Annotated in this window: 50 protein-coding genes and 3 tRNA genes (1 of these 53 running past the window's edge); 22 read left to right on the plus strand and 31 right to left on the minus strand. The window is 71.2% G+C overall.

The window, feature by feature from the left end; all coding sequences use genetic code 11:
* From UK12_RS13710 to UK12_RS13720, 3 genes are all read left to right on the plus strand, one after another.
* Positions 1-1,754, plus strand: a 1,754-nt coding sequence (locus tag UK12_RS13710) for a S53 family peptidase (protein ID WP_045303205.1), incomplete at its 5' end; no start/stop codon positions are given.
* Positions 1,755-1,943: 189 nt separating this feature from the next.
* Positions 1,944-2,957, plus strand: coding sequence for a hypothetical protein (locus tag UK12_RS13715; RefSeq protein ID WP_052681861.1), 1,014 nt, complete (start codon positions 1,944-1,946; stop codon positions 2,955-2,957).
* A gap of 175 nt (positions 2,958-3,132) precedes the next feature.
* The gene (locus tag UK12_RS13720; protein WP_052681862.1) at positions 3,133-3,411 is read left to right on the plus strand and encodes a peptidoglycan-binding protein; all 279 of its coding nucleotides are present in this window, start codon (positions 3,133-3,135) and stop codon (positions 3,409-3,411) included.
* Between the two features lie 22 nt (positions 3,412-3,433).
* On the opposite strand, the gene UK12_RS37885 is transcribed toward UK12_RS13720, so the two are convergent.
* Together UK12_RS37885 and UK12_RS13730 are read right to left on the minus strand one after the other, a co-directional pair.
* Positions 3,434-3,901 carry a helix-turn-helix domain-containing protein gene (locus UK12_RS37885; protein WP_082119586.1) on the minus strand — a complete coding sequence of 156 codons (468 nt, stop codon included), beginning with the start codon at positions 3,899-3,901 and terminating at the stop codon, positions 3,434-3,436.
* A 93-nt stretch (positions 3,902-3,994) separates the two neighbouring features.
* Positions 3,995-4,213, minus strand: a complete 219-nt coding sequence (locus tag UK12_RS13730) for a hypothetical protein (protein WP_045303206.1) — start codon at positions 4,211-4,213, stop codon at positions 3,995-3,997.
* A 366-nt stretch (positions 4,214-4,579) separates the two neighbouring features.
* Between UK12_RS13730 and UK12_RS13735 the strand changes: the two genes are divergently transcribed.
* Positions 4,580-5,068 (plus strand): hypothetical protein, encoded by a 489-nt coding sequence (locus UK12_RS13735; RefSeq protein ID WP_045303207.1) that lies wholly within the window; start codon positions 4,580-4,582, stop codon positions 5,066-5,068.
* A 59-nt stretch (positions 5,069-5,127) separates the two neighbouring features.
* Here the strand turns inward: UK12_RS13735 and UK12_RS13740 are convergent, their stop codons facing one another.
* From UK12_RS13740 to UK12_RS44755, 5 genes are all read right to left on the minus strand, one after another.
* Positions 5,128-5,778: a TrmH family RNA methyltransferase gene (locus UK12_RS13740; protein ID WP_045303241.1), complete on the minus strand. Its 651-nt coding sequence runs from the start codon at positions 5,776-5,778 to the stop codon at positions 5,128-5,130.
* Positions 5,779-5,801: 23 nt separating this feature from the next.
* On the minus strand, positions 5,802-7,916 hold the full coding sequence (locus UK12_RS44395) for an FUSC family protein (protein ID WP_045303208.1): 2,115 nt from the start codon (positions 7,914-7,916) through the stop codon (positions 5,802-5,804).
* Between the two features lie 9 nt (positions 7,917-7,925).
* Positions 7,926-9,116, minus strand: coding sequence for an HTTM domain-containing protein (locus UK12_RS13750; protein ID WP_052681863.1), 1,191 nt, complete (start codon positions 9,114-9,116; stop codon positions 7,926-7,928).
* Entirely contained in the window at positions 9,113-9,745 is a 633-nt protein-coding gene (locus UK12_RS13755) for a DUF5819 family protein (protein WP_045303209.1), read from the minus strand. Before UK12_RS13755 ends, UK12_RS13750 begins: the two co-directional genes overlap by 4 nt.
* A 171-nt stretch (positions 9,746-9,916) precedes the next feature.
* A complete protein-coding gene (locus UK12_RS44755) occupies positions 9,917-11,071 on the minus strand; it encodes a rhodanese-like domain-containing protein (protein ID WP_063838255.1) in 1,155 nt (384 codons plus the stop codon).
* 317 nt (positions 11,072-11,388) lie between these two features.
* Between UK12_RS44755 and UK12_RS13765 the strand changes: the two genes are divergently transcribed.
* A complete protein-coding gene (locus UK12_RS13765) occupies positions 11,389-14,199 on the plus strand; it encodes an ATP-binding SpoIIE family protein phosphatase (RefSeq protein WP_045303210.1) in 2,811 nt (936 codons plus the stop codon).
* A gap of 109 nt (positions 14,200-14,308) precedes the next feature.
* Here UK12_RS13765 and UK12_RS39680 read toward each other — a convergent pair whose 3' ends face one another.
* Together UK12_RS39680 and UK12_RS13775 are read right to left on the minus strand one after the other, a co-directional pair.
* Positions 14,309-15,088, minus strand: a complete 780-nt coding sequence (locus UK12_RS39680; RefSeq protein ID WP_197084833.1) for a hypothetical protein — start codon at positions 15,086-15,088, stop codon at positions 14,309-14,311.
* 321 nt (positions 15,089-15,409) lie between these two features.
* On the minus strand, positions 15,410-17,224 hold the full coding sequence (locus UK12_RS13775; RefSeq protein WP_197084834.1) for a phosphatidylglycerol lysyltransferase domain-containing protein: 1,815 nt from the start codon (positions 17,222-17,224) through the stop codon (positions 15,410-15,412).
* A 298-nt stretch (positions 17,225-17,522) separates the two neighbouring features.
* On the opposite strand from UK12_RS13775, the gene UK12_RS13780 reads away from it, so the two are divergent.
* Both UK12_RS13780 and UK12_RS13785 read left to right on the plus strand, forming a co-directional pair.
* Positions 17,523-18,194, plus strand: a complete 672-nt coding sequence (locus tag UK12_RS13780) for a response regulator (protein ID WP_045303211.1) — start codon at positions 17,523-17,525, stop codon at positions 18,192-18,194.
* A complete protein-coding gene (locus UK12_RS13785) occupies positions 18,191-19,381 on the plus strand; it encodes a sensor histidine kinase (protein ID WP_045303212.1) in 1,191 nt (396 codons plus the stop codon). The genes UK12_RS13780 and UK12_RS13785 overlap by 4 nt, the downstream gene beginning before the upstream one ends.
* Before the next feature lie 94 nt (positions 19,382-19,475).
* Here UK12_RS13785 and UK12_RS13790 read toward each other — a convergent pair.
* Positions 19,476-19,559: transfer RNA gene (locus UK12_RS13790), tRNA-Leu, on the minus strand.
* 435 nt (positions 19,560-19,994) lie between these two features.
* Here UK12_RS13790 and UK12_RS13795 point away from each other — a divergent pair.
* From UK12_RS13795 to pknB, 6 genes are all read left to right on the plus strand, one after another.
* A complete protein-coding gene (locus tag UK12_RS13795) occupies positions 19,995-20,882 on the plus strand; it encodes an FhaA domain-containing protein (protein WP_045303213.1) in 888 nt (295 codons plus the stop codon).
* A 12-nt stretch (positions 20,883-20,894) separates the two neighbouring features.
* The gene (locus tag UK12_RS13800; protein ID WP_045303214.1) at positions 20,895-21,413 is read left to right on the plus strand and encodes an FHA domain-containing protein FhaB/FipA; all 519 of its coding nucleotides are present in this window, start codon (positions 20,895-20,897) and stop codon (positions 21,411-21,413) included.
* A 166-nt stretch (positions 21,414-21,579) separates the two neighbouring features.
* Entirely contained in the window at positions 21,580-23,160 is a 1,581-nt protein-coding gene (locus tag UK12_RS44400) for a PP2C family protein-serine/threonine phosphatase (protein ID WP_045303215.1), read from the plus strand.
* 45 nt (positions 23,161-23,205) lie between these two features.
* Positions 23,206-24,669, plus strand: a complete 1,464-nt coding sequence (locus UK12_RS13810) for an FtsW/RodA/SpoVE family cell cycle protein (RefSeq protein WP_231591191.1) — start codon at positions 23,206-23,208, stop codon at positions 24,667-24,669.
* Positions 24,670-24,724: 55 nt separating this feature from the next.
* Complete coding sequence (locus tag UK12_RS13815) at positions 24,725-26,188, plus strand: peptidoglycan D,D-transpeptidase FtsI family protein (RefSeq protein WP_045303216.1); 1,464 nt, start codon at positions 24,725-24,727, stop codon at positions 26,186-26,188.
* A 273-nt stretch (positions 26,189-26,461) separates the two neighbouring features.
* Positions 26,462-28,540 (plus strand): Stk1 family PASTA domain-containing Ser/Thr kinase, encoded by a 2,079-nt coding sequence (pknB, locus tag UK12_RS13820; RefSeq protein WP_045303217.1) that lies wholly within the window; start codon positions 26,462-26,464, stop codon positions 28,538-28,540.
* A 74-nt stretch (positions 28,541-28,614) separates the two neighbouring features.
* On the opposite strand, the gene UK12_RS39685 is transcribed toward pknB, so the two are convergent.
* The 6 genes from UK12_RS39685 to UK12_RS13855 form a co-directional block, all read right to left on the minus strand.
* Positions 28,615-29,277 (minus strand): hypothetical protein, encoded by a 663-nt coding sequence (locus tag UK12_RS39685; protein ID WP_052681864.1) that lies wholly within the window; start codon positions 29,275-29,277, stop codon positions 28,615-28,617.
* A gap of 129 nt (positions 29,278-29,406) precedes the next feature.
* Complete coding sequence (locus UK12_RS13830) at positions 29,407-30,201, minus strand: class E sortase (RefSeq protein ID WP_045303218.1); 795 nt, start codon at positions 30,199-30,201, stop codon at positions 29,407-29,409.
* A 30-nt stretch (positions 30,202-30,231) separates the two neighbouring features.
* Positions 30,232-31,212 carry a class E sortase gene (locus UK12_RS13835; RefSeq protein WP_082119591.1) on the minus strand — a complete coding sequence of 327 codons (981 nt, stop codon included), beginning with the start codon at positions 31,210-31,212 and terminating at the stop codon, positions 30,232-30,234.
* Between the two features lie 4 nt (positions 31,213-31,216).
* Positions 31,217-31,879 carry an aminodeoxychorismate/anthranilate synthase component II gene (locus tag UK12_RS13845; protein ID WP_045303221.1) on the minus strand — a complete coding sequence of 221 codons (663 nt, stop codon included), beginning with the start codon at positions 31,877-31,879 and terminating at the stop codon, positions 31,217-31,219.
* 66 nt (positions 31,880-31,945) lie between these two features.
* Positions 31,946-32,116 carry a hypothetical protein gene (locus UK12_RS41230; RefSeq protein ID WP_045303222.1) on the minus strand — a complete coding sequence of 57 codons (171 nt, stop codon included), beginning with the start codon at positions 32,114-32,116 and terminating at the stop codon, positions 31,946-31,948.
* A 123-nt stretch (positions 32,117-32,239) separates the two neighbouring features.
* On the minus strand, positions 32,240-33,004 hold the full coding sequence (locus UK12_RS13855) for a DUF881 domain-containing protein (RefSeq protein ID WP_197084835.1): 765 nt from the start codon (positions 33,002-33,004) through the stop codon (positions 32,240-32,242).
* A gap of 199 nt (positions 33,005-33,203) precedes the next feature.
* Between UK12_RS13855 and crgA the strand changes: the two genes are divergently transcribed.
* Positions 33,204-33,452, plus strand: a complete 249-nt coding sequence (gene crgA, locus UK12_RS13860) for a cell division protein CrgA (RefSeq protein WP_045303223.1) — start codon at positions 33,204-33,206, stop codon at positions 33,450-33,452.
* Positions 33,453-33,762: 310 nt separating this feature from the next.
* On the opposite strand, the gene UK12_RS13865 is transcribed toward crgA, so the two are convergent.
* Both UK12_RS13865 and UK12_RS13870 read right to left on the minus strand, forming a co-directional pair.
* Positions 33,763-34,656 (minus strand): rhomboid family intramembrane serine protease, encoded by an 894-nt coding sequence (locus UK12_RS13865; protein WP_045303224.1) that lies wholly within the window; start codon positions 34,654-34,656, stop codon positions 33,763-33,765.
* A 114-nt stretch (positions 34,657-34,770) separates the two neighbouring features.
* The gene (locus tag UK12_RS13870; RefSeq protein WP_045303225.1) at positions 34,771-35,295 is read right to left on the minus strand and encodes a peptidylprolyl isomerase; all 525 of its coding nucleotides are present in this window, start codon (positions 35,293-35,295) and stop codon (positions 34,771-34,773) included.
* A 164-nt stretch (positions 35,296-35,459) separates the two neighbouring features.
* Here UK12_RS13870 and UK12_RS13875 point away from each other — a divergent pair, with 164 nt between their 5' ends.
* Positions 35,460-36,383, plus strand: coding sequence for a DUF5324 family protein (locus UK12_RS13875; RefSeq protein ID WP_197084836.1), 924 nt, complete (start codon positions 35,460-35,462; stop codon positions 36,381-36,383).
* Between the two features lie 59 nt (positions 36,384-36,442).
* Here UK12_RS13875 and UK12_RS13880 read toward each other — a convergent pair.
* The 13 genes from UK12_RS13880 to dnaA all read right to left on the minus strand — a co-directional run bounded on the left by UK12_RS13880 (position 36,443) and on the right by dnaA (position 52,991).
* A tRNA-Ala gene (locus tag UK12_RS13880) sits at positions 36,443-36,515 on the minus strand.
* A 152-nt stretch (positions 36,516-36,667) separates the two neighbouring features.
* Complete coding sequence (locus UK12_RS43270; RefSeq protein ID WP_211785814.1) at positions 36,668-36,799, minus strand: DLW-39 family protein; 132 nt, start codon at positions 36,797-36,799, stop codon at positions 36,668-36,670.
* Between the two features lie 548 nt (positions 36,800-37,347).
* The gene (locus tag UK12_RS39690; RefSeq protein WP_052681866.1) at positions 37,348-38,097 is read right to left on the minus strand and encodes a hypothetical protein; all 750 of its coding nucleotides are present in this window, start codon (positions 38,095-38,097) and stop codon (positions 37,348-37,350) included.
* Positions 38,098-38,388: 291 nt separating this feature from the next.
* Positions 38,389-38,462, minus strand: a tRNA-Ile gene (locus UK12_RS13890).
* A 16-nt stretch (positions 38,463-38,478) separates the two neighbouring features.
* Positions 38,479-39,825: an SAM-dependent methyltransferase gene (locus UK12_RS13895; protein ID WP_045303227.1), complete on the minus strand. Its 1,347-nt coding sequence runs from the start codon at positions 39,823-39,825 to the stop codon at positions 38,479-38,481.
* A gap of 222 nt (positions 39,826-40,047) precedes the next feature.
* Complete coding sequence (locus UK12_RS13900) at positions 40,048-40,716, minus strand: DUF3566 domain-containing protein (protein WP_082119593.1); 669 nt, start codon at positions 40,714-40,716, stop codon at positions 40,048-40,050.
* Positions 40,717-40,852: 136 nt separating this feature from the next.
* Complete coding sequence (gene gyrA, locus UK12_RS13905; RefSeq protein ID WP_197084839.1) at positions 40,853-43,354, minus strand: DNA gyrase subunit A; 2,502 nt, start codon at positions 43,352-43,354, stop codon at positions 40,853-40,855.
* Positions 43,355-43,499: 145 nt separating this feature from the next.
* Complete coding sequence (gene gyrB / locus UK12_RS13910; RefSeq protein ID WP_231591194.1) at positions 43,500-45,461, minus strand: DNA topoisomerase (ATP-hydrolyzing) subunit B; 1,962 nt, start codon at positions 45,459-45,461, stop codon at positions 43,500-43,502.
* A gap of 402 nt (positions 45,462-45,863) precedes the next feature.
* Positions 45,864-46,388, minus strand: coding sequence for a DUF721 domain-containing protein (locus UK12_RS13915; protein ID WP_045303230.1), 525 nt, complete (start codon positions 46,386-46,388; stop codon positions 45,864-45,866).
* Between the two features lie 166 nt (positions 46,389-46,554).
* A complete protein-coding gene (gene recF, locus UK12_RS13920) occupies positions 46,555-47,685 on the minus strand; it encodes a DNA replication/repair protein RecF (protein ID WP_045303231.1) in 1,131 nt (376 codons plus the stop codon).
* A 43-nt stretch (positions 47,686-47,728) separates the two neighbouring features.
* Positions 47,729-48,604 carry a phosphogluconate dehydrogenase (NAD(+)-dependent, decarboxylating) gene (gnd, locus tag UK12_RS13925; protein ID WP_045303232.1) on the minus strand — a complete coding sequence of 292 codons (876 nt, stop codon included), beginning with the start codon at positions 48,602-48,604 and terminating at the stop codon, positions 47,729-47,731.
* Between the two features lie 240 nt (positions 48,605-48,844).
* The gene (dnaN, locus tag UK12_RS13930; RefSeq protein ID WP_045303233.1) at positions 48,845-49,975 is read right to left on the minus strand and encodes a DNA polymerase III subunit beta; all 1,131 of its coding nucleotides are present in this window, start codon (positions 49,973-49,975) and stop codon (positions 48,845-48,847) included.
* Between the two features lie 1,057 nt (positions 49,976-51,032).
* The gene (gene dnaA, locus UK12_RS13935; protein WP_045303234.1) at positions 51,033-52,991 is read right to left on the minus strand and encodes a chromosomal replication initiator protein DnaA; all 1,959 of its coding nucleotides are present in this window, start codon (positions 52,989-52,991) and stop codon (positions 51,033-51,035) included.
* Positions 52,992-53,564: 573 nt separating this feature from the next.
* Here dnaA and rpmH point away from each other — a divergent pair.
* The 7 genes from rpmH to UK12_RS13965 form a co-directional block, all read left to right on the plus strand.
* Entirely contained in the window at positions 53,565-53,702 is a 138-nt protein-coding gene (gene rpmH, locus UK12_RS13940) for a 50S ribosomal protein L34 (protein WP_030059672.1), read from the plus strand.
* 19 nt (positions 53,703-53,721) lie between these two features.
* On the plus strand, positions 53,722-54,150 hold the full coding sequence (gene rnpA, locus UK12_RS37915; protein WP_082119594.1) for a ribonuclease P protein component: 429 nt from the start codon (positions 53,722-53,724) through the stop codon (positions 54,148-54,150).
* A complete protein-coding gene (gene yidD, locus UK12_RS13945) occupies positions 54,147-54,461 on the plus strand; it encodes a membrane protein insertion efficiency factor YidD (protein WP_045303235.1) in 315 nt (104 codons plus the stop codon). Before rnpA ends, yidD begins: the two co-directional genes overlap by 4 nt.
* A gap of 3 nt (positions 54,462-54,464) precedes the next feature.
* Complete coding sequence (yidC, locus tag UK12_RS13950; RefSeq protein WP_045303236.1) at positions 54,465-55,652, plus strand: membrane protein insertase YidC; 1,188 nt, start codon at positions 54,465-54,467, stop codon at positions 55,650-55,652.
* Positions 55,653-55,733: 81 nt separating this feature from the next.
* Complete coding sequence (locus UK12_RS13955; protein WP_045303237.1) at positions 55,734-56,270, plus strand: Jag family protein; 537 nt, start codon at positions 55,734-55,736, stop codon at positions 56,268-56,270.
* Between the two features lie 202 nt (positions 56,271-56,472).
* Positions 56,473-57,267: a 16S rRNA (guanine(527)-N(7))-methyltransferase RsmG gene (gene rsmG, locus UK12_RS13960; protein WP_082119595.1), complete on the plus strand. Its 795-nt coding sequence runs from the start codon at positions 56,473-56,475 to the stop codon at positions 57,265-57,267.
* Between the two features lie 250 nt (positions 57,268-57,517).
* Positions 57,518-57,671: the 5' portion of a ParA family protein gene (locus UK12_RS13965; RefSeq protein ID WP_197084837.1), read on the plus strand. The gene runs 851 nt beyond the window's last position; only the first 154 of its 1,005 coding nucleotides appear in the window; the start codon lies at positions 57,518-57,520; the stop codon falls past the right edge of the window.

Here is a 57,671-nt window from a genome sequence, read left to right on the forward strand (position 1 = left end):
ACGCCACCGGCAGCAACGCGCAGATCGCCAAGGCCTTCGGCACCCACGAGAGCCGCTACGTCGACCAGCAGGAGAACAAGACGTTCTTCGCCAACGACGACGCCGCCTCGGTGCCGGCCTCGCTGGCCCAGGTGGTCCAGGGCGTCACCGGTCTGAACAACAAGACCGTGCGCACCACCCGCCTGGCCAAGCCGAACGGGGCGACCTCGCACGCGACCCCCAGCGGCTTCGGTCCGGCCCAGTACGACGGCGCGTACAACCTGAACAAGATCAGCGCCGACGGCACCGGCTCCACGGTCGCCCTCTGGGAGTTCGACGGCTACGCCGCCGGCAACCTGAAGACGTACGACAGCCAGTTCGGCCTCTCCGGCCCGGCCGTCAGCACCGTCTCGGTGGACGGCGCCAACTACGACAGCTCCCCTGGCCAGGGCCAGGGCGAGGTCGAGCTGGACTCCGAGATCGTGCGCGGTGTCGCCCCCAAGGCCCAGCAGCTGGTCTACGAGGCCCCCAACACCGACCAGGGCGAGCTGGACATGGCCGCCCAGATCGTGTCGGAGAACAAGGTCTCGGTCATCTCCATCTCGTGGGGATCCTGCGAGCCGGACACCACCGCCGCCTCCATGACCGCGGTGGACAACTCCTTCAAGCAGGCCGCCGCCCAGGGCATCAGCATCTTCTCCGCCTCCGGTGACGACGGCTCGCGCGACTGCACCCGCTCCACCAGCGGTTCCTCGGTCAAGGCGGTCGACTTCCCGGCCTCCAGCCCGCACAACACCGGTGTCGGCGGCACCAATCTGAAGGTGACCAGCGGCAACGGCTACTCCTCGGAGAGCGCCTGGAGCACCGCCGGCGGCGGCGTCTCCACCCAGTTCGCGCAGCCGAGCTGGCAGACCGGCACCGGCATCAGCGGCAGCATGCGCACCGTGCCGGACGTCTCCTCCAACGCCGACCCGGCCAGCGGCTTCGCCATCTACACCCAGGGCACCAGCTCGCCCGGCTGGCAGGTCTACGGCGGCACCTCCGCCGCGGCCCCGCTCTGGTCCGGCTACGCCGCGCTGTTCAACCAGAAGGCCAAGGCCGCCGGCCAGTCCGCGCTCGGCGAGGCCAACCCCAAGCTGTACTCGATCGCCAACGGCAGCGGTTACGGCTCGGCCTTCCACGACGTCACCTCCGGCAAGAACCAGGACTTCTCCACCAAGTCCGGCTACGACCAGGTCACCGGCTGGGGCACCCCGGCCGCCGACGGCCTGTCCACCGCCCTGCTCGGTGGCGGTGGCGGCACCACCCCGCCGCCGTCCGGTGGCTGCACCTCGGCGCAGCTGCTCGGCAACGCGGGCTTCGAGAGCGGTTCCTCGACGTGGACCTCGTCCAGCGGCGTGATCACCACCGACTCCGGTGAGGCCGCCCACTCCGGCTCGTACAAGGCGTGGCTGGACGGCTACGGCTCGGCCCACACCGACACCCTCTCGCAGACCGTGAGCATCCCGGCGGGCTGCAAGGCCAGCTTCAGCTTCTGGCTGCACATCGACACCGCCGAGACCGGCAGCACCGCCTACGACAAGCTCACCGTCCAGGCGAACTCCACCACGGTGGCGACCTACTCCAACGCCGACGCGGCCTCGGGCTACGTCCAGAAGACCATCGACCTGTCGGCCTTCGCCGGCAAGACGGTGACCCTCAAGTTCACCGGCGTCGAGGACTCCTCGCAGCAGACCAGCTTCGTCATCGACGACACCGCGCTCAGCATTTCCTGACCCCAATTCAGGAGAGCTGCCGGTACGGGGTACGCCCCCGTACCGGCAGCTTTGTTTCCGCAGTGTTTCGATATCCGAAAACCCCGGGATTCTTTTGCGTGACCACTGTCATACGCATAAGTGGATGACGTAGTCTCTCGACCGTGCGTAGGGTTCCCACCGAACTCGCCGGGTGGGGAAGGTGTCCGCATGGCCTCACAGCAACCGCAGTATGCCGGACGGCTCAGGCTGGTCGGCGAGCACCGGGCCGACCCGGACGGCGGGTTCGTGCCCGCGCCCGTCCAACCGCCGGGCAGAGCAAGGCCGGTGGCGTCCGCCAACTTCGCCGAGGCACTGCACACCGCCATCGAGGGCAGCGGCCTCAGCCTGGACCGGATCCGCACCGCACTCGGCCAACAGGGCGTCAGAATCAGTGTCACGACGCTCAGTTACTGGCGTCGCGGACGCAGCCAGCCCGAGCGCGCCACCTCACTGCGCGCCGTGCACCTCCTGGAGGAGCTGCTCGACCTGCCGCACGCCGCCCTCTCCAGCCTGCTCGGCCCGCCCCGCCCGCGCGGGCGCTGGGTCACCCCGGCCGCCACCGACAGCCTCCGGGTCGAGGACGTCTGGCCCGGCCAGCAGGAGATCTCCGGCGTCTTCGCCGAGCTGGACGCCCCGCCGGTCGGCGAGCTGGAGCGGCTCAGCATCCACGACGCCTACTACGTCGACGAACACCGGCGCGGCTCAATGCTGCGGCTGCGCCAGGTGGTCCGGGCCACGGTCAGCGGGGTGTCCCGCTGCCTGGTGGTACACATGGCGGACGAGGGGGCCACCGGCTGCCCGGAGATCACCTCGGTCCGGCACGCCAGACTCGGCCGGGTCCGCCGCCGTCCCCAGATCGGCCTGCTGGTGGCCGAGTTGATGCTGGACCGGCCGCTCGGCATCGGCGACAGCACGGTCATCGAGTACGAGGTCGAGATCCCGCCCGGCAACCCGACCACCACCTACGCGCGGCGCTTCGCGGTCCCGGTGCGCGAGTACGTCCTCCAGGTGCACTTCGACCCGGCAGCGATACCGGCGCACTGCGAACGCTTCGACCGCGACCCCGGCGAGGAGTCCGACCGGGAGCGCAGACAGCTGTGGATCGGCGCCTCGGCCAGCGTCCACGTCCTCGCACCGGACCAGCCCCCGGGACAGCTCGGCATCCGCTGGGAGTGGGAGTAGTCCACCAACCGCTTCGCCCTCCCGTACCGGTCGAAGCGCCCCCACCGCGCCCACCTACTCCTCCCGCACCAAGTACCTCGCCCTGGAGCAGACCAGGCCGAGCACCCGCAAGCGGTCCACCCCCTACGCGTACTGGAGCCACGCCGACGGCTATCTGCCCTACCGCTACCGGGGGTTGTCGAGCAGCGCCGACTCCTTCCCCGGCGCCGACAAGTTCGGGCCCGGCGCGCGCAACGAGTACGTCAGACGGCTCGGCGAGCTGCTGGTCGGACGCGGCGGCGGCCGCTTCTACGCCGAAGGCCCGGACGACAGCTGGGGCGATTCCGACCACCGGGCCACCAAGGCCTTCCAACTCGCCCAGGGCTGGGCCGGAACCGAGGCCGACGGCTACCCGGGCAAGGACACCTGGGAGTACCTCACCCGCCACAGGGGCAACGACATCCCGCCCGCCTGACCCGCGCGCTCGGAACGGGCGCTCAGGACGGACGCGGTGCGGGCCGCCCGGTGCCGTACCCGCCCGTCCCCGGCAGCCGGTTCAGCTCGGCGCCCTGGGCCCGCGGCCCTCCGTCGAGGGCCCTGCCCTGGTGCACGGCACCGCGGTGTCCGCTGTCAGCCCCGAGGTGTGACTTCCCTGCGGTGAGCCGAAGTTGGGCGCCCAGCGCGACGCCGAGCTGGAACCGGTTGTCCACCCCGAGCCGGTCCATCAGCGACCGCAGGATGTTGGTCACCGTCCGCGGGCTGATGCCCAGCCGGTAGGCCGCGCTGGAGTCGGTGTGACCCGCCATGAGCAGCGAGATGAGCTTGCGCTGCCGCTCGTTCAGGGCCACCGGACCGCCGGGCGTGGCCGAAGGGTCGTGCTCACCGGTCGGTGCCGTCTGCTGCATCCCGTTCACTGTTCTGACGCCGTGCCGCAGGGACGGCCGGATGTTGGTCGAGGCGTCCATCGTGCTCTTTCTCTGGTCGTTGTGGTGAATGGGCGCCCCCTTGGGGCGAACGGGCGCCGCAGGCTGCGGTACGAGGCGGTCGGATGCTCGCGCTCAGCCGCCCCACGAGGTGTCGCGGCAGTGGCCGATGGGCGGACAGATGTGCTTGCCGTGCCGGCTGTCGGCCGCCGCCGAGGAGGTCTTCGGCGCGGAGGTCTTCGGTGAGCCGGGAGCGGCTGCGACGGCGTTGGCGGCCGGAGCGGCCCCGACCAGCAGTACTGCGGTCACCGCCGTGGCGTTGACGAGCCGCTTGAGCGGGGTGAGTCGCTTCATGAGATCTCCCGGATCGGTTCGCGAACCCCCGGGTCCACGGGGGTTCTTCGGTCACGGGAGAAGCGTTGCCCGCGGCCTGTCCCGGCGGCCATGGGCAAGACGTCTCACCAAAGTGCCAATCACCAAAGTGACAGGTGGGCAGAAGGGGACAAAGCAGATGCCATGGGCGCTTTCTCCCCCGCCACGCACCGCAGGAGACCGCTTCGGGCGGGCGATCCCCGCCCCGGTAACGTGAACCCGTGACTACCGACCGTGCGCACGCCGTGGCATGGTTCCCGTGCCGCCCGAACCCGTTCGCCGGTTCCGGGCGGGTCGGCCGTCCTGGATGAGGCCGGGAACGGGGACGACACGGGGGGAAGTCCAGCATTGCCGGAGAGACAGGGTGCGGCCGCCGAAGCGGCGGAACTCCACCACCGGGAGCTGGCCCTCTTCCTGGACGTGCACCACAACCGCTCGCCGGGCGTCTTCTGGCCCGACCACGAGCACCCCGCCTACCGCCCCGCCGCCAGGGCCGCCGAGTTGGACCTGCTGGCCAACCGCCTCGGGCACCTCACCGGCTACACCGTCCACACCGTGCACGGTGCCGGCGAAGGCAGGGAGGTGCGGTACGAGGCCGTCGACTCCCATGTGATGGTCCACCAGACCGCCGGCGCCGGTGAGTGGTACGTCGCCGGATCCGCGAACGCCGTACCGGTCATCACCCTCCGCTGCCGGCTGCGGGCCGGTGAGATCCTCTACGTCCCGCCGCGGTGCACCTGGCGCGCCGAGCTCTCCCCGACCTCGCAGTACCTTCTCTCCTACCTGGGTCCCGCCGCTTCGCCCGGCACCGTTGCCGAAACCCCGGAGATCTCCTGATCCCGGAAGGCCCCGGCGGCCCGGCCCACCGCCGCCGGAAGTCGGCACCGGGCCGTGGCCTAGCCGATCTCGCCGTGCGCGCGCACCCAGGCGTGCATGGCGACCGCCGCGGCCGCCCCGGCGTTGATCGACCGCGTCGAGCCGAACTGCGCGATCGAGCAGACCGCCGTCGAGTGCGCCCACGCCTCCTCGGTGAGCCCGGGGCCCTCCTGCCCGAACAGCAGCACGCAGCGCTCGGGCAGTTCGTACGTCTCCAGCGGCACCGCGCCCGGCAGGTTGTCGATCCCGATGATCGGCAGGTCCCGCTCGGCGGCGAAGGCGGCCAGCGTGGCGACGCTGTCGTGGTGCCGCACGTGCTGGTACCGGTCGGTGACCATGGCACCGCGCCGGTTCCACCGCCGCCGCCCGACGATGTGCACCTCACCGGCCAGGAAGGCGTTGGCGGTGCGCACCACCGAGCCGATGTTGAAGTCGTGCTGCCAGTTCTCCACCGCGACGTGGAAGCCGTGCCGCCGGGTGTCCAGGTCCGCGACGATCGCCTCCCGGGTCCAGTAGCGGTACCGGTCCACGACGTTGCGCCGGTCGCCGCCGGCGAGCAGCTCGGGGTCGTACTGCGGGCCGAGGGGCCAGGGTTCGGGGTGCGGCCCGAGGCCGACCTCCCGGTCCTCGGGGACGAAGGCGTCGTCGTACTGCTCGCCCTCGTGGGGCACACCGGTGCTGCTGTTGCCGCTGCTCACGTCCCCGAGGGTACGGGGCGCCGGGTCCTGACCGCCCGGTCGAGGTCCGCGACGGCCGCCATCACCAGCCGGGCGCCCGCCCTGGCCACCTCGGTGCGGTCCGTCCTGGGCAGCTCGGCCAGCCTGCCGTCCCAGCGCTCGTGGGCCGACCGCAGCCCGCCGAAGTCCACCTGCTCCCCGACCAGCAGGGCCGCCGCCGCGATGGAGGTGGCGTAGCGCAGCTCCTCGGCGAACTCGGCCGCGCCGGGCACCGGCGGGGCGTCCCGGCCGGGCAGGTGCGCCTCCATCAGCACGGTCGAGCGGCCGAGCAGCCCGACCGCGGCCCGCGCCCGGTCGAGCTGTCGGCGTGAGAGGTCCGGCAGCTTGGCGGCGTGCGAGACCGGCTCGGCGTCCGCCCGTTCCATCGCCAGCAGCAGCTCGGAGCGCGCCTCCCGGAAGTCCAGCAGCGCGGCCCGGACCCGGCCGCCGCCCTGGGCCGGGTCCCCGTACACGGTCAGGACGGCCGCCGAGTAGCGCCCGGCGGCGGCCAGCCACTCGGCGAGGCGCTCGGCCAGCCTGGCGGTCTGCCAGGTGGGGAAGAGTGCGTACGCGACCAGCGCGGTCGCCCCGCCGAGCAGGGTCAGGGCGACCCGGACCAGCGCGGTGTGCACGGGGTCGCCCGGTTGCAGCCCGAGCAGGAAGACGACGTAGGAGGAGATGCAGGCGGTCATCACCGCGTACCCGGTGCGCAGGGTGAGGTAGGCGCCGCCGATGCACCCGACGGCGAGCGCGGCGGACAGCCACGGCCCGGGGTGCAGCAGCTGGACGACGGCGGTGGAGACGGCCACCCCGGCGACCGTGCCGGCCAGCCGGGCGACACCCCGGCTGTAGGTCTGGGCGAAGTCCGGCCGCATCACCATCGCGGCGGTGAGCGGCGCCCAGTAGCCGTGCTCCAGGCCGAGCAGCCGCGCCGCCAGGTAGGCGACGGTGACCACCCCGGAGAGCCGGACGGCGTGCTGGAAGACCGCCGATCGCGGCTGGAGCTGGCGGCGGACGGCCTGCAGGGCGACCGGCAGCAGTCGGACCATCGACGGCCGGTGCAGGCCGATGCCGATCGCGGGGCTGCTGATGGTGTCCTGGTCGTGCTTGTCGAGGGTGTCGGCGGCGGTGCGCAGCAGCGCGGCGAGCCGGCGAGCCGAGCGGCGGGCGGCGCCGGTGAGCCGGGGCCCCTCCGGGTCGGACCCGGCCAGCGTGAGGGTGGGGGTGGTCCGGGGCGAGCGCAGGGGTTCGCCGGTGCGGATCGCGCGGGCCACGGCGTCCATGGACTCGGCGGCGGCGGCCAGCACCTCGCGGGCCCGGTCGCGTTCGGGGCCTTCGGCGGGTGCGCCGACCCCGGGGTCGGCGAGGGCGGCCAGGGTGGGGCGGATCCGTTCGGCGATGCCGCGCAGGCCGCGCAGTTCGGGCGGGCGGTGCCTGGCCTGCCAGGGGGTCAGCGTGGCGGCCTCCCGGGCGAGGATGAAGGGGGCCGGGTCGACCCGGGCGACCGGGTCCTGGCGCAGCCGGCGGGCGTAGTCGGCGAGCGAGGCGTAGGTGTCGGCGAGGGCGTCGCGCTGGGCCCGCCAGCTCTCGATCGGCCACAGGGTGACGGCCAGCGCCTGGGCGGCGCCGCCCAGGGCGCAGATCAGTCCGTGCCCCAGCGCGGCGGGCACACTGACGGGCAGTTGGACGACGACCAGCATCACCGAGACGGTGGTGGAGGCGACCACACCCCCGCTCGGCCCGACCGACCAGGCCATCCCGGCGGCGAAGGCCCAGAGCGCGAGCAGCACCGGGAAGGCGCCGGGTACACCGGCGGCCAGGTAGCCGAGGAAGGTGCTGACCCCCAGTCCGACACCCGCGGCGACGGCCAGCGAGACCCGCGGACGGAAGCTGCGCTGGAAGGTGGCGGTGCCAGCGATGAAGGCGCCCATCGCCCCGGAGGTGGCGAGCCCGGGCCCGCCGAGCGCCAGCGTCGGGAAAACGACCAGGGCGGCGCCGAGGGCCCCGCGCACCGCCCGCCGCGGATTGCTGAGCGCACGGTCCACGGTCAGCCCGGTGCGTACGGTGTCGCGCAACGCCGCAGACCAGGACATGGCCGAAGTCTAGGACAGGGCCGTCCGCCGCCACCGGCGGCGAAGGCCGCGGCCGGCCCGCCCCACCCACAGCAGCGCGGAGGTCGGCAGGAAGACCGCGTCCGCCGCGATCATCGTCAGCGAGAAGAACGGCAGTCCGAGAGTGACCGCGATCCCCGCGTGCTCGACCATCATCAGCGCCAGCAGCACGTTCTTCACCCGCCGGTTGGCCAGCGTGAAGGGGAAGGCGACCTGCACGATCACCGTCCCGTACGAGAGCAGGAAGACCGCCGGCAGGCTGGCGCCGAGCACCCCGGACAGCCAGGGCCAGGGCGTGAAGTAGTCCAGGTGCAGCGGGTAGTGCGGCGCGGTGCCGTCCTGCCAGCGCGAGCCCTGCACCTTGTACCAGCCGGCGGTGGAGTAGATCAGCACCACCTGACCGGCTATCACCAGCATCGCGCAGTTGTGCAGCATGTTCGCCAGTGCGTCCAGCACGTCGCGCCACTCGCCGTTCGGGTACCGGCGGTTGACGATCCACCAGAGGGCGGCGACCGCCCACGGCACCCACAGCAGGCCCGGCGGCCCGGTCAGCAGCGCGAGCCCCAGCAGCACCCAGAGCCAGACCCCGCCGCCGGATCCCCTCCGGCGGGCGTCCAGCGACCAGACCTGGGCGCAGCGGGTGAACACCAGGTACACGGCCATCAGATGGATCACGTTGTCGCCGCCGTCGCCGACGAAGACGTTGCGGTTCTGCAGCGACAGCACGGTGACCAGGAAGAGCACCCCGCTCGCCCTGGTCCGCCAGCCCAGCGTGAACAGCACGGCGGCGACGATCGCCAGGTGGTAGACCAGCTCGAACCAGAGCCGGCCGTGGTGCCAGGAGAGCACCGTGAAGGCGTGGTTCTCGGCCAGCAGCCGGGCCGCCAGCTCGTCCGACCAGGGCGAGCGGTCGCCGTACAGCACCCGCCGGTTGGGCCACTCCCGCAGCAGGAACCCCGTCCAGGCCAGGCCGAAGCCGATCCGCACCACCGCCGCCTGGTACGGACCGACGGCCCGGCCGGTGAAGAGCTCGAAGGCCCGCGCGAAACGGCCCGGCGGGAGAGCGGCGGGCGGTGTCCCGGGCTGCCGGGGGATACCGGACAGCAGCGGCGGTCCGCTCCGCGGACCGGCCGTCCGGCGGAGCTCCGTCTCGTCGTCCTGTGCCCGGTGGACCTCGGTCACAGCAGGCCCCGGTAGTCGTCCTCGTCCACCGGCCACCAGGCCAGCTCCCGGTAGCCGATCCCGGTGGGTACCTTCTCCTGGCTCCAGGACGGCGGCGCGATGGTCGCCGTCCCCTCCCGGAACTGGATCTGCAGAATCCGCTCGCCCCCGGCGGTCCGCCCGAACCGCTGCAGCGCGATCCGCTTGAGGTACTCCTCCGCCGACTTGCCGCGCTCACCGACGGCGACGCCGTCCTGGGCGGGGTGGGTGGAGTCGTAGAAGTCCCAGGCCCGGCGCAGCAGGTTCTGGTCCACATGGCTGGGGGCCGGGTTGTGCCGGATCGCCGCGATGTCCTGCGCGGTCAGGCCGACCCAGTCGCGGGTGTGCACCCGGCCGCCGTCGGAGATGGTCTGCACCCGGGCGTCCACGCTGATGTTCTGCTGCAGCGGGTTCGGCGCGAACAGCTTCCAGTTCTGCTCGAACTCCGGGTACACGATGCCGTTCAGCTGCGCCTGGTACCGCTGGGAGAGCACGTTGGGCGGCGCGGACTGCAGAAAGAGCGCCGCCAGGAAGACCACGCTGCCACCGAGCAGCAGCGCAGCCGCCGCGCAGAGCACGGCCAGCGCCGGAAGCGACCAGGTGCGCACCACGCTGCGCTCTCCTCCAACTGCCTCAGGGCAACGGGTGACCGATCAGGGGTGCGGGGAACCACAGGCGCGGCGCCCGTCCCGAGTCCCCCGCACCCCGAAGGTGCCCGGCCACCCGCGCAGCCCCGAGGACGTTCACGGGTGCCCACTGTGGCAGGACGGGCCGACAGGCCGCTAGAGCACGAACGGATCCCGGCCGCCGCCGCCCACCATCGGACGGCCCGCCGCGTCCCAGGCGAACATCCCGCCGTCCACGTTGACCGCGTCCCGGCCCTGGGCCACCAGGTACTGCACGACCTGCGCGGACCGCCCGCCGACCCGGCAGAGCACGTACAGCCTGCGGTCCGGCTCGGGCAGCTCGTCGATCCGGGCGATCACCTCGCCGATCGGGATGTGCAGCGCGCCGTCCACGTGGCCGGCGTCCCACTCGTCCTGCTCACGGACGTCGAGCAGCAGTGCGTCGGCGGGCACCGAGGCGGCGTCCGTGGTGGGGAGCTGGGTGAACATCGTCGGATTCTCCTGGGGTTCGCGGTGGTCTCCACCATTGTCCGGCACGGGGGCGAGCAACCGGTCCAGCTCGGCCTGCCGCTCGGCGGCCTTGGCCAGCAGCTGCTCGGCGAGTTCGGTGAGCAGCCCGTCCGGGTCCTGCGGGGCCAGCATCAGCAACTCGCCCATCGCGCTGCGCTCCAGCCTGACCTGCTCCGTGGCGAGCTGCCCGATCTTGGCCTTCAGCCAGTCGAGGCGCTGGCGCAGCCAGTCCAGACGGTCCGGGGCGTCGGGCGCGGGCGCGGCCTCCGGCGCGGTGGACCACTCCTCGGCCAGCTCCTCCAGCGCCCCGGCGTCGCCGTGCGCGTACGCCTCGTTGACCCGGGCGATGAAGGCCGACCGGCGCTGCTGCTCGGCCGGGTCGGTGCTCAGGTCGGGGTGCGCGCGGCGGGCCAGGTCGCGGTAGATCCGCTGCGCCTCCCTGCCGGGGCGGACCCGGCGCGGCGGCTCCGGCTCGGCCAGCTCGGGCGGCAGGTCGGCGAGCAGCGCGTCCAGGTCGGGCAGTTCGTCGACCCGGCTGCGCGCGTCGGCGGCCCGGCGGATGTCCTCGGGGTGCCCGGTGCGGGCCGCCACGGTCTCCGCGACCAGGGCGTCCAGCTCGTCCAGCCGGGCGTACAGCGGGCCGAGCAGCTGATGGTGGATCAGCGCGAAGTTGTCGATCTCGACCCGCAGGGTCTCGACGTCGACCTCCAGCGTCAGCCAGGCCAGCTCGGTGGCGGCCACCAGCTCCTCCAGCCGCTGCCGCTCGGGGTCGGTCCACTGGACGGGGCTCTCTGCGCTCACCTGCTCGCCTTCATCCGCTCCGGAGGTACGGCCTGCCACCCTACCCGGGTGCCGACACCCGAAACGGTTGGTCCGATCGGATGAACCGGAGGTACGGGCCCGGCGCACGCCACGAGACACGCAACTGATACTGACGAATCTCCCCGATTCGCTATCAGCGGCAGCCCTCGCCGTGCTTCGCTGGAAGGCGCACAACCGGCAGCACCGGCACACACACCTCGGGTGCGCAGCGCGACGCCGGCCACGACAGCACAGGCACACAGGAGCTCACAACGGCCGCCCTCCGCACGACGGCCAGGCGGGAGCAGACCGAATCCATGGTGGACGAGCCCAACTCCACACCGAGCCCGGCCGACACCCCCGGCGACCAGCACCCCGGGGTGGTCGCCTTACTGCGCCTCGCCTCGGTGCTGATCGATCCGGACGGCCGGATCGCCCAGTGGAACCGGGCGGCGGAGGAGCTCTTCGGGCACCGGGCGGAAGTGGCCTGCGGCCGGACGGCCTCCGGCCTGCTCCCCGCCGTCGAGCCGCGCGCCGAGACGGCCGCTCCCCGCCCGACCGGGGCGGCCCGGCGCTGCGACGCCTTCGACACCCTGGACGACCTGACCCAGCTCGACCGCACCGCCTGGGCCGGGTCGATGACGGTGACCGACCGCGAGGACCGCCTCCGCGACATCCTCTGGTGGGCCTACCCGCTGACCGAACCGGCCGGCCGCAGCCTGCTCGCGCTGGCCGCCGACGCCCGTCCGCTGCGGGCCACCGGCCCCAGGATCGCCCTCGGCACCCGGCTGCTGTCGTACGCGGCCGCCCAGGGCACCCCGGGCGGCTTCCACCGGGTCTCCGCCGCCCTGGCCCCGGCCCCGGTCTCCCCCGCCGGGGCGGGTGGGGCCGACGCCCTGGCCGCCCTGCTCCCGGGCGGCTCGCCCGAGCGGCGGCACCGGCTGCTCGCCCAGCTCGCCGCCGCCGGACTGCCCGCGCTCTGGGTGGACGCGACCACCCGGCTGCCGGTCCTCCCGTACGAACCGGCCGGCTCCGGGGTGGCACACATCGCCGCCGGGCTCGGCCGCCGCTACCCGACCGCACAGCAGCGGGCGGTCCAGCCCAGAGCCACCCGGCGCCCGCCGGAGGCCGGCCGCCCCGGCACCGGGCCGGTGGCGATCGGCCTGCAACTGCTGCCGGCCGACGGCGCCGAGGGCGCCCGTACGCTCGGCGGCGCCCTGCCCGGCCCGCGCGAGGCCGCCGCCGCGCTCGGATCCGGCGCGAACGGCAACCAGACCACCGCTGCACCCACCGATACGGACGGTCCCCGGGTCGACCGGCCGAACGGCACATCCCCCGGCCCGTCCGGCCCGATCCCGGGAGGCCCCGCCATCGAGTCCGCCGCCAACGGCCACACCCCCCTGCGCGACGCCGAGTTCCCCGCCCAACCGGCCTCCCCCTCCTCCGTGGAGGTGCTGACCAGCAGCCAGGCCGGCGAGCAGCTGGCCCTGCTGAGTGACGTCGGCAGCAGCGTCGGCACCACGCTCGACCTGGACACCACCGCCCGCGAGCTCTGCCAGGTCCTGGTGCCGAGGGTCGCCGACTTCGCCTGCGTGGACCTGCTGGACGGGCTGATCTCCGACTCCGAACTGCCCGCGAACCGGCCCGACGACCGGACCATGCTGCGCCGGGTGGCCCGCGCCTTCAATGCCTCCTCTGGCCACTGGGAGCACGTGCTGGACGAGGGCTCACTGCTGGCCATGCCCCGCTCCACGCCGCCGGGGCTGGCCCTGCAGGAGAACCAGCCGGTCCTGGTCCCGGTGATCAACCCGGATGTCGCGGTGGACTACGCCGCCTCGCTCGGCGGCCCCGACCTGGTCCCGGTGGTGGTCGGCCGCTCCATGCTGGTGCTGCCGCTCTCCGCCCGGGGCACCGTGCTGGGCATCCTCAAACTGCTGCGGCTGCCCGACCGGGCCGCCTTCGACAAGAGCGACGCGGCGACCCTGCGCGAACTGGCCGCCCGGGCCGCCCTCTCGCTGGACAACGCCCGGCTGCACCGGGCCGAGGCGAAGGTCGCCACCACGCTCCAGCGCTCGATGATCCCGACCCGGCCGCCGAAGATCCCCGGGGTGCAGATCGCCCACCGCTACATGCCGGGCGACCGGCGGGCCGAGGTCGGCGGCGACTGGTTCGACGCGATCCAGCTGCCCGGCAGCCGGGTCGCCCTGGTGGTCGGCGACGTGATGGGCCACGGCCTGCACTCGGCCGCCGCGATGGGCCGGTTCCGCACCGCCATGCAGACCCTGGCCGCCCTCGACCTGCCGCCGGGGCAGCTGCTGCGCCACCTGGACAACCTGGCCCAGAAGCTCGGCGACGACCACCTGGCGACCTGTCTGTACGCGGTCTACGACCCGATCAACCGCACCTGCGAGCTGGCCAGCGCCGGCCATGTCCCGCCGGTGCTGGTGCACCCGGACGGCCGGGGCGAGCTGCTGGAGATCCCCGCGGGCGCGCCGATCGGCGTGGGCGGGGTGCCGTTCGTGGCGAAGCGGATCGACGTGAGCGACGGCTCGATGCTCGTGCTCTGCACCGACGGGCTGGTCGAGGTCCGGGGCGGGGACATAGGAGCAGGTCTCGCCGCCCTCTGCGGCAATCTGATCGACCCGAAGCAGACCCCCGAGGAGGCCTGCGACGTCGTCCTGGACCGGCTGCACTCGGAGGACCGGCAGGACGACATCGCCCTGCTGGTGGCCCGTTTCGACGGGGTGGCCCCGACCGAGGTGGCCACCTGGGAGCTGTCGGTGGGCGACGCGGAGGTCCACCGGGCCCGCACCCTGGTCCGCGAGCAGCTGGCCGCCTGGCGGCTGACGGCCCTCGCCGACACCGCCGAACTGCTGGTCAGCGAACTGGTCACGAACGCGGTCCGGGTGGCCAGGGACCACGTCCAGCTCCAGCTGATCCGGGTCGACAAACTGCTGGTCGAGGTGAGCGACGACAACCACAACCTGCCCTCGCTGGAGCCGGCCGAGTCGATGGACGAGTGCGGCCGGGGGCTGCACCTGGTGAGCAAGCTGGCCGAGCGCTGGGGCACCGCCCGCAAGGCCGTCGGCAAGGTCGTCTGGTTCGAGCTCGCCCTGCCCCGCCGCTGAGCCGGGACAGCCGATGGGCCGTGCACCGCCTCGGGGGCGGTGCACGGCCCGTCGGGCGCCCGGATCCTCGCCCGGCCCGGGGCAGCCCCCCACACCCCGGAGCAGCGCCTCAGGGCGTGAGCGCTCCCGCCGCCGTCCGGCGGGTGGCCTCGGTGGCGATCGAGGCCGCCGCGCCGACACCGCCGAGGACGCGCGGCCAGAAGTCCCCGAAGACCTCCACCGAGCCGGCGATCAGCATCGCCGTCACCAGCGCCACCAGGTGTTCGAGCCCCGCCAGGTTGGGCAGCAGGACCGCCTCCACGATCATCACCAGCGCCACCGTGCCGCCCGTCCACCAGGCCCGGCAGCGGAACGCGACACAGACCGCGAGCGCCACCACGGCGGCCGAGGGCCCGGTGTCCCGGACGTAGGCGTCCAGGTGGTGCAGGCCCAGCAGGTGGCCGGGGCCGAGCGCCACGCCGATCCGGGCGAACAGCGTGCCCGCCAGGGTGCAGACGTACGCGACGACCAGCGTCATCCGGCGGCCGAGCACGATCTCGGCGATCCCGAACACGAAGAAGACCTGTGCCAGCGCACCCCAGACCGGCAGGTCCAGCGCGGGCACGTAGAGCGAGAGCGGGGTCCGCAGCAGGGAGATGTCCAGCGGAAGAGCCGCCTTCACCACACCGATGTGGGTGACGAAGCGCTCCCCGCCGGGCAGGTGCTGGACGATGCCGAAGAGCATCACCAGCGCCGTCGCCGTGCAGGCCAGCGGAACGGCCGCGAGGCGCTTGGCCACCACCGTCTCCCGTACGACGGTGAACAGCACGCCCCACTCGGCGGCAGCCGCGCGCCTGGCATGTGCCAGTGCCCCGGTCTGCCCGCCGCCCGCCCGGGTCATCTGCTTCACGGCTGCGCTCCCCATTGCTCCCTGAGAAAAGAACATCGACTGTGTGCCCAGGATTCCGTGGGCCACTACATCCACAGTAGGCAGCGAATAAACGCTCTGCCTCAGCTTCCAAGGGGAATCGCGGGTCATCCTGTAGGGGGAGACAAACTGCCCGGCTACCGCCGCTCGGCCGGTAGCTTGTACCCGACCCTGTGTATTCGACTGTTCTCTGTCAGGTATTCGAGCAGGTCAGCGCGGTATGACCGGAGACGGTCCGGATGGGTGCCCTCCGCCCCCCGGCGGAGGGACTCCCCCTTCCCACTCCGCTCCGCCGCCGGCGGGTCAGGAGCCGTCCGCCGGAGCGGCCGCCCTCACATGTCGGCGACGGAACAGAGCGGGGAGGCTCGGTACGGTGATGAAGCCCTCGGCGCGCGCGCTGGCGATACCGATCCGGGGGATCTCGCTGCTCTTCTCGAACAGCAGATAACGCGGCTCCCAGATCGGGCGGTACTTCGCATTGGCCCGGTAGAGGGATTCGATCTGCCACCAGCGGGAGAAGAAACCGAGGACCGAACGCCAGAGTCGGAGTACCGGCCCGGCACCTAGCTTGGAACCTCGTTCGAAAACGGACCGGAACATCGCGAAGTTCAGCGAGACCCGTTCGATGTCGACCTCCTTCGCCCGCTGCAGGAGTTCGATCACCATGAATTCCATCAGACCGTTCTCGGTGTCCCGGTCCCGGCGCATCAGGTCCAGCGAAAGGCCCTTCTCGCCCCACGGCACAAAGCTCAGCAGTGCGCTCAGCTCGCCGTTCGCGTCATGGCATTCCAGCATCACGCAGCGGCCGTCGTCCGGGTCGCCGAGGCGGCCCAGCGCCATCGAGAAACCGCGCTCGGTGGCGCCGTCCCGCCAGTGGTCCGCCTTCCCGACCAGCTCCGCCATCTCGCACTCGGGGATGTCCTCGTGCCGGCGGATCCGCACCGTGTACCCGGCCCGCTTCACCCGGTTGTACGCCTGCCTGACCACCCGCATCGCCCGGCCGTCCAGCGAGAACTCGTCCAGCTCGACGATCGCCTCGTCACCCAGCTCCAGCGCGTCCAGACCGTGCCGGGCGTAGATCACCCCGGCCTCCTCCGAAGCACCCATCACGGCCGGCGCCCAGGCGTGCTCCCTGGCCTCGGCCAGCCAGGCGTCGATCGCCCCCGGCCAGGCCTCCGGGTCGCCGATCGGGTCGCCCGAGGCCAGCGAGACACCGCCGACCACCCGGTAGGCCACGGCCGCCTTGCCGCTCGGCGAGAAGATCACCGCCTTGTCCCGGCGCAGTGCGAAGTACCCCAGCGAGTCCCGCCCGCCCTGCTTGTCCAGCAGCACCCGCAGCTTCTGCTCGTCCTCGTGGGTCAGCAGCTCCTGCCCGCGCGGGCTGCGGAAGGCCAGGTAGACCACCAGCAGGAAGAGCAGCGCGCTCATCGCGTTGATGAAGGCGTTCACCCAGGTCGGCACGTTGATCACGTCGACCACGTGGGTCGAGGGCTCGATGGTGACCATCCGGGCGATCGAGTAGCCGAAGCGGTCCCAGAAGGTGGCACCCGAGATGGTGTTGGTGAGCTGGACCAGCACCGAGCCGACCGAACCGCCCACGATCAGGCCGCCGATCACCGCGGCCAGCCCGGTCTTCGGGTTGGAGCGGTCCCCCTTGGAGGTGAACTCCCGGCGCCCGACCAGCAGCGCCACCAGGAACAGCCCGGTGATGATCATGGAGAACCAGTTGAACCCGTGTCGGACGTAGTCCTCGCCCTGGTCGGACACGGTCATCAGCAGTACGAAGACCAGGAAGGTCAGCCCGCCCACGACGACATTGAAGATCCAGGCGGCCCGCTTGCGCCGCCGCATCGCCACCGCCAGGAACAGCGACAGCACCGCTGAGGTCAGACCGGCGGTCACCAGGTACGGAGTGAAGTACTCACCCTCGTTGTGCGATTCCACCTGGTTGCGGAACGGCACGGCCAGCACCGCCACCAGGTTCAGCACCGCCACCAGCCGCAGGTACCAGACGGTTGCCATGGCGGCCCTCGGCCGCCAGCGGGCCAGCAGGCTCGCCGATGCGCCGGAGCGCTCGGTGGGAACGGCAGACGGCTCCGGCTTCACTGTGGAGGACACGGCTCAATTCCAAACGATCAGTTGTGGGGGCGCATCCGCACCGCGCCCACGGCGCCGAGCCGGGCCGGTGAGGCCGGGTTTCGATCGGCTCTGTCCAGCAGGGGGCGCCGCAATCCATGGTTGCTCACCGAAGATGAGAATGACGTGAACCAGGTAGCCGATTCGGGCCCCCGCCGATCGGCGGGGGTCGCCTCCCTCCCATCAGGGCGCCACCCACTCCCACCTGCCCCTAGGCTCGAACCCGGCAGAACAACGGCCGCCACCCGCGCACCCCGCCCAACCCGAGGAGAAGAAGACCATGACGCCGATCCGCGTACTCATCGTGGACGACGAGATCCTGGTCCGCTCCGGCCTCGGCCTGATCGTCGGATCCGCGCCCGACCTGGAGGTCGTCGGCGACTGCTCCGGAAGCCAGGCCGAGGACCGGGTCACCGCACTGCGTCCGCACGTCGTGCTGCTGGACATCCGGATGCCCGACCTGGACGGCATCTCGGTGCTCCGCCGGCTGCGCACCCTGCCCAGCCCCCCGGCCGTGGCCATGCTCACCACCTTCGACACCGACGAGTACATCGGCACCGCGCTGCGCGGCGGAGCGGCCGGGTTCCTGCTCAAGGACACCGCCCCCGACCAGCTGGTGCACGCCGTACGGGTGCTCGCGGCCGGCGGCAGCGTGCTCTCCCCGACCGTCACCCGCACCGTGATCAGCGGCTATGTCGAGGGCGGCGGCCCGGACGCCGAGGCGTCCGCCCTCACCCGCGGGCTCACCGGCCGCGAGCTGGACGTCCTCGCCCTGCTCGGCGAGGGCCTGTCCAACGCCGAGATCGCCGACCGGCTCTTCCTGGGCACCGGCACCGTCAAGGACCACATCAGCGCCATCCTCGGCAAGCTGGGCGCCGCCAACCGGGTCCAGGCCGCCGTGGTCGCCAACCGGGCCGGCCTGGTCCGCACCCCCGAGCAAAGCGGCGAATGACCACCATCGCACCCACCGACCCCGACGGCGGACCCACCGGCACCTGCCCGGCGCCGGCGCCGCGCCGCACCCGGCCGGGGTGGCTCACCGCCCCCTGGCTGATGCTGCTGGTGCCGGTGCTGGCCTCCACGGTGGACTGCGTCCTGGTCACCCTGGACAACCCGTGGTGGCAGCGCATCCTGGCCGCACTGGCCACCCTGGCGCTGCTGCTGCGCCGCCGCTGCCCGGTCCTGGTGCTGCTGCTCACGCTGCCCGCCGCCTTCGTCACCTACATCTGGATCGCCCCGATCACCGCCGTCTACTCGGTGGCCTCCCGGCGGCCCCGGCCGTGGGTCGCGATGCTCTGCGCCTCCGTCTTCGCGCTGGTCGAGTTCTTCCACTGGCCGTTCGCCGACCACCTGCTGGCGTTCGACCGCGACAACGCGCTGTACGCGATCCAGTGCGCGATGCTCGGGGCCGCACCCACCGCGCTCGGCCTGCTCTCCCGCACGCGGCGCGAGCTGGCCCTCCGGCTGGACGAGCTGACCAAGGGCCAGCGGCGCGAGAGCAGGCTGCTCGCCGAGCGGGTGCTCTCCACCGAGCGGGCCCGGCTGGCCCGCGAGATGCACGACGTGGTCTCCCACCAGGTCAGCCTGATCAGCATCCAGGCCGGCGCGCTCCAGGTGAGCACCGGCGACCCGGCGGCCAAGGCCACCGCGGTCACCATCAGGGAGCTCTCCGTCCGCACCCTGGAGGAGCTGCGGCAGATGGTGGGCGTGCTGCGCGCCGCCGGCGTACCGCCCCGCGAACCGCTCGCCCCGCAGCCCAGGCTGGCGGACCTGCCCCGGCTGATCGAGGGCAGCGGGCTGAGCGTGAGCAGCGAACTCAGCCCCGGTGACCGGCCCTGGCCGGAAGCGGTCGAGCGGGCCGCCTACCGCACCGTCCAGGAGGCCCTGACCAACATCACCAAGCACGCCCCCGGCGCCCCCGTCGAGGTCCGCCTCGCCGCCCGGGGCGCCCGGCTGCTGGTCGAGGTCCACAACGAGCGCCCGCCCCGGCGGCCGGGGGCGATGCCGCTGCCCGGCGGCGGGCACGGCCTGGTCGGCCTGCGCGAGCGGGCCCAGCTCCTCGGCGGCTCCTTCAGCGCCACCGCCACCCCCGACGGCGGCTTCACCGTCCACGCCGAACTCCCCGCCGCGGGCGAGTAGGCGCGGCGGCTGCCAGGACGCAGGGCGCGAGTCGGCCCGTCGGCAGCGGATGACAAAAAACCCCGCAGATCCGAAGATCTGCGGGGTTTCGCTGTGCGCGAGGGGGGAGTTGAACCCCCACGCCCTTTCGGGCACTGGAACCTGAATCCAGCGCGTCTGCCTATTCCGCCACCCGCGCATGGGTGTTGTCGTTAGATGCTTTCCGCTCTTCCGACCTGCCGAGAAGCTTACCGTATCTCCGCTGGTCTTCCGTCCGGCTCCCTTGCGGGCGCCCCTTCCGACATGGAAAACATTAGCACGGCTGGCGGGCTGCCTACGAATCCGTTCCCGCAGGCCCCGCAACCGGAGACGGCCGCGTGCCCGCGAGTACCTCCGGACGGAGTGCGGGGAAGACGGGCCAGGGGTGAGGCGGCCCGTCTTCGGGTAGCCCTGGCTTGCCACCCCCGAACACCGTCCCGAAACCGCCCGTCGGCCGCTGTGCGAGGGCTCACGGCGGGGAGCCACATCCCCGGGGAACCGTACGGATGGGCCGGGCGTGGATACGATCAGTACGGAAGTACCGCCAGTAGGCCGAGCACCTGGCCCGACCGAAGCCCTTGGAAGGGGGTGCCCCGTGGGAGTCCTGAAGAAGTTCGAACAGCGGCTCGAGGGTCTTGTGAACGGCACCTTCGCCAAGGTGTTCAAGTCCGAGGTCCAGCCGGTGGAGATCGCCGGAGCACTGCAGCGGGAGTGCGACAACAACGCCACCATCTGGAACCGGGACCGCACCGTGGTCCCGAACGACTTCATCGTCGAGCTCAGCCCGCACGACCACGAGCGCCTCAGCCCCTACTCGGGGCAGCTGGGCAGCGAGCTGGCCGGCATGGTGCGCGAGTACGCCGAGGCCCAGCGCTACAGCTTCATGGGCCCGCTCCAGGTCGCCCTGGAGAAGGCGGACGACCTCGACACCGGCCTGTACCGGGTGCGCAGCCGCACCCTGGCCTCCGAGGAGCCGCCGCAGCCCGTCCCGCCGCCGGCCCAGGCCGGGTACGGGCGCCAGCCCACCCCGCCCGCGCCCGGCGCGCCATGGCAGCAGCAGAGCGCGGCCACCTACGGTGCGCCGCCCCCGCCGTCCGCACCTCCGGTGGTGCCCCCGGCGCCTTCGACGCCCCCGACCGCACCGCCCGCCGCGGGCGGCGGCAACGTGCGCCCGTTCCCGGGCTCGGGCGGCGGCGGCGCGGCCACCCGCCGCTGGATCGAGGTCAACGGCGCCCGCCACCAGGTGACCGGGAACGGCGTCGTGCTCGGCCGGTCCACCGAGGCGGACATCCGCATCGACGACCCCGGGGTCTCCCGCAAGCACGCCGAGATCCGCCCCGGAACACCCGCGATGGTGCTCGACCTGGGGTCCACCAACGGCATCGTGGTGGACGGACAGCACTGCCAGCGCGCTACGCTCCGCGACGGCTCCAGGATCGTCCTGGGGAGCACCACCATCGTCTACCGACAGGTCGAAGGGTAGAGCGGGTCACCTATGTCAGATCTGACCCTGACGGTCATGCGGCTTGGATTCCTCGCCGTGCTGTGGCTGTTCGTCATCGTCGCGGTGCAGGTGATCCGCAGCGACCTGTTCGGCACCAAGGTGAACCCGCGGTCCTCGCGGCGAGCCGCCGGCACCCCCGTCCAGACCGCCCCCGGCAACGGCCGGGCGGCCCAGCCGACGCAGACCGCACCGGCCCAGCCGCGGCAGCGCCGGGGTGCGCCCACCCAGCTGGTGGTGGTGCAGGGCTCGCTGGCCGGCACCACGGTGGCCCTGCAGGGCCAGACCATCACGCTCGGCCGGGCGCACGACTCGACCATCGTGCTGGACGACGACTACGCCTCCTCCAGGCATGCCAGGATCTACCCGGATCAGACTGGGCAGTGGACGGTCGAGGATCTAGGCTCCACCAACGGCACCTATCTGGACCGGCAGCGGCTCACCGTGCCCACCCCGCTCCAGCCGGGCATGCCGATCCGTATCGGCAGGACCGTCATCGAACTGCGGAAGTAGTAGCGCATGAGGGACAGCATCCCGTTCACGCCCGGCCGGGCACGCGGCTGCAACGCTGCCGCCCTGGTGCGCACCGACGCCCTGAAGGGGGTTCGTTCCGCATGACCGAGCGAATCGTCAGCTCCGCGCTTGGCGAAGCCGCCCTGAGGCGAATCGAGGCAGGGGCATGAGTCTGGTGCTGCGCTTCGCTGCCGGTTCCCACAAGGGGCTGATCCGGGAGGGCAACGAGGACTCCGGCTACGCCGGGCCGCGGCTGCTCGCGGTGGCCGACGGCATGGGCGGCGCGGCGGCCGGCGAGGTCGCCTCCTCCGAGGTGCTCGGCTCGATCGTCCGCCTGGACGAGGACATCCCGGGCGCCGACCTGCTCACCCTGCTGAAGGACGCGGTCCAGGGCGCCAACGATCGGCTGCGCCAGATGGTCGAGGAGGACCCGCAGCTCGAAGGCATGGGCTGCACCCTCACCGCCATGCTCTGGACCGGCCAGCGGATGGGCCTGGTCCACATCGGCGACTCCCGCGCCTACCTGCTGCGCGACGGCACCCTGAGCCAGATCACCCAGGACCACACCTGGGTGCAGCGGCTGGTGGACGAGGGCCGGATCACGCCGGAGGAGGCCGAGACCCACCCGCAGCGCTCCCTGCTGATGCGCGCCCTGGACGGCCGCGGCCAGGTCGAGCCCGACCTGTCGATCCGCGACGTCCGGGCCGGCGACCGCTACATGATCTGCTCGGACGGCCTGTCGGGACCGGTCAGCCACCAGACCCTGGAGGAGACGCTCGGAAGCTTCTACGCCCCGGAGCAGACCGTCCAGGAGCTGATCCAGCTGGCCCTGCGCGGCGGCGGCCCGGACAACATCACCTGCATCGTCGCGGACGTGATCGACGTCGGCGCGACCGACACCCTCAGCGGCCGGCTCGCCGACATCCCGGTGGTGGTCGGCGCGGTCGCCGACGCGCCGCCGTCCAGCGTGCACGACCAGGCCCTGCTGAACACCCCGGCCGGCCGCGCCGCCGGTCTCGGCCGGCCGCCGCAGGGCCCGCAGGGCGCCTTCGGCCCGGCCAGCGGCTACGAGCAGCCGGGCTTCGGCCCCGCCGAGGGCTACGGCGAGGCCCAGGGCGGCTACGGCGAGGCGTACGGCGCGTTCGGCGCGGCCGAGCAGCAGCCGTACCAGGACGACTTCGAGGACGACGAGGACGGACCGCGCCGCAAGGGCCGCTGGCTGAAGGTCTCGCTGGCCGTGGCGCTCGCGCTCGGCGTGCTCGGCGGCGGCGGCTGGTTCGGCTGGCAGTGGACCCAGGGGCAGTACTACGTCGGGGCCGACGGCGAGCACGTCGCGGTCTACCGCGGCGTCAACCAGAACCTGGCCGGACTCAGCCTGTCCTCGGTGTACGAACAGCACGACGACATCGAACTCAAGTTCCTGCCGACGTACCAGCGCACCCAGGTGAGCAACACCATCCAGGCCAAGAGCCTGGACGACGCCCGCGACCAGGTGAAGCGCCTCGGCGCCCAGGCAGCGGTCTGCAAGAAGGTCTCCGAGGGCGCCAAGCCCGCCGCCCAGGCCCCGGCCGCCGCACCGAGCCCCAGCCCCAGTGCAGCCGGCAGCGCCATCGGCGGCGCGGCCGGCCCGGCCCAGGACGCCGCCCATCCCGCCACGACCGGCAGCCCGGCCGCCGGCAGCCCCGGGGGCGCACCGACCCTCACCGAGCAGGAGCAGCAACTGGCCAACTCCTGCGCGACCCAGTGACCCGGCCCGTACGGGCCCACTCAGCCGTCAGGGAGCGGCCACTACGTGAGCACCTTTGACCTGAGCAGCAGTCACTCCGACAGCGGTCGGCGCAGCGGCGACCCGCGCGGGCGGTCCGGCATCCGCCCCCGGCGCCGCGAGAACACCACGATCACCCCGCAGGGGACGCCCAACCGGCGCAACACCGAGCTGGCCATGCTGGCCTTCGCGGTGGTGCTGCCGATCTTCGCGTACGCCAACGTCGGCCTCGCCATGGACAAGAAGCTGCCCGGCGGCATGCTGGCCTACGGCGCCGGAATGGGCACCCTCGCCCTGGTCGCGCACCTGGCGATGCGCCGCTTCGCGCCGTACGCCGACCCGCTGCTGCTGCCGCTCGGCACCCTGCTCAACGGGCTCGGCCTGGTGATGATCTGGCGGCTCGACAAGGCCGGCAAGCTGCTGCGCGGCAACTTCCCCGCGGCGGCCAACCAGCTGATGTGGTCCGGCCTGGGGATCGCCCTCTTCATCGGGGTGATCGTGCTGCTGAAGGACCACCGGATCCTCCAGCGCTACACCTACATCTCGATGGCCGTCGCACTGGTGCTGCTCGCCGCGCCCGCGTTCTTCCCCTCCCGCGCGGAGGACTTCGGCGCCAAGATCTGGATCCGCTTCGGCAGCTTCTCGTTCCAGCCCGGCGAGTTCGCCAAGATCATCCTGACCGTCTTCTTCTCCGGGTACCTGATGGTCAAGCGGGACGCCCTGGCGCTCGCCAGCCGCCGCTTCATGGGCCTGTACCTGCCGCGCGGGCGCGACCTCGGCCCGATCATCGTGGTCTGGCTGCTCTCCATCCTGATCCTGGTCTTCGAGACCGACCTCGGCACCTCGTTCCTGTTCTTCGGCCTCTTCGTGGTGATGCTCTACGTCGCCACCGAGCGCACCAGCTGGATCGTCTTCGGCCTGCTGATGTCCATCGGCGGCGCAGCCGTGGTCGCCACCTCCGAGCCGCACGTCAAGACCCGGATCGACGCCTGGCTGGACCCGATGGCCGCCTTCGCGCCCAAGCCGCCGCCGGGCTCCACCGAGCAGATCGGCCAGACCCTGATGGCCTTCGGCTCCGGCGGGGTCACCGGCTCCGGACTCGGCCAGGGCCGTTCCTGGCTGATCCAGTTCGCCGCGAAGAGCGACTTCATCCTCGGCTCCTTCGGCGAGGAACTCGGCCTCACCGGCATGATGGCGATCTTCCTGCTGTACGCCCTGCTCGTGCAGCGCGGCCTGCGCACCGCCGTCGCCGCCCGCGACCCGTTCGGCAAGCTGCTCGCCGTCGGCCTCTCCTCGGCCTTCGCGCTCCAGGTCTTCGTGGTGGCCGGCGGGGTCACCGGACTGATCCCGCTCACCGGTATGACCATGCCGTTCCTGGCCCAGGGCGGATCATCGGTGGTCGCCAACTGGGCACTGATCGCCCTGCTGCTGAAGATAAGCGACAGCGCCCGGCGCCCCTCCGCGGAACCGACCCAGGCCACACCGTCGTGAAGAGACATGCGATTGAATCTGACCCGGTGACCGTACGAAGGAGGCGAGGAGCCAAGTGAACAAGCCCATCCGCAGAGTCTCGATCTTCTGCCTGGTGCTGATCCTCGCCCTGCTGCTCCGGACCAACTGGGTGCAGGGCGTCCAGGCCGACGCCTGGGCGAGCAACACCCACAACGAGCGCAACGAGTACGACCGCTACGCCTACCCGCGCGGCAACATCATCGTGGGCGGAAACCCCGTCACCAAGTCCGACTTCGTCAACGGGCTGCGCTACAAGTACAAGCGCGCCTGGATCGACGGGCCGATGTACGCCCCGGTCACCGGCTACTCCTCCCAGGCGTACAAGACCAGCCAGCTGGAGAACCTGGAGGACGGCATCCTCTCCGGCACCGACTCCCGGCTGTTCTTCCGCAACACCCTCGACATGCTGACGGGCAAGCAGAAGCAGGGCGGCGACGTCGTCACCACGATCAACCCCAAGGCGCAGAAGGCGGCCTTCGACGGCCTGGGCGACAAGAAGGGCGCCGCCGTCGCCCTCGACCCGAAGACCGGCGCCATCCTGGCCCTGGTCTCCACCCCCTCGTACGACCCCTCGACCTTCGCGGGCGGGGACCCGGCCACCGACGGCAAGGCCTGGACGGCGCTGCAGAACGACCCGAACAAGCCGATGCTGAACCGGGCGCTGCGGGAGACCTATCCGCCCGGCTCCACCTTCAAGCTGGTCACGGCCACCACCGCCTTCGAGAACGGCATGTTCCAGGGCCCGGACGACAAGACCTCCACCCCGGACCCGTACGTCCTGCCTGGCACCAAGACCGAGCTGAAGAACGACAGCGACACCGAGCCCTGCCAGGACGCCACCCTGCGGGTTGCCATGGAGTACTCCTGCAACACCGTCTACGGCAAGATCGGCGCCGACCTCGGCAAGGACAAGCTGCGGGCCGAGGCCGAGAAGTTCGGTTTCAACAACGACAAGATCGACACCCCGATCCGCGCCGTCCCCAGCTACTTCCCCAAGAACTCCACCCCCGACGGCACCGCGATGGACGCCATCGGGCAGCACGACACCCGCGCCACCCCGCTGCAGATGGCCATGGTCGCCTCCGCGATCGCCAACAACGGCACCCTGATGCAGCCGTACCTGGTCGACGAGGAGCGCGCGGCCAACCTCACCACCATCTCCAAGCACACCGAGCACCAGTTCAGCCAGCCGATGAAGCCCGAGACCGCGCAGAAGCTCCAGCAGCTGATGGAGAGCGTGGTCCAGGACGGCACCGGCAAGAAGGCGCAGATCGACGGCGTCACGGTGGGCGGCAAGACCGGTACCGCCCAGCACGGCCAGGACAACTCCGGGCTGCCGTTCGCCTGGTTCGTCTCGTACGCCAAGGGCGCGGGCGGCCAGCAGGTCGCGGTCGCCGTGGTGGTCGAGGACGGCGCCGCGTCGAGCAACGAGATCAGCGGCGGAAGCATCGCCGCCCCCATCGCCAAGTCGGTGATGCAGGCGGTGCTCAGCAAGTAGGACCCCACGAGTGGCCCCTGTGCGGGTGGCAGGCTTGTCACAATGGGACGTGGCCGGTCGATACCGGTCTGGTCTCAGCTGGCTGCCTGCTCCGGCAGGCTCTGGTAGGACCGGTAGCGTATCCGCAGCAGCGGGTGTGCCCGCCGCTCGCCCACGGCCCGTGCCGTGGGGCCGTCGTCACAGAACCACCGTGACGGCCGGTAGCGTCCAACAGAGCGTGCGGGGACACCTACGTCACATCCTCACCACCAGGTGAGGGAGAGGGTCGGAACTATGGAAGAGCCTCGTCGCCTCGGCGGCAGGTACGAGCTCGGCGGCGTCCTCGGGCGCGGCGGCATGGCCGAGGTGTACCTCGCCCATGACACCCGGCTCGGCCGCTCCGTCGCAGTGAAGACGCTCCGGGCCGACATGGCCCGGGATCCGTCGTTCCAGGCCCGCTTCCGCCGCGAAGCCCAGTCCGCGGCCTCCCTGAACCACCCCGCCATCGTCGCCGTCTACGACACGGGCGAGGACTACATCGACGGCATCTCCATCCCGTACATCGTGATGGAGTACGTCGAGGGTTCCACCCTGCGCGAGCTGCTGCACTCCGGCCGCCGGCTGCTGCCCGAGCGCGCGCTGGAGATGACCATCGGGATCCTCCAGGCGCTGGAGTACTCCCACCGGGCCGGCATCGTCCACCGCGACATCAAGCCCGCCAACGTCATGCTCACCAAGCAGGGCAACGTCAAGGTCATGGACTTCGGCATCGCCCGCGCCATGGGTGACGCCGGCATGACGATGACCCAGACCTCCGCCGTCATCGGCACCGCCCAGTACCTCTCCCCGGAGCAGGCCAAGGGCGAGACCGTCGACGCCCGCTCCGACCTCTACTCCACCGGCTGCCTGCTCTACGAGCTGCTCACCGTGCGCCCGCCGTTCATCGGCGACTCGCCGGTCGCCGTGGCGTACCAGCACGTCCGCGAGGAGGCCATGCCGCCCTCCTCCTACGACCCCGAGGTCCGCCCCGAGATCGACGCGATCGTGCTCAAGGCCCTGGCCAAGGAGCGCGACTACCGCTACCAGAGCGCCGACGAGATGCGCGACGACATCGAGCGCTTCCTCGACGGCCTCCCGGTCGCCGCCGCCCAGCAGGCCGCCGCGTACGGCATGGGCGGCCCCGGCTACGGCTACGACCAGCACGGCTACCCCGCGCAGCACGACCCGTACGGCCAGACCAACCTGCTCCCGCAGCAGGGCGGCGGCCCGACCACCATGATGTCCCCGGTCGGCGGCCAGCCCGGCTACGGCTACCAGGACGGCTCCGGCGGCGCCGACGGCGGCTACGACGACGGCTACGAGCGGGGCGGCCGGCGCCAGGACCAGCCGAAGAAGAGCAACACCTCCTGGATCGTCCTGGCGATCGCGGCCGTCCTGGTGCTGGTCGGCGCCTACTTCGTGGTCGACGCCATGACCCGGCCGGGCGGCAACACCGGCAGCACCGGCAAGGTCGCCGCGCCCAACCTGGTCGGCAAGTCCCTGAAGGACGCCCAGGCCGCCGCGGCCGCCGTGAACGACAAGCTCCAGGTCACCGCGGCCGACCCGGTCGCCTGCCCGGACAGCAGCATCCAGAAGGACCAGGTCTGCACCCAGGAGCCGGGCGTCGGCACCCAGGTCGAGGTGAGCACTCCGATCAAGGTGCACCTCTCCAGCGGCCCCGCCACCGCCGCCGTGCCGGACGTCACCGGCCAGTCCCAGGACGCCGCGAAGGCCGCCCTGACCAAGGCGGGCTTCACGGTCGGCAACGTCACCTTCAAGAACGACGACAACGCGGCGCAGGACAAGGTCCTCTCCCAGTCGGTCACCGGCAACGCCGCCCCGGGCACCTCGGTCGACCTGGTCGTCTCCCAGGGCAAGAGCAAGACGGCCGTCCCCGGGGTGATCGGCCAGCAGACCGACGCCGCCCGGCAGGCCCTCCAGCAGGCGGGCTTCGTGGTGGAGGTCAAGACCACCGCGGCCACCGACCCCACCAAGGTCGACATCGTCGCCGACCAGAACCCCCCGGCCAACAGCAAGGCGGCCCAGGGCTCCACGGTCACCCTGACCGTCTACAAGACGCCGGAGAAGGTGCCGGTCCCCGATGTGAAGGGCAAGACCGTCAAGGACGCCATGGGCCTCCTGAAGTCGGCCGGCCTGCAGTGGACCTTCGCTGGCGCAGGCGGCGACAGCAACAACATCGTCGTCAACACCAACCCCGGCACGAACAACCTGGTGGACCCCAATTCCAGCGTCCAGCTGATCACCATGGCGGGTGACCCGCGGGGAAACGGCGGCAACGGGGGCACCAGCCCGAACCCCCCGACCAACCACTGATCACGGGCACCTGAACACCGCAGGGACACCGAAGGGGGCCGCAGCCGCGGCCCCCTTCGCGCTGCCCGCCTCACTCACCGCCTGCCGGAGCCTGGGCACCGCCGCCTGCCGGGTCCCGGGGCGGTGCCCAGGGTGCAGAGCATGTCCACCCGGCCGCCCAGGGTGGGCACCTCGCAGGCGGTGTCCGCGACCCGGACGCCCATCGCGGCCACCACCGCCCGCTCCACCTCCAGTTGCCGGGCCAGGCGGGCGTACGCCTCCCTGAGCTCGGCCAGCTCCCCCCGCGGCCCCGGCGTCGCCCGCTGGGCGATCTCGGCGGCCATCGCCTCCGGCCAGGAGACCGGCGCCTGAGCCAGGTCGAACAGGTGCCGACGGACCTGCCGCGCCACCTCGCTGTCCCGCAGCAGCATCGCCACGTTCAGCACCGCCCGGCGGGGAAAGACCAGCAGGCCGCGGCCCGGTGGTTTTCTAGGGGTCATATTGACCCCTAGAAAACCTCGCAGCCCGGCGCCCTTCAGCAGGGCCATACCGTTGCCCGCGAGCTCCTCGCGGTGGCGTCGGACCAGAGTCCGGACGGCCTCCTCGTCCACGTCGAAGTAGGCGGCCACCATGGACCGCGTCGCGTGCAGCCCGTCCGGCAGCAGCCCGAGCGCCCTGACCCGGTCGAGGGCCTCGGTGCGGTCCACCAGGCTGCCGCGCATGGTGCGGGATTCGAGAAGTACGGCTTCGTGGTCCATCGGCGCTCGCCTCACCCGTCGTCAGACACCTGTTCCGGCGAACTGCCAACGAAGCCGGTTGACGCCACGTCACCTCTCCGGCCGAGCGCACCGCATCACGCGCCCCGCGTGCACCGGCCGCCGCACGCCTCAGCGCAGCTCGGGCGGCGGGGTCCGCTTCGCGTCCATCCGATCGACCCTCAGCAGGCTGCCCCAGACCGCCATGCGGTACGTGGAGGTGTACACGGGCGTGCAGGTGGTCAGGGTGATGTACCGGCCTGGAGCGCTGTAGCCGGAGCCGGCGGGGATCGGGGCGACGATGCCGGTGTCGTACTTCGAGGTCTGGGGCAGCGTGTTGTCGACCCGGTAGACGTACCAGCTGTCCCGGGTCTCGACCACGATCGCGTCGCCCCGGCCGACCCTGTCGAGGTCGTGGAACTTGGCGCCGTGGCCGTCCCGGTGCGCGGCGAGGGCGAAGTTGCCGTCCTCGTCCCAGGGCATCGCGGCCCGGTACGGCTCCTCGTAGACCCCGGCCACGCCCTCGTCGAGGACCTCGCTGCCAGTGCCCATCCGGATCAGCGCCTGGTAGCCCCGGCCGAGCGCGGGGACGTGCAGGAAGCCGACACCTTCCCCCGCCTCGTAGACGGGAGGCGGGGCCTGGGCAGACGTACCGGACGGGCCGGACGGGCCGGACGGGCCGGACGGGCCGGACGGGCCGGGGACGGCCGGGGCGGACCAGCTGCCGCGCAGCCGGTCCGCCTGGAGATGGGCACGCCGGTCGGCGATCAGGTCCGTCCACCACAGCGAGTACCCGACGAACAGGGCCAGCACCAGCCCGCCGGTGATCAGCAGCTCGCCGACCAGGCCCAGCACCGCGGCCCACCGGCCCCGGCGGCGACGCCGCCGCTGCTCGGCTCGTGAGGGTCCGTCCAGCACGATCTCCACGCCGCCGCCTCGTCCCTCGGGTACGGGTGCCTAGCCGCCGGTCAGCGCAGGAGGCTGCCCCTGACTCCTCGGCCGTTCCTCGACCATCTTGCCAAAGACGATCAGCCTTCCCCGGGCACTGAACTCCGGCGTGCATGTCGTCATGGTGAGGTAACGACCCGGTTGGCTGAACGGTGATCCCTTCGGCACCGATTGGAGTACCGAGACGTTGGACGGCGGCGTCTCCGGGATGCCGCCCGCCACCTGGTAGGTGTAGTAGGAGGCCGCGGTCTCCACCACGATCTTGTCCCCCGGGACCAGCTGCCCGATCTTGCGGAAGGGCTGGCCGTGCGTGGTCCGGTGGGCGGCCACGGCGAAGTTGCCGGTCTTGTCGGAGGGCATCGCGGTGCCGATGTAGTGCCCGACCAGGCCCTTGTCGAGCACCTGCTGCTTCCCGGTGCCCTCGGCGATCGGGTACGTCAGACCGAGCTTCGGGATGTGGATGATGGCGAAGCCCTTGCCCGGTTCGAACGCCCCGGCGGGCTTGTCGGCGCTGCCCGGGGCCGGTGCGGGCTGCGGCTCGGCCCACTGCTGTTCCAGCTGGTTGCGGGTGCCGTTGGCGGAGGCGTCCGCCTCCACGTTGGTCCACCACAGCTGGTACGCGACGAAGAGCAGCATCACCAGGCCGAGGGTGATGAACAGTTCGCCGACCAGCCGGGCGGCGACCACCCGCTTGGACTCCTTCGGGCGCGGCCTCGGCCCGGTGGGCCGCCCGGCCGCCCGGCGCCTGCCGCTGCCGGAGCGCGCCGCCGTACCGCCCGCGGCCCGCCGCCGCCCCGCCCGGCCGCCGTCCGGCCCGGCGTCCGGCTCCGCCGGATCCGCGCCGGGTACCGGCCGCAGCTGCAGCGTCTGCTCGGCCGGTGCCCCGGGGTACCCGCGGGCCGGCTCGTAGCCGCCCCACGCTCCCGGGTCCGTGTCCGGCCCTGGTCCGGAGCCGGTGTGCGCGCCCCCCTCCGGGCGCAGTGCCGTCACCCTCTCAGCTCCGGCCGATCACCGGGGCGAGCCCGGCCGAGCGGCCGACCGCCTCCGGGTAGCCGCACTCCGCCAGCCAGTTGGCCAACATCCGGTGCCCGCCCTCGGTGAGCACCGACTCGGGGTGGAACTGCACGCCCTCGACCAGGTGTTCACGGTGCCGCAGTCCCATGATGACGCCGCTGTCGGTCTGCGCGGTGACCACCAGGGTGTCCGGGACGGTGGCCGGTTCGACCGCGAGCGAGTGGTACCTGGTCGCGGTCATCGGCGAGGGCAGGCCCGTGAAGACCCCGCCGTCCTCGTGCGTCACCTGCGAGACCTTGCCGTGCAGCAGCTCGGGTGCCCGGTCGACCACCGCGCCGTACGCCACGGCGATCGACTGCAGCCCGAGGCAGACGCCGAACAGCGGCAGCCCGACGGACGCGCAGTGGTGCACCATCTCGATGCACACCCCGGCCTCCTCCGGCGCTCCCGGCCCGGGGGAGAGCAGCACTCCGTCGAAGCCGCGCTCGCCGTCGCGGCGCACCGCGTGCTCGACCGTCACCTCGTCGTTGCGCACCACCTCGCAGGTGGCGCCCAGCTGGTACAGGTACTGGACGAGGTTGAAGACGAAGCTGTCGTAGTTGTCCACCACGAGGATCCGGGGCGAACTTCCGGCGGAGGTCATACGCGCGCTACTCCTGAAGTGCGGGTCCTGCCGGCCGGCAGGGGAAGAGCGGGGGAGCGGGACCGGTCAGCCGGCCCCGCCTTGGTCCACCGTGACGTTCCCGAAGGGCAGCAGCGGTTCGGCCCACGGGAAGACGTACTGGAACAGGACGTAGACCAGCCCGAGCACGAGCAGCACCGAGAGGACCATCCGGACCAGGGTGTTCCCCGGCAGATGCCGCCAGATCCAGCCGTACATGCCGCTCCTCAGGGTTCAGGTCGGTGTCAAGACTAGACCGCACCGCCTGCCGGACAGGCCATATCACCGGAGTTGTCCGGTCCTGCTCCCCCGCGCCCACCGGCTGTCGCCGCCGTTCGCGTTCTAACCGTTCGCCGAGTGCAGATCGACGCTGCCCGCGTACCCGGGCAGGGTCAGGTTGGCGCTCTCCTGCACCTTCCAGCCGAGCCCGTACGCGGCGACGTACTGAAGGTAGTTGTTGATCGTCGGATCGCCGTTGACCGCCGCCCGCAGCGCGTCGGTGCGGCCGACCGCCTTGATGACGTACGGCGGGGAGTAGACCCGGCCCTGGAGCAGCAGGGTGTTGCCGACGCAGCGGACCGCACTGGTGGCGATCAGCCGCTGGTCCATCACCTGGATCCCCTCGGCACCGCCGCGCCAGAGCGCGTTCACCACGGCCTGGATGTCCTGCTGGTGGATCACCAGGTCGTTGACGCCCGGGTCGGGGACGCCCGGGATGCGCGCGGTGGCGTCCGGCGGTGCGTCGTTCAGGGTGACGGTCAGGCCGGAGCCCTTCACCGGGTCGAGTCCGGCGGACCGGCGCAGCGGGTCCAGCTGGGCCGTGTCGGAGGGGGCGACCCGCTGCTTGGCGAGGGCGTCGGCGCGGTGCTGGAGATCGGTGAGCTGCGCCTGAGTCTGCTGGTTCTGGGTGCTGCGCTGGAGTATCACGTCGCTGAGGCGCAGCAGCGAGTTGTCGGTGCGCAGATCGGTGCCGCGGGCGGTCTCCGCGCTGATGTAGAAGAGCAGCCCGGCGAGGGAGAATACTGTACAGGTGAGGGCACGTCCGACAATTCGGGCACCAGGGCGGCGGCCGGTGGCGGAGCCCCGGGGAATCGTGAAATTCGGCACCGTACCCTTATCTCCTTCAGACCCGGCGAGCCACTACGCTAACGGACGCCGGTGGCATGTGCGGAGCGCCCTGTCCGGTACGTCCCCAGGTTCCCCTGGCGGAGGTCCGGACCGATCGCTCCCCCGTACAGACCGGTCCCACCGCCGCCCGCCCCGCTGCACCCTGCGCGGTCACAGCGCATCGACAGGAGAACCCCTCGTGCCGAAGTCTCGACTCCGCAAGAAGTCCGACTACACCCCGCCGACGACGGCAACGGTGAAGATCAGTTCCGGGCGCAGCTGGGTGGCACCGCTGATGCTGGCACTGTTCCTGATCGGCCTGGTGTGGATCGTCACCTACTACGTGACCAACGGCAGCTGGCCGGTCCAGGCCTGGGGCAACTGGAACATCCTGGCCGGCTTCGGCTTCATCGCCGCGGGTTTCGGCGTCTCCACCCAGTGGAAGTAAGCCCCTTCTGACCCGCCTGTCCGCACCGCTCCCGACCTCGGGCCGGGGGCGGTGCTTCTGCCTGTCCACAGCCGGTTCGGGTCATCGAACCGTACGTTTATCCACACGGTTATCCACACTGGGGAAAAGTCGACCCAGCCTGTGGATAACTTGTTCTCCGCAGCCCCGGAAAAGCGTGTCGGAGAGCCGACAAAAGCACAGCTGGACGCGCGTAGAGACGGTATCCCCAGCCAGCCCTCCACACGGGCTGTGCACAGTCCCGCGCACGCTGTGGACAACCGGGTGCCGCACCGCGGTGCAGCGCTCCGCCTCACATCCCGATCCGGGCCGTCCCGACCAGGACCAGCGTGACGACCAGAGCGAGCATCCCGGCCAGCGTCAACCCCTGTACCAGGCTGCGGTGCGCCCGGGGGGCGTACATCAGGCCCACGCCGGTGACGGCCCCCGCCACCAGGCCGCCGATGTGCGCGCGCCAGTCGATGTACGGCACCGAGAAGGTGATCACCAGGTTGAAGACCAGCAGCGCCATCAGCGGCGCCAGCGGCGTCCGGGTGACCCGGAACAGCACCGCGGTGGCGCCCAGCAGGCCGAAGATCGCCCCGGAGGCCCCCATCGAGTACAGCCGGTCCCCGGAGACCAGGTAGGCGAAGGCGTTGCCCGCCAGCCCCGAGACCGCGTACAGCCCCACGAAGCGGAGCCGGCCCAGCATCCGTTCGAGGTTGGGGCCGATCACCCAGAGCGAGACCATGTTCATCACCAGGTGCAGCAGACCGGTGTGCACGAAGGCGGCGGTCACCAGCCGGTACCACTGGTCGGGCCCGGCGGCGACGCCGTACGGCTGGTACCAGTACGGCGGGACCAGGCTGTGCAGGGAGAGCGTCTCCTTGAGCTCCGGGCGCAGGTACTCGGTCAGCAGGAAGACCGCGACGTTGATCCCGATCAGGCCCTTGGTGACCAGCGCGCCGTCCTGGGTGTGCGTACCGCCGAAGCGGGTACGGACCCTGGTCTGCGCGGCATCCTGGCGGGTGCTCTGCACGCACTCGGGGCAGTGGAAGCCCACCGAGGCGTTCACCATGCACTCCGGGCAGATCGCCCGCCCGCAGCGGGTGCAGGTGATGCCGGTCTCCCGCTCGGCGTGCCGGTAGCAGCGGGAAAGACCCGAGGCCGCCTCGGGCTGTGGTCGGGCCGACTCGTCCGGGAGCATCCGTGGTTCCCTCCTCAAGGGCGATCCCGGCGGCACCACCGCGAACGGGGTACCGCCGGGACCGTCAAGGCTACTGCCGGGGCAGGGCCCCTCCCAGCGTTTCGGCCGGTCGACTCAGCGGCGGGTGATCTCCACCGACTCGATGACGACGTCCTCGACCGGGCGGTCGCCGCGGCCGGTGGGGGCGACCGAGATCTCCGCGACCACCTTGCGGCTGAGCTCGTCCTCGACCTCGCCGAAGATGGTGTGCTTGTTGGTCAGCCAGGCGGTCGGCGTCACGGTGACGAAGAACTGCGAGCCGTTGGTCCCCGGGCCCGCGTTGGCCATGGCCAGCAGGAACGGGCGGTCGAAGGCCAGGTCCGGGTGGAACTCGTCGGCGAAGCGGTAGCCCGGGCCGCCGGTGCCGGTGCCCAGCGGGTCACCGCCCTGGATCATGAAGTCGCTGATCACGCGGTGGAACACGGTGCCGTTGTACAGCGGGGCGTTGGACTTCACACCGGTACGGGGGTGCGTCCACTCGCGGCTGCCCTCGGCCAGCTCCACGAAGTTCGCCACCGTCTTCGGGGCGTGGTTCGGGAAGAGCTTGATGACGATGTCGCCGCGGTTGGTCTTCAGGGTGGCGAACAGTTCCTCGGCCACGGTGTGCCTTCCTACTCTGTGCAACTGATCTTCAGATCATCCCATGTGCGGTTCGGCCACCTCCCACGCGCCCGTCCACCGCTCCGGCGCACAACTCCCCCGGCCCGCCGCCGGCGACCCGCGTACGGCCCAACCCGGCGCGCCAGTGGGACAAACCAGCATGCATGATCTCCAATCAGGTGGAAATGTGCATACAGGACGCCATCCAGGAGGAGAAGCTCGTGACCCACTCAGCTCGTGAGACAGCCGGCCGGACCAGGGACACACTGGCGCCCTATGCCACCACCGCCAGGGAGACCGCACTGCACTACGCGGACGAGGCCAAGCACCGGCTCGGCCCCGCACTGGAGGCCCTGGGCCCCAAGGTCGGCGCAGCGGGCACCCAGGCCAGGAGCGGTGCCGTACACGCCTCCCAGGCCGCCCGCGTCCAGTACGTCAAGCACGTCGCCCCCCAGCTGGAACAGGCGTTCTCCGCCCTGCCGCCGCAGGCCCAGCAGAACACCCTCAGGGCCGTCCACCGGGCCCAGGAGGCCGCGCTGGCCGCCCGGCACTCCGCCGGCCGGGCCGCGGACCACGCCAGGACGAACGTCGCCCCCCGGGTCTCCGACGCCGTCGACGGCGCCCGCGCCGCCATCGTCCCGGTCGCCCATGAGGCCCAGACCCGCACCGCCGCCGCACTGACCGCACTGCAGGGCAACGTCAGTTCCACCGAGATCGCCGAGATCGCCGCCAGGAACGCCAAGCGCTCCGCCAGGTGCCGACGCGGCTGGACCACCGGCCTCGCCGTCACGGGCACCCTGGCGATCGGCGCGGGCGTGCTCGCCTGGCAGTGGTGGCGCCGCCAGAGCAACCCCGAGTGGCTGGTCGAGCCCCCCGGCAGCACCCGCGGTCCCGCCTCGGCCGGCGCCACCACCGGCGCGGCGGCCGGCGAACCACAGCTCAACGGCTCGGGCCCGCGGGAGCAGTCCACCGACCAGCCGAACGGCCACCCCACCGACCAGACCCCCGACCCCAAGCCCGGACCGCCGCCCGGCAAGCCGGCCCCCGACGACCACCCCAAGCCGCACGACCCGCGCAAACCGCACTGAGCAGCCGGAAAAACAAATCGGCCGCTGACCTGATCCCAGGTCAGCGGCCGACTGCACGGTGGAGCTTAGGAGATTCGAACTCCTGACATCTGCCTTGCAAAGGCAGCGCTCTACCAACTGAGCTAAAGCCCCGTGCGGTGTGCTGCGGACTAGCGTACCCGGTCCCGCCGAGAATCTTCAGCAGGTATCCGTACTGCGGCAGCAGACCACGGGTGAGCCCCGGCCATCGGGCCGGGGGCCACCCCGCGGAGGACCGTGCACGGCCTCCGAAAGATCGTCCGGTGTCAGCGGGCGCCGGCCGGGACCGGGTCGGTGGCCTCGGTCCACAGGTCCTGCTCGGCGCGGTCCGCCTGGACCTGACGGTAGACAAAGAAGCCGCCGAGGGCGACCAGGGCGACCAGGAGAAGCTTCTTCACCGCGGGACCTCGTCCTTCTTGCTTGCTTGGGGCGGGCTCAGCAGGGCTCCCCTCACGGAGGGATCGCTCGCGAGTCCTCTGATGTACGAGCACGAACCAGCGGCTGGGGTCGCAGACCGCCTTGCGGCCGATGATACACACCGGTAACCGCTCACCGAGCGGCCCCCGCCAGGTCCAACCGCCCGATCCGCACGCCTGATTGACGCCGCACCCCGGGCCGGAGCGCCGACCTGCGACACGCCCGCCCGCAGGTGCACCCGGCCGGGCGGCCGGCGCCCGGTCCCGCCGGGCCCCAGCGGGCCTGGTCACGGGTGGGGCGCGGCACCGCCGCCACCGGCAGGACCCGTCCGGGGTTCCTGACGGGCCGCCCTCGCCCTCCAGGCCGCGGCCTCGGGGCCGCGCAGCCCCGGAATGCGCACCGCCCTGTCCGGTGGCCGCACAGCCCGGGAATGCGCACCGGAAGACCGGCCACCACGTCCCTGCCCGCCGTCGTCCCCGCGTCTCCACCCGGGGGCCGCTCGGAGTTGCACGAGGCCCGACCAGGCCCTTCAGGGACGCCGGCGGCCCGTTCTCGGCCGTCCGGGCGGACGAGCGCCGAGCCGGCCCAGCCCGCTCCGCAACTCCGCCAGGTCGAGCCGCAGTTCGCCGACGTCCTCGCCGACCTGGCACAGCCGTACGCTCATCGCCCCCAGCAGCTCCCGGTCCGCGAGCACCATCCCCTCGCACCCGGCCACCCGTTGCTCGACTGCGGCGACCCGCTCGTGGAAGCGCTCGGCGATCTGCCCCACGACTCGCTCCACCGCCCGATCCGCGGCCTGCTCGGTGACCCGCTCGACGACCCGCGAGCACCAGCAGCCACCGGACTCGGCACACGGTGCCTCCGGGCGGTCCGCCGCCAGGTCCACCAGGTCCACCAGGTCCAGCAGGGACCGCCGGACGCTCCTGGCGACCTCGCTGTCCTGCAGCAGCATCGCCACGTTCAGCACCGCTCGCCGCGGGAAGACCGCCAGTCGCCGTTGCTTGAGTTTTGTAAGCTTCAGGTTGAAGCTTACAAAAGTCTGCAGGTCAGAGCCCCAGAGCACGGTGAAGCCGTTGCTCTCCAGCTCCTCACGGTGCCGCTGGATGACCGAGTTGAGGGCCCGTTCCCCGACCTCGAAGTAGTCAGCGACCATCCGGGTCGTCACGTGCAGTCCGTCGGGCAGCAGCGCCAGCGCCTTGACCTTGTCGAGGGCCTCGGTACGCCCGCTCAGGTTTCTGCGCAGGGTCCTGGACTCGAGCAGGGCAACTTCCATGGACATGGGGATGCCTCCATGGTCGGAGTGAAGTGTCGACCGCCCCTCACCCGGGGCGCGCGGGACTGGAGCATCCGCCAGCAGGGAGCAGAGGTCGCGTTACGTCCACGGATCCGATGACCGGTTCTGTCGCCCGGCAATCCCCAACTTCACAGCAGTTTCGAGTCGTCCCACCCAAGTTGCCTCTGCGCACCCGGTACAACGAGTCCGGGGCCGAGTGGTCACCCGGAAGATGGCATCGCCCCGGGAACGTCAGAAGGCCCGGAGTGGATATCCACTCCGGGCCTTCTGCGCCGGTGGGCCTAACAGGACTTGAACCTGTGGCCTCTTCCTTATCAGGGAAGCGCTCTAACCGTCTGAGCTATAGGCCCTTGCCGCACTGAAAGATTAGCGGACCGATGGCCGATCTCCCAAATCCGTATCCGCGGGCACCCCGGCGAGCCACTCCTCGCGGGTCGCGGGCAGGTGGCTGAGGCCGCCGGGGGCGGTGCGGACGGCGAGCACCTGGTTGATCCCGATGCGGTTCTCCTCGAAGGCGAGGGCCGAGGCGGCCATGTACAGACGCCAGACCCGGGCGCGGCCGCGGCCGACCAGCTGGACCGCCTCCGTCCAGTTGGCCTCCAGGTTCGCCACCCACTCGCGCAGGGTGAGCGCGTAGTGCTCGCGCAGCGACTCGACGTCCCGGACCTCGAAGCCGGCCTCCTCCAGCAGGGAGACGGTGCTGCCGACCGGAGCGAGCTCGCCGTCCGGGAAGACGTACGAGGAGATGAAGGGGCTCGGTACGTACGGCTCGCCGCGGCGGCCGGGGCGGCGGGCGATCTGGTGGTTGAGCAGGCGGCCGCCGGGGGTGAGCAGCTCGTACAGGCCGCTCGCGTAGCGCAGGTACTGGGCGGCGCCGACGTGCTCGGCCATGCCGACGCTGGAGATGGCGTCGAAGGGGCCGTCGGGGATCTCCCGGTAGTCCTGGAGGCGCACCTCGACCCGGTCGGACAGGCCGGCCGCCGCGACCCGCTCACGGGCCAGCGCGACCTGCTCCTTGGAGATCGAGACGCCGACCGCGGTGACGCCGTACCTCCCGGCCGCGTGCAGCAGCAGCGAGCCCCAGCCACAGCCGACGTCCAGCAGGCGCATCCCGGGCCGCAGGCCGAGCTTGCGGCAGATCAGGTCGAGCTTGGCCTCCTGGGCGTCCTCCAGGCTCTTGCCGTCCGGCGTCCAGTACGCGCAGGAGTAGACCATCGAGGAGCCCAGCACCAGGCGGTAGAAGTCGTTGCCGACGTCATAGTGGTGGCTGATCGCGGCGCGGTCGCGGCTGCTGCTGTGCACCCGGCCCTGCTGGCGGGCCTCCTCCGGCGGCGGGGTGGGCTGGAGGCCGAGCGAGCCGGTGCGGACGGCCACGCTCAGCAGATGGCGGCCCTCGGGGCCCAGCAAGTCCCGCGGGCCCAGCGCGAGGGAGTGGATCTGCGGCAGCTCGACGAAGTGCGCGACCGCGCGCATCACGTCGTAGAGGTCGGTGCCGGGGGCGAGGTCGAGGTCGCCCGAGACGAACGCGCGGGCCAGCCCGAGCTCACCCGGCTGCCAGATCAGCCGGCGCACCGCACGCCGGTTGCGGAGCACCACCAGGGGTGCTCCCGACGGGCCGGCCACGCTGCCGTCCCACGCCTGCACCCGGAGCGGGAGACCGGCCCCCAGCAGCCCCTCCAGTGCCCCTACGAGTTGCGTTGCCACCTCAGCCATCGAGCGCCTCCGACCAGCCGTAACTGCCCACCCTGTCGCCTACAGCGCCCACCCCCGGACACGGCCGCCAGCTAACCCACAGCGGCTGTCACGGGTTCGGACGGCACGCCGGGGTCGCCGGGGCTGTCACTCGAACGCCAGCGGGCCCTGAAGATTGCAACAGACTTCAGGGCCCACTGATTCCGGTCGGGCTCAACCCGACGAAGTTTGTCCGACGGTGCGTCAGTCCTCTTCCGCAAGCGTCAGTTCGATGCCGCCGGTGAAGCCCGCGGCCGTGTTGTAGATGAAGGCCGAGAGGGTGGCCAGCGCCGTCATCAGAACCACGTCCACCACCGCGATCAGGGTGGTGAAGATCATCACGCGGCCGAAGCCGACGTAGTCCATCAGGTTGAAGCCACCCGAGGTGTCCGCACCGGTGGCCTCCTTCAGCGTGCTGCCCAGGGAGTCGAAGACCCCGAGGCCGTCCAGGGTCATCCACAGCACGGCGGTCGCCACGATGATGATCACACCGACCGCGAGGGAGAGCAGGAAGCTCACCTTCATGACCGACCACGGGTCGGCCTTGGTGATCCGCAGCCGGGCCTTGCGCACCCGGCCACCGGCCGAACCGGCCGCCTGGCCGGCCGGACCGACGGTCGGCGGAGCAGCGGGTCGGCGCGGGGCGGCGGTCGCCCGGCCCGAACTCGGCTGGCCCTTGGCGTACGTGGTCGGCGTCGAGAACCCGCCGGACCCGGCCGCACCCTGGGACCCGCCGACCGACGGCATCACCGAGGTGGACGAGGCCGGGGGAACGGCCGCCGACTGTGGCACACCACTGAACGGCGCCCCGCCCTGCGCGGCGCCCGGCAGGCCGCTCGCGGCACCTCCCGCAGCACCTGTGGCTCCACTCACCCTGGTCCTCCCAGTCAACCGCCAGGCCGGCGGTCCGCCCTGGTCACGTCGTGTCCGACGCCCGGCCAGGGTGGCCGGGCACCGCTCGACCGGCGCCCACCCCCGAGGGGCGGGCGCCGGTCAGCCGGGCGTGCGGTCAGGCCTGCTCGGCCGGTCCACCCGCCGTGGTCCCGTCAGCGATCTCCGTCGAGGTCTCCACAGAGTCCTCGTCCTCCGAGATCTCCTCGTCCTCGGCCTCCGCGTTGCGGGCCATGCCCACCACCGCGTCGCGCTTCCCGAGGTTGATCAGTTGGACGCCCATCGTGTCACGTCCGGTTTCACGAACCTCCGAAACCCTGGTCCGGATCACACCGCCCGAGAGGGTGATGGCCATGATCTCGTCGGTCTCCTCGACCACCAGCGCTCCGACCAGCGAGCCGCGGCCCTCCACGATCTTCGCTGCCTTGATGCCGAATCCACCACGCCCCTGGACACGGTACTCGTCCACCGAGGTCCGCTTCGCGTAGCCGCCGTCGGTTGCGGTGAAGACGAACGTCCCCGGACGGATGACGTTCATCGACAGCAGTTCGTCGTCCTCCCGGAAGGACATGCCCTTCACCCCGGAGGTCGCCCGGCTCATCGGCCGCAGCGCCTCGTCGGTGGCGGTGAACCGGATCGACTGCGCCTTCTTGGAGACCAGCAGCAGGTCGTCCTCGGCGGAGACCAGCTCGGCGCCGATCAGCTCGTCGTCCCGGCCCTCCTCGTCCTGCCGCAGGTTGATCGCGATCAGACCGCCGGAGCGCGGCGAGTCGTAGTCCTTCAGCGGGGTCTTCTTCGCCAGCCCGGCCCGGGTCGCCAGGACCAGGTACGGCTTGTCCTCGTAGGTGCGCACCGCCATCACCTGGGCGATGTGCTCCTCCGGCTGGAAGGCCAGCAGGTTGGCGACGTGCTGACCGCGGGCGTCCCGGCCGGCGTCGGGCAGCTCGTAGCCCTTGGCGCGGTAGACCCGGCCCTTGTTGGTGAAGAACAGGATCCAGTTGTGGGTCGTCGTCACGAAGAAGTGGTCGACGATGTCGTCCTGCTTCAGCTGCGCGCCGCGCACGCCCTTGCCGCCGCGCTTCTGCGAGCGGTACAGGTCGCTGCGGGTGCGCTTGACGTAGCCGCCACGGGTGATGGTGACAACGATGTCCTCCTCGGCGATCAGGTCCTCGATCGAGAGGTCGCCGTCGGAGGGGATCAGGGTGGAGCGCCGCTCGTCGCCGTACTTCTCGACGATCGCGGTCAGCTCCTCGGAGATGATCTCGCGCTGGCGGGACGGGGAGGCCAGGATCGCGTTGTACTCGTCGATCTTGCGCTGCAGCTCGTCGTGCTCGTCGGTGATCCGCTGGCGCTCCAGGGCGGCCAGGCGGCGCAGCTGCATCTCCAGGATCGCGTTGGCCTGGAGCTCGTCGATCGACAGCAGGCCCATCAGGCCGGTGCGGGCGGCGTCGGCGCTCGCCGAGGCCCGGATCAGCGCGATGACCTCGTCGATCATGTCCAGCGCCCGCAGCAGGGCGCGCAGGATGTGCGCCCGCTCCTCGGCCTTGCGCAGCCGGAAGGTGGTGCGGCGGACGATGACCTCGACCTGGTGGTTGACCCAGTGCCGGATGAAGGAGTCGAGCGACAGCGTGCGCGGCACCCCGTCGACCAGGGCCAGCATGTTGGCGCCGAAGTTGGTCTGCAGGTCGGTGTGCTTGTACAGGTTGTTGAGCACGACCTTGGCGACCGCGTCCCGCTTGAGCACGATCACCAGGCGCTGCCCGGTCCGCGAGGAGGACTCGTCGCGGACGTCGGCGATGCCCGCGACCCGGCCGTCCTTGACCAGGTCGGCGATCTTCAGCGCCAGGTTGTCCGGGTTGACCTGGTACGGCAGCTCGGTGATCACCAGGCACTGGCGGCCCTGGATCTCCTCGACCTCGACCACCGCGCGCATGGTGATCGAGCCGCGCCCGGTGCGGTAGGCGTCCTCGATGCCGCGGCGGCCGACGATCAGCGCGCCGGTCGGGAAGTCCGGGCCCTTGATCCGCTCGATCAGGGCGTCCAGCAGCTCCTCGTTGGTGGCGTCCGGGTGCTCCAGCGCCCAGAGCGCGCCGGAGGCGACCTCGCGCAGGTTGTGCGGCGGGATGTTGGTGGCCATGCCGACCGCGATGCCGGTGGCACCGTTGATCAGCAGGTTGGGGATGCGCGCGGGCAGGACGGTGGGCTCCTGCGAGCGGCCGTCGTAGTTGGCGGCGAAGTCGACGGTCTCCTCGTCGATGTCGCGCATCATCTCCATGGCCAGCGGCATCATCTTGCACTCGGTGTAGCGCATGGCCGCCGCCGGGTCGTTGCCCGGGGAGCCGAAGTTGCCGTTGCCGTCGACCAGCGGCATCCGCAGCGACCACGGCTGGGCCAGCCGCACCACGGTGTCGTAGATCGAGGTGTCGCCGTGCGGGTGGTAGTTGCCCATCACGTCGCCGACGACGCGGGCGCACTTGTAGTAGCCCTTCTCGGGCCGGTACCCGCCGTCGTACATCGCGTAGAGCACGCGGCGGTGCACCGGCTTGAGGCCGTCGCGGACCTCGGGCAGCGCACGGCTCACGATCACGCTCATCGCGTAGTCGAGGTAGGAGCGCTGCATCTCCGTCTCGAGCTCGATCGGCTCGACCCGCAGGGTGCCCTGGGTGGTGTTCTCCGGCTGCTCGTCGCCGTCCGGACGGTTGTCGTCGACCACTGGTGGTCAGTTTCCTTTCACGCGTGACTGGTTCGTGGGACCCGCTCGGGGGTCACACGTCCAGGAAGCGGACGTCCTTGGCGTTGCGCTGGATGAACGACCGGCGGGCCTCCACGTCCTCGCCCATCAGGACGGAGAACAGGTCGTCGGCGCGGGCCGCGTCCTCCAGGGTGACCTGGAGCAGCAGGCGGTGCGCGGCGTCCATGGTGGTGATCCGCAGTTCCTCGGCGTTCATCTCGCCCAGACCCTTGAAGCGCTGGATCGCGTCGTCCTTCGGCAGCCGGCGCCCGGCCTCCACGCCGGCCGCGATGACCGCGTCGCGCTCCTTGTCGGAGTAGACGTACTCGAAGTCGTCCTTGCCCCACTTGATCTTGTACAGCGGGGGCATGGCCAGGTAGACGTACCCGGACTCGACCAGCGGCCGCATGAAGCGGAACAGCAGGGTCAGCAGCAGGGTGCGGATGTGCTGTCCGTCGACGTCGGCGTCCGCCATCAGGACGATCTTGTGATAGCGGAGCTTGGACTCGTCGTAGTCCTCCTGGATGCCGCAGCCGAAGGCCGAGATCAGCGCCTGGACCTCGGTGTTCTGCAGCACCTTGTCGATCCGGGCCTTCTCGACGTTCAGGATCTTGCCGCGGATCGGGAGGATCGCCTGGGTGCGCGGGTCGCGGCCCTGCTTGGCCGAACCGCCTGCGGAGTCACCCTCGACGATGAAGATCTCGCACTCGGCCGGGTCCTTGGACTGGCAGTCGCTCAGCTTGCCGGGCAGCGAGGCGCTCTCCAGCAGGCCCTTGCGGCGGGTCAGATCGCGGGCCTTGCGGGCGGCGACCCGGGCGGTGGCGGCCTGGATCGACTTGCGGATGATGTCCGCGGCGTCGGTCGGGTTGCGGTCCAGCCAGTCGTTCAGCTGCTCGTGGACCACCTTCTGGACGAAGGTCTTGGCCTCGGTGTTGCCCAGCTTGTCCTTGGTCTGGCCCTCGAACTGCGGCTCGCCCAGCTTGACCGAGATGATCGCGGTCAGACCCTCGCGGATGTCCTCGCCGGAGAGGTTGTCGTCCTTCTCGCGGAGCAGCTTCTTGTCCCGCGCGTAGCGGTTGACCAGGCCGGTCAGCGCCGCGCGGAAGCCCTCCTCGTGGGTGCCGCCGCCGTGGGTGTGGATGGTGTTGGCGAAGGAGTAGACGCCCTCGGTGTACGAGGCGTTCCACTGCATCGCGATCTCCACCGAGATCGACTTGTCCTTGTCCTCCGCCTCGAAGTCGATCACCGTGGGGTGGACCGGGTCACCCTTGCGGGAGTTGAGGTGGGCGACGAAGTCGGCGATACCGCCGTCGTACTTGTACGTGACGGAGAGCGGCTTGCCCTCCTCGTCCAGGTGCTCGGGACGCTCGTCGGTCAGCGAGATGGTCAGGCCCTTGTTGAGGAAGGCCATCTCCTGGAAGCGGCGGGAGAGCGTCTCGAAGGAGTAGACGGTGGTCTCGAAGATGTCGCCGTCGGCCCAGAAGGTCACGCTGGTGCCGGTGCGCTCGGTGGCCTCGTGCTTGACCAGCGCGGCGGTCGGGGCGCCCATCTTGTAGTCCTGCGACCAGCGGTAGCCGTCGCGGTAGATCTCGACCGCGAGGCGGGTGGAGAGCGCGTTCACCACCGAGACGCCGACGCCGTGCAGACCGCCGGAGACCGAGTAGCCGCCGCCGCCGAACTTTCCGCCCGCGTGCAGCACGGTGAGCACGACCTCGACGGCCGGCTTCTCCTGGCCGGGGACGATGTCCACCGGGATACCGCGGCCGTTGTCCACGACCCGGACCGCGCCGTCGGCCAGGATGGTCACGTCGATGGTGTCGGCGAACCCGGCCAGCGCCTCGTCGACGGAGTTGTCCACCACCTCGTACACCAGGTGGTGCAGGCCGCGCTCGCCCGTCGAGCCGATGTACATGCCGGGGCGCTTGCGGACGGCGTCGAGGCCTTCCAGCACCTGGATGTTGCTACCGGTGTACGAGCCCTCGGCGGCCTGGTCGATGGATTCTGGGGTCTGGCTGGAGTTGCCGGAATCGGCCACGAAGCGCCCTCTCTGGCACAGCGCGGGCCGCACCCCCACCCGGTTCCCGGGCGGGCCTGCGACCACGGCGTTTCGACTCGGTTGCTACGAGCAACAGTGTTTGGCTCTTAGTCTACCGGTAGGACTGACAGAGATGGGCGTTTGGCAGCCCCTGAGGGCAGATGTGCCGCCCTGAATCCCCTCTGCACATGTCCCGATACTCGCCAGGGGGGCTCAGGGGCCCTACGCGGGCCACCAGCGGTTCCGGAATGCTGCCGTCCGATCACTGCACCGAGTCGGCGGGCGCGGCACTGCCGACCGGGTCGACCGGGAGGCGAGGAGGCGGAGGCCAGCGGAGGCCGACGGGGGGCCGGGGCGTGACCGCTACCCCCAGGTGTCACCCGGACCCCGGCTGCCCGGAGCCCGCAGCCGGCCGTAGCCGCGCTTGGGCGCATCGGGACCGAGCACCTTGATCACCCGAACCGTGCCATGACCCAGCTCGTGATTCAGACGTGCCACCAACTGCCTTGCCAACAGGCGAAGTTGGGTCGCCCATGCGGTGGAGTCACACTGCACCGTGAGCACCGCCTCGGCCTCCGCGTACTGCTTGGGCACGCAGTGCGCCGCGATGTCAGGCCCCACGATCTGCGGCCAACGGCCCATCACCCCGCCCACCGCGGCCGGGGCCTCCCAGCCCCGCTCGGTGATCAGCCGGTTCAGCGCCGCCCCCAGCGGCACCGGGTCGCGGCCGTCCGCGCGCGCCCCGCTGCGCAGCCCGTGCCGCTTCGCCTCCCGCTTCTCCCGCACCTGCTCGCCGCGCTTGCGGGCCTGCTCCTTGGCCGCCCGCAGCGCCACCCGGGCCAGATCCACGCCCGACGGCTCCGGGGACCTCGGATCCTGATCGCTCATCGCGCGATCTCCTTTCCCCAGGCTGTGGACAACGAAGTCCTCCAGCTTACGGGGCTGCCGGGGTGATCGACGCCTCAGGAGTCGCGGGCAGTCCTCGGGGCATCCGGGCGGGCCGGCATCCGGGCCCGCGGGCGGACGCCGCCGCCCCGTCTGCTCCTGCCAGGGGTCAGTCGAGGCGGGTGACGGTCCCGTCGGCAACGGCGTAGCGGGCGCCGGACAGCGCCTTCGGCACGTCCTCGGGGACGGCAGCGGTCACCAGCACCTGCTCGCCACCGGCGACCAGTTCGGCCAGCCGGTCGCGGCGGCGCGCGTCCAGCTCGGCGAAGACGTCGTCCAGGATCAGTACCGGCTCGCCGCCGTCGGCCTTGAGCAGCTCGTACGAGGCCAGCCGCAGCGCCAGCGCGTATGACCAGGACTCGCCGTGGCTGGCGTAGCCCTTGGCGGGCAGCGGGCCCAGCTTCAGACCGAGCTCGTCACGGTGCGGACCGACCAGGGTCAGCCCGCGGGCCACCTCCTGCGGTCGGGCCTCCTGCAGGGCCGCCAGCAGCTGCTGCTCGGCCTCCTCGCGGCTGGTCGGCAGGGTGCCCTCGAAGGAGCTGCGGTACTCCAGCACGGTCTCCCCGCCGCCCGGGGCCAGCTGCTCGTACGCCTGCGCCACCAGGGGCTGGAGCGCGGCCACCAGGTGGATCCGGAAGGCCGTCAACTCGGCTCCGGCCCGGGCGAGGTGGCCGTCCCAGACCTCCAGGGTGGAAAGGTCGGCGCCCTTGCCGCCGCCGGAACGGCGGGCCGCGGCGGCGGTCTTGAGCAGGGCGTTGCGTTGCTTGAGCACCCGCTCGTAGTCCTGCCGGACCCCCGCCAGCCGGGGAGCGCGGGCGGTCAGCAGCTCGTCCAGGAAGCGCCGGCGCTCACCCGGGTCGCCCTTCACCAGGGCGAGGTCCTCGGGGGCGAACAGCACCGTGCGCAGCAGGCCCAGGACATCACGCGGGCGGACGTTGTCGGAGCGGTTGATCCGGGCCCGGTTGGCCCGGCCCGGGTTGATCTCCAGCTCCACCAGGGTGGTGCGGCCGCCCTGGACGATGCCGGTACGGATCACCGCCCGTTCGGCGCCGAGCCTGATCAGCGGGGTGTCGGTGGCCACCCGGTGGCTGCCCAGGGTGGCGACGTACCCGATCGCCTCGACCAGGTTGGTCTTCCCCTGGCCGTTCGGCCCCACGAAGGCGGTCACGCCCGGGTCGAGGGGCACCTCGACCCGGGCGTAGGACCGGAAGTCGGCGAGCGACAGATGCGCGACATGCATGGGTGTGGACTGCGCTCGCCTTCCGGGAACGTCGAACTGCTGCTTACTTCGACTCGACCGCGTGACCACCGAACTGGTTGCGCAGCGCGGCGATCATCTTCATCTGCGGCGAGTCGTCCTGGCGGGAGGCGAACCGGGCGAAGAGCGAGGCGGTGATGGCCGGCAGCGGCACCGCGTGGTCGATCGCGGCCTCGACCGTCCAGCGGCCCTCGCCGGAGTCCGCGGCCCAGCCCTTGAGCTTGGCCAGGTGCTCGTCGTCGTCCAGCGCGCGGACGGCCAGGTCGAGCAGCCAGGAGCGGATGACCGTGCCCTCCTGCCAGCTACGGAAGACCTCGCGGACGTCGGTGACCTCGGGCGCCGCCTCCAGCAGCTCCCAGCCCTCGGCGAAGGCCTGCATCATCGCGTACTCGATGCCGTTGTGGACCATCTTGGCGAAGTGGCCGGCGCCGACCTTGCCCGCGTGCACCGAGCCGAACTCGCCCTCGGGCTTCAGCGCGTCGAAGATCGGCTGCACCCTGGCGACGTGCTCGGCGTCGCCGCCGTACATCAGCGCGTAGCCGTTCTCCAGGCCCCAGACGCCGCCGGAGACACCGCAGTCCACGAAGCCGATGCCCTTGGCGGCCAGCGTCTCGGCGTGCTTGATGTCGTCGGTCCAGCGCGAGTTGCCGCCGTCGACCACCACGTCGCCGGGGGAGAGCAGCTCGGCGAGCTGGTCGACGGTGTCCTGGGTCGGGCCGCCGGCCGGAACCATCACCCACACCACGCGCGGGCCCGCGAGCTTGGTGACCAGCTGCTCGAGGCTGTCGACGTCGGCGAGTTCCGGGTTGCGGTCGTAGCCGATGACGGTGTGGCCGGCGCGGCGGATGCGCTCGCGCATGTTGCCGCCCATCTTGCCGAGACCGATGAGGCCGAGCTCCATGACAACTGTCCTTCACTGTGGTGTTGTGCCTGGCAGCGGCGCCGTTGCCGCACAGCCTGAGCCTACGCCGGGACGCACAGCGCCTCCCCCGGTCGGGGCTGACCAGGGGAGGCTGTGTCGGGTTCTGCCGCGGGGTGTCCACAGGCTGTGGACCGGGCAGTGGACCGACCGGAGTTGTCCCGATCGGATCCACAGCCTGTGGGGGACGACCCCCACGCCCCGGCCGGGGGCGTCCGGACGTCAGCCGGAGAGGCGCACCGGCATGATCAGGTACTGGTACGCGGCGTCCGCCTCGGCGTCCACCGCGGCCTTGCCGCTGAGCAGGGCCGGCTTGGTCGAGGTGGTGAAGCTCAGCTGGGCGTACGCGGAGTCGATGGCCTTGAGGCCCTCCTCCAGGTAGCCGGGGTTGAAGGCGATCGAGATGTCGTCGCCCTCGAGGTCGGCGTCGATCCGCTCGGTGGCCTGGGCGTCGTCGCCGGAGCCGGCCTCCAGGGTGAGCACGCCCTGCTCGAAGTTGAGCCGGACCGGGGTGTTGCGCTCGGCGACCAGCGAGACGCGCTTGAGCGCCTCCAGGAAGGGCTGGGTCTGGATCGCCGCGATCGCGTTGAACTCGGTCGGGAACAGCGTGCGGAACTTCGGGAACTCACCCTCCAGCAGGCGGGTGGTAGTCCGGCGCCCGGCGCCCTCGAAGCCGATCAGACCCTCGCCCGCGCCACCGGACGACAGCGCGATGGAGACGCTGTCGCCGCTGCCCAGGGACTTGGCGATGTCCTGCAGGGTCTTGGCCGGGACCAGGGCGACCGCCGAGATGTCCGACTGCTCGGGCTTCCACAGCAGCTCGCGGACGGCGAAGCGGTACCGGTCGGTGGCGGCCAGGGTGATCCGGTCGCCCTCGATCTCGACCCGGACACCGGTCAGCACCGGCAGGGTGTCGTCCCGCCCGGCGGCCACGGCGGCCTGGCTGACGGCCGAGGCGAAGACGTCACCGGGGACGGTGCCGGTCGCGGTCGGCATCTGCGGCAGCGCCGGGTAGTCCTCCACGGACATGCTGGGGAGGGTGAATCGCGAGCTGCCGCAGACCACGGTGACCCGCATGCCGTCGGTGGAGATCTCCACCGGCCGGTTCGGCAGGTTGCGCGAGATGTCGTTCAGCAGGCGACCGGAGACCAGGACGGTGCCGGCCTCCTCCACGTCCGCCTCCAGCTCGACCCGGGCCGAGACCTCGTAGTCGAACCCGGACAGGGCCAGGCTGCCCTCCTGCGCCGTCAGCAGCAGGCCGGCCAGCACCGGCACCGGCGGCCGCGCCGGGAGGCTGCGGGCAGCCCAGGCCACCGCCTCCGCGAGGACGTCACGCTCCACCCGGAACTTCACCGGTAACCGCCTCCTGGACTTCGCTGTCGCTTTGCGCTCTTGATCGTCTACTGGCACCTGACCGCCGGGCCCGAGCCCTCCGGTTTCCGGTTGCCGGAGAACAGTCTGACGTACTCCACCGACAGACGAGGCAATCGGGCCAAGTCAAGTCCGAACAGCTGTCGGGTTCGGAGTATCCACAGATTTCGGCCCACCCCACTGTTGATCAAGGTGAGGGGTCTATAGGTGTAGTGGTAGTAGTAGGGCCTGTGGATACCGTGGATAACCCCGTTTTCGCAGGTCAGACCCGCTTTTTTATCCACAGTCGGTGTGGATGGAGCCTGTGGACAACCAGGGCCTGCTGTGGACGACGGAGGGTTACCCACAGGGCACTCTGAGTATCCACAGGTTATCCCCAGCGCTGTCCCCAGATCATGGACCAGTTATCCACCGGGCACTGTCAACTTCTCGTGACGCCTTTCACACCGGCAGATGAACAGCTGCTGCACGTTGTCGAACTGTGGATGGCTCTGTGGACAACCTGGGGATAACTGCCCTCTCCCTGGGGACAACCGGTGGACAACCCATCCGGCCCACTGACGGCCAGCCAACTGTCCACAGCCTGTGGATAACTGTTGTGCACAAGTCCACAGGGGTCTGACCTGCGTCGAAGAGCGTAGCGGTGACGGCCCTGTGGAAGAATTCTGGATAACTCGGGGCTCCCCAGCCTGTGGACGGGGGAAAACCACCCGATCCTGTGGATTACTGCTCTGCGGCTCCGACCCGTTCGAATCAGTGGTCAGATGTTCGTCGCGGCAGTCCACCTGGCGAAGCGTCGACCGGTGGAATCCTGCCCCGAGATCGAGGCCATTACACCTTCCCGTGCACAGCGGCCGCACGCCTCGCCGCCTTGCCCGCCGCCCGCAGGTGGCCCGCCCGCACCCCGTGCATGGCCCGTGCGTGGCCCTGCGGGGGCCCTGGGCGGTCCAGCCGCCCGCGGGCACGCGAAAGGGGAGCCAGGTGGTCCTGACTCCCCTTCAAACGGGCCGCAGCGAGCCCGTATCGGCCTGTGCTCCCGCTAGCTCTTGATGCGGTTGGTCAGCTCGGTGACCTGGTTGTAGATCGAGCGCCGCTCGGCCATCAGCGAGCGGATCTTGCGGTCGGCGTGCATCACCGTGGTGTGGTCCCGGCCGCCGAACTGGGCGCCGATCTTCGGCAGTGACAGGTCGGTGAGCTCCCGGCACAGGTACATCGCGATCTGCCGGGCCGTCACCAGGACGCGGCTGCGCGAGGATCCGCAGAGATCGTCCACACCCAGGCCGAAGTAGGCGGCGGTCTGCTGCATGATGACCTGCGCGGTGATCTCGGGACCCGCGTCCTCGTCGCCGCCCGGGATCAGGTCCTTGAGGACGATTCCCGCCAACTCCAGGTCCACCGGCGCCCGGTTGAGGTTGGCGAAGGCGGTGACCCGGATCAGCGCACCCTCCAACTCCCGGATGTTCCGGGTGATTCGGGACGCGATGAACTCCAACACGTCTGCGGGAGCATTGAGTTGCTCCTGGATCGCCTTCTTGCGCAGGATCGCGATCCGGGTCTCCAGCTCCGGCGGGGTGACGTCGGTGATCAGCCCCCACTCGAAGCGGTTCCGCAGCCGGTCCTCCAGGGTGATCAGCTGCTTGGGCGGCCGGTCCGAGGAGAGCACGATCTGCTTGTTGGCGTTGTGCAGGGTGTTGAAGGTGTGGAAGAACTCCTCCTGGGTGGACTCCTTGCTCGCCAGGAACTGGACGTCGTCCACCAGCAGGATGTCCATGTCCCGGTACCGCTTGCGGAACGCGTCCGCCTTGCCGTCCCGGATCGAGTTGATGAACTCGTTGGTGAACTCCTCCGAGCTCACGTAGCGCACCCGGGTGCCCGGGAAGAGGCTGCGCGAGTAGTGCCCGATGGCGTGCAGCAGGTGGGTCTTGCCCAGCCCCGACTCCCCGTAGATGAAGAGCGGGTTGTACGCCTTGGCGGGTGCCTCGGCGACCGCCACCGCCGCCGCGTGCGCGAACCGGTTGCTGGCGCCGATCACGAAGGTGTCGAAGAGGTACTTGGGGTTCAGCCGGGCCGCGGGCTCGTCCTTGCGCGAGCCGCCTGCCGGCGGCGCGCCGGGCGGTGCGGGCACACCGGGACTCGGGGTGCGCTCGGGCACCCCGCCGCCGGTGGTGGCCGGCGGTCCCGCCTGCGGGCGGTGGTCCGGGAGCAGCAGGCCGGGATCGGCCGGGACGGCCGACGGCCGCTGGGGACCGGGCGGAATGCGCCGGGAGGCGGCGGACGGGCGCGGGCGCTCGCCGGGGCCGGTTCCGTACGCGCCGCCGAAGAGGTCGCCCTGCGCGGCGGTGCCCGACTCCCGGGACGGGGACTCGCCGTGCCGCTCGACCCGGCCGCCGTAGCCGTTGTCCCAGCCGGGGCGCTGGTCGGAGCCGTCCGACCACTCGGACTGGTCGCCGCCGTAGGGGGCTGGGCGCTGGTCGTAGCCGGCGGTGTCGTACCGGCCGGTGCGCTCGTAGCCCTGCGGCGCCTCGGTGGCCGGGGAGTCGTACCGGCCGGAGTAGTCGGGGCTGCGGAAGCTCTCGGGGGTGGGCCAGCGGCCGGCCTCGGGCTCCTGCTCGCGGTACGGCTGCTGCCACTCCTGGGCCGGGCCGCTCTGGCCGGGCTGGGTGCTCTGCTGTCCGGGGGAGGTCTCGGCGGGCTGGGGTTCGGCCGGTGCGGGGGTGGCGGCCGGTGGGACGGCGTTGGCGTCGACCATCACGGCGATCCGCACGGGGCGGGCGAACTCGCGGCTGAGCTCCTCGGTGAGCGGCGGCAGCAGCCGGCCTTCCAGCACCTGCTTGGCGCGCTCGTTGGGCGCGGCCAGCAGGGCGGTGTCGTGCATCATCCACATCGGCTGGGTGCGGCGCAGCCACATCTTGTCGCTGTCCCCGACGCCGGAGTCGTTGACCAGCCGCTCGACGACTCTCGCCCAGACCACGACGAGATCGCTGTTGACATCAGCCACTGGTGCACGCTTTCTCGTTCCCCGGGTCGGGGGTGTCAAAGGACTTCGGGTGCCGGTCCGATCCGATGAACAAACCCGACAAGTCCTGCAACGGTAGTCAGCCGACAGGGCTGATTCAAGTTGTTGTCCACAGGCTGTGGGTGAACGTACTCCGGGTGCGTGGACGGGCGCTCAAAGTCGTGGCCGCAGTCGTGGCGGGCCGGGTGGTGCGGGCTCGCAACGGTGCGGACGGGGGCCGGAGAGCGGGCGGCGCAGGTGTTCCGCCATCATGATCAGCAGAACCCGGGGGCGGGTTCGGGGGGTGTGGGCGCTGGTGGGGCCGGAGCGGCCGGTTTGACCCTCCGCCCTCGTGCCGCGTACCGTAACCAGGTCGAGTTGTCGATGGCCGCTGCCGCATGTCCGCGGGTCTTCCCGCTTCCATAAGGCGCGCAGCACGGGCGCCGTGGATTGCCGCAACCCCCAGCCGACCTGGGATGTTGCGGGCAGATTTCTCTCATAGGAGAGATCGCGCGGACGCACGGTGACGGCCAAGCGACCTCCCGTCGCCCTACGATTCATCTCAGGAGCCCCCGAGTGAGCAAGCGCACCTTCCAGCCGAACAACCGTCGTCGCGCGAAGACCCACGGCTTCCGGCTGCGGATGCGTACCCGCGCCGGCCGCGCCATCCTGGCTGCCCGCCGTGGCAAGGGCCGCGCCAGCCTGTCCGCCTGATCCGAATCCGAGGTCTGCAGTGCTGCCCTCCGAGAATCGGCTGCGGCGGCGCCAGGACTTCGCGACCGCAGTGAAACGCGGTCGTCGGGCCGGTCGGCCCCTGCTGGTCGTCCATCTCAACAGAGATGCGGCGGTCGCGGGGCGAACCGACCGGAACAGCGACTCCCACCCGCACGTCGCCGAGGGGTTTCCTTCGGCGCGTGCGGGTTTCGTCGTGAGCAAGGCCGTCGGTCCTGCGGTCGTCCGCAATCTTGTGAAGCGGCGACTGCGTCATCTGGTCCGAGAGCGTCTGTCCCGGTTTCCCGCAGGTAGCCTGATAGTGGTACGTGCGCTGCCCCCGGCCGGGACGGCCTCGTATCTGGATCTGGAGCACGACCTGGACGCGGCGTTGCGGCGGCTGCTCCGGGCTGAGCCGGCCGATGCCGTGCCGACGGGAGCAGGGCGATGAAGTACCTGCTGATGGGGCTGATCAGGCTCTACCAGTGGACGATCAGTCCACTGCTCGGTCCGGTCTGCCGGTACTACCCCTCGTGTTCGCACTACGGGTACGAAGCGGTGCGGGTGCACGGCGCGGTCAAAGGCAGTGGCCTGACCGCGTGGCGCATCCTGCGCTGCAACCCATGGTCGCCCGGTGGGGTCGACCATGTACCGCCGCGCAAGCACCCGGTCTGGCACCGTCGGTTGCGCGATCTGCTGAGCCCGAAGAGCGGGACCGCCGGGCCTGAGCCGGTGGCCAAGCCCGATGTCCAAGGAGTCTGACCGGTGACCTGGTCCTTCCTCAACCCTCTGTACTACGCGGTGTCCTGGATCATTGTCCAGTTCCACTCGCTGTACAGCCACGTCTTCGACCCCAACGGCGGGTGGGCGTGGGGCCTGTCGATCGCCTCCATGGTGGTCGTCATCCGAATCTGTCTGATTCCGCTCTTCGTGAAGCAGATCAAGGCGACTCGGGCCATGCAGGCCATCCAGCCGAAGATGAAGGCCATCCAGGAGCGCTACAAGAACGACAAGCAGCGCCAGTCCGAAGAGATGATGAAGCTCTACAAGGAGGCGGGTACCAACCCCTTCTCGAGCTGCCTTCCGATTCTGGTGCAGGCGCCCTTCTTCACCGCCCTGTACGGGGTGCTGGCCTCGGTCGCAGCGGGCAAGACGATCGGCGTCATCAACGCCAACCTGCTGGCCAGCGCCAAGCAGGCGCACATCTTCGGTGCCCCGCTGTCGGCGAAGTTCGTCGGCTCCGAGACCCTGAACGTGCAGATCGTCACCGCGGTCATGATCGTCTTGATGTCGCTGTCGCAGTTCATCACCCAGCGCCAGCTGATGACGAAGAACATGGACCTCACGGTCAAGACGCCGTTCATGCAGCAGCAGAAGATGCTGATGTACGTCTTCCCGATCATGTTCGCCGTGATGGGCATCAACTTCCCGGTCGGTGTGCTGGTCTACTGGCTGACCACCAACGTCTGGTCCATGGGCCAGCAGCTGATCGTCATCCGCAACAACCCGACGCCGGGCAGCAAGGCCTTCCAGGAGCGCCAGGAGCGGCTGAAGAAGGCCGGGCGGCTCAACCCGGACGGCACGGTGAAGAAGGCCGGCCTGTCCGCACTGCTCCCCGGTGGCGCCGGCAAGACCGCTGCTTCGGCCGAGGAGGCCGTCGAGGACGCGGTGCAGGTGCGCCGGCAGCAGCCGCGCAAGCAGACCAAGGCACAGCGCCAGCAGACCGGGACGCAGCAGCCCGGTGCCGCCGCGCAGACCAGCCTGACCAAGGAGCCGGAGACCGAGGACGCGGCGAGGGCCGAGTCGGGTGCCGCCGAGCCCGCCGAGCCCGCTGTGGCCAAGTCGGCCCCGGCGAAGGCGACGGCCGGCAAGCCGGGGGCGGGCAAGCAGGGCCCGCGTCAGCAGCCGAAGCGGGGCGGACAGGGCGGCCAGCGGCCGAGGAAGAAGTCCTGACGGCCCCCTAGGGCCTCGGACACGGCTCAAGATCTTCGTTTCTCGGCCCACCCGAGGGCCCATTCCTGAAGGAGTCCATCAGTGACGGAAGGCACCACCTCTGCTGTCGAGGCCGAGGCTGCGACCGGTGCGGGCGCTGCCGACAGCCTCGTTGCCCGCCTGGAGCAGGAGGGTGACATCGCGGCCGACTACCTGGAGGGTCTGCTCGACATCGCAGATCTCGACGGCGACATCGACATGGATGTCGAGGGCGACCGTGCTCTGGTGTCCATCGTCGGCGAGGGCAACGACCGCTCCCTGCAGCGTCTGGTCGGCCACGACGGCGAGGTGCTGGAGGCTCTGCAGGAGCTGACCCGGCTGGCGGTGCACCGGGAGACCGGTGAGCGCAGCCGCCTCATGCTGGACATTGCCGGGTTCCGGGCGCGCAAGCGGGCCGAGCTGGCGACGCTGGGCAGCAAGGCGGCCGAGCAGGTCAAGAGCTCGGGTGAGCAGGTGAAGCTCCGCCCGATGACCCCGTTCGAGCGCAAGGTGGTCCACGACGCGGTGGCCGCGGCGGGTCTGCGCAGTGAGTCGGAGGGCGAGGAGCCCCAGCGCTGCGTCGTCGTCCTGCCGGGCTGACGTCGCAGGCGGCCTGTCGACCGACCCCGTCCGCCTCGTGCGGGCGGGGTCGTCGTCCCTTCGGGGTCGGCATGCGCACACGAGGGCAGGTGTGCCGTGGCTGACACAGGTCGGGTTTCACGCGCTGTGTTTCACGTGAAACGAAGCCCACATGGAACATTGGGAGTGCGGGTCGGTGGAGACGGTGAGCGGAGAAGCTGAGATGGCGACGGACGGCGTGGCGGCCGAGGGTACCCCGGCAGAGGACGGCCAGGACGGTCGGCAGGAGCTGCCGGAGGCACCGGCCGCAGCGCAGCAGATCTTCGGTGAGCGGTTCCCGGTCGCCCTGCGCTACACCGAGCTGCTGGCGACGGCAGGGGTGCAGCGAGGGCTGATCGGTCCGCGCGAGGTGCCCCGGCTCTGGGACCGCCATGTGCTGAACTGCGCGGTGCTGGCCGAGCTGCTGCCGGCCAATGCCTCGCTCTGCGATGTCGGCTCGGGTGCCGGACTGCCGGGCATCCCGGTGGCGATGGCCCGGCCGGACGTCTCGGTGACGCTGCTGGAGCCGCTGCTGCGGCGCACCACCTTCCTGGAGGAGGTGGTCCGGGAGCTTGGTCTGGACAATGTGACGGTGCTGCGCGGCCGGGCTGAGGAGATGGTCGGCAAGCTCTCGGTGGACATCGTCACCGCGCGCGCGGTGGCCCCGATGGACCGGCTGGCCGGCTGGGGACTCCCGCTGCTGCGTCCGTACGGGCAGATGCTGGCGCTCAAGGGCGACACGGCGGAGCAGGAGCTGGCGGACTCGCGGGCGGCGCTGACCAGGCTGGGTGCGGTCAAGTGGTCGGTGATCTCGGTCGGTGAGGGCACCCTGGAAACCTCGACCCGGGTGGTCCGGGTGGAGGCGGGGGAGAGCCCCGGCGGGGTGAAGGCGGCGACCCGCAGGGCCAAGGCGGCCCGGGCCGGACGTACCGCCAAGCCCGGCGACGGTGCCCGGGGGGCGGGGCGTCGGCGGCGCTGACGTCCGTCGGGCCCGGAGACCTTTCCGGCGAGGTGGTACAGAGCGGGTGGCCTCGATGGGCCGCCCGCTCTGCTGCTTCCGGGTGCCCTCGGTGGCATCGCCGTCACCGGTCGGAGTGTCGCACCGTCAGATTTCCGACATTGCGGGCATGGTGTTTCACGTGAAACGTCGCTCCCTGCTTTCTGGAATCCTCGGTCGCAGCCGGGCGGCGACTGTTGCCGCTCCGGTTTCACGTGAAACACTGATCCCCATGCAGGACTCGGAGACCATCGACCAGATCGATGACACGCCCATCGCGCGCGCAGCCCGGGCCGCAGTACGAGCCGCCGGGCGGGCCGGTGAAGGACTGCCCAGACCGCCGGCCACCCGGGTGATCGTGGTGGCCAACCAGAAGGGCGGGGTGG

The sequence above is a fragment of the Saccharothrix sp. ST-888 genome, assembly GCF_000955975.1.
Classification (GTDB): Bacteria; Actinomycetota; Actinomycetes; order Streptomycetales; family Streptomycetaceae; genus Kitasatospora.

Bases quoted from the DNA above. Each gene is read 5' to 3' on its own strand.
- UK12_RS13715 (WP_052681861.1), top strand. From the start codon at position 1,944: ATGGCCTCACAGCAACCGCAGTATGCCGGACGGCTCAGGCTGGTCGGC.
- UK12_RS37885 (WP_082119586.1), bottom strand. From the start codon at position 3,901: ATGGACGCCTCGACCAACATCCGGCCGTCCCTGCGGCACGGCGTCAGA.
- UK12_RS13730 (WP_045303206.1), bottom strand. From the start codon at position 4,213: ATGAAGCGACTCACCCCGCTCAAGCGGCTCGTCAACGCCACGGCGGTG.
- UK12_RS44395 (WP_045303208.1), bottom strand. From the start codon at position 7,916: ATGTCCTGGTCTGCGGCGTTGCGCGACACCGTACGCACCGGGCTGACC.
- UK12_RS13765 (WP_045303210.1), top strand. From the start codon at position 11,389: ATGGTGGACGAGCCCAACTCCACACCGAGCCCGGCCGACACCCCCGGC.
- UK12_RS13780 (WP_045303211.1), top strand. From the start codon at position 17,523: ATGACGCCGATCCGCGTACTCATCGTGGACGACGAGATCCTGGTCCGC.
- UK12_RS13785 (WP_045303212.1), top strand. From the start codon at position 18,191: ATGACCACCATCGCACCCACCGACCCCGACGGCGGACCCACCGGCACC.
- UK12_RS13800 (WP_045303214.1), top strand. From the start codon at position 20,895: ATGTCAGATCTGACCCTGACGGTCATGCGGCTTGGATTCCTCGCCGTG.
- UK12_RS44400 (WP_045303215.1), top strand. From the start codon at position 21,580: ATGAGTCTGGTGCTGCGCTTCGCTGCCGGTTCCCACAAGGGGCTGATC.
- pknB (WP_045303217.1), top strand. From the start codon at position 26,462: ATGGAAGAGCCTCGTCGCCTCGGCGGCAGGTACGAGCTCGGCGGCGTC.
- UK12_RS39685 (WP_052681864.1), bottom strand. From the start codon at position 29,277: ATGGACCACGAAGCCGTACTTCTCGAATCCCGCACCATGCGCGGCAGC.
- UK12_RS13845 (WP_045303221.1), bottom strand. From the start codon at position 31,879: ATGACCTCCGCCGGAAGTTCGCCCCGGATCCTCGTGGTGGACAACTAC.
- UK12_RS41230 (WP_045303222.1), bottom strand. From the start codon at position 32,116: ATGTACGGCTGGATCTGGCGGCATCTGCCGGGGAACACCCTGGTCCGG.
- UK12_RS13865 (WP_045303224.1), bottom strand. From the start codon at position 34,656: ATGCTCCCGGACGAGTCGGCCCGACCACAGCCCGAGGCGGCCTCGGGT.
- UK12_RS13875 (WP_197084836.1), top strand. From the start codon at position 35,460: ATGATCTCCAATCAGGTGGAAATGTGCATACAGGACGCCATCCAGGAG.
- UK12_RS39690 (WP_052681866.1), bottom strand. From the start codon at position 38,097: ATGTCCATGGAAGTTGCCCTGCTCGAGTCCAGGACCCTGCGCAGAAAC.
- UK12_RS13895 (WP_045303227.1), bottom strand. From the start codon at position 39,825: ATGGCTGAGGTGGCAACGCAACTCGTAGGGGCACTGGAGGGGCTGCTG.
- gyrA (WP_197084839.1), bottom strand. From the start codon at position 43,354: ATGCAGCGCTCCTACCTCGACTACGCGATGAGCGTGATCGTGAGCCGT.
- UK12_RS13915 (WP_045303230.1), bottom strand. From the start codon at position 46,388: ATGAGCGATCAGGATCCGAGGTCCCCGGAGCCGTCGGGCGTGGATCTG.
- recF (WP_045303231.1), bottom strand. From the start codon at position 47,685: ATGCATGTCGCGCATCTGTCGCTCGCCGACTTCCGGTCCTACGCCCGG.
- gnd (WP_045303232.1), bottom strand. From the start codon at position 48,604: ATGGAGCTCGGCCTCATCGGTCTCGGCAAGATGGGCGGCAACATGCGC.
- yidD (WP_045303235.1), top strand. From the start codon at position 54,147: ATGAAGTACCTGCTGATGGGGCTGATCAGGCTCTACCAGTGGACGATC.
- rsmG (WP_082119595.1), top strand. From the start codon at position 56,473: ATGGCGACGGACGGCGTGGCGGCCGAGGGTACCCCGGCAGAGGACGGC.